Genomic DNA, 55,272 nt, shown 5'->3' on the forward strand with positions numbered 1-55,272 from the left:
CGACTGGAAGACCTGGTCGACGGGGACCGAACAACTGGAGTTGCACGAAGGCCGCAACACGATCACCTACTCCTACGACAGCGGCGACACGGGGCACGTCAACCTGGACATGATCACCGTCCACCCGAAGGGCGCCCGCGTCCAGCTCTTCGACGGCACCGACCAGGCGGCCTGGCAGCACCCGGACGGGCGAACGCCCGAGTGGCCGGTGAGCGGCGAGGCGATGGAGGTCGCCGGTGGTGACCTGCGGACCAAGCAGGGTTTCCAGGACTTCCGTGCGCATGTGGAGTTCTGGCTCCCGAACCTTCCGCCGGACGTCACCGGTCAGGACCGCGCCAACAGCGGTGTCTACCTTCAGGAACGCTACGAGGTGCAGATCCTCGACTCGTACGGTGACACCACGCTCGCGGACAACGAGGCCGGGGCGATCTACACCAAGAAGGCTCCGGACGTGAACGCGGCCACGGCTCCGGAGACCTGGCAGACGTACGACATCACCTTCCGCGCCGCCCGTTACGACGCTTCGGGGGCGAAGACGGAGGACGCCCGGGTCACGGTCGTGTGGAACGGCGTCACCGTCCACGACGACGTCGCCGTCGACGGACCCACCGGCGGCGGTGCGGCCGAGGGACCGACGGCCGGAGCGATCAGGCTCCAGGACCACGGAAGCAAGATCCGCTACCGGAATGTGTGGGTCGAGCCCCTCATCTGAACCTGGCGCGCCCTACCGACCCCCACCGGACTCCGGCCTGAGGTCGAGGTCCGGTGGGGGCCGTCGTTATCGTGCCCACCTGACTTCCGCAGGCCAGCGTCCGCTGCTGTTCCTCGATGTCGACGGACCGCTCATCCCTTTCAGCGCCTCCCGCGCGGGCGCGTAGCCCTTCCGGCTCCCTGCACCGGATTCACTCCCGAGCCCGGTCGACGACGCCTCTCCGGCAGGACAGGACCACCAAGAACGGCCACAACGCCTGGAGGAACGTCACGACGCGCTCCGCCATGCCCGGGGCCCGTGCGCTCTGGAGCTCCGCCACGAACCACAAGGCGCTCGCGAACATGAGCGCGCTCGCGGCGAGCGACACGTCCATGCGCAGCCCCCACGGCACCGGTCTCGTGCCTCGGACGGCGGCCAAGGGCGGCCATACCGCCAGCAGCACCACGCCCACCGTGGCCACCGCCCCGTGCTCCAGGGCCCCGCCGCTGCTCGGGGCGGGCACCAGGGTCAGGGCCAGCGCGGACAGTCCCCCGCCGGCCAGGGCCGCCCGCCCGGCGAGCGTCGCCTGACGGAGCGCGTGCGCCGTCGCCACATAACACGTCCCCAGCACCAGCAGCGTCCCCGTCATCAACCAGTAGCTGGCGGCGCCGTAGGAGGCGAGCACGCTCAGGGTGTCCGTCGCGGGGTCGTACGCCGGGCCCTGGCGCACCTGCGCAATCGTCCAGGAGCCGACCAACAGGATGGGTGCGCATCCGGAGGAGACCAAGGCCCACCGAGGAGCAGATCGCATTCGGTCAGCATAAATCCGGCCATCTTGCCTTGCGCTGATCTCCTTCCTCTTCGGACTGCCGTGCCGTCCGCCGCGGCGCGGCGGGTTCTGGAGAGGCGCGGACCGTCGCCGAGGTCCGCGGGGCGGAGGAAACCCTCCTCCGGGTCGACGAGTGAACCGCGGCCCCGGGTGCGATTCCGGGCGCGTCTCCGTGTACGTGTCACGGGTGTCAGGGTGTGGTCCCGGGCTTCGCGCGGCGGATGGGCATCATCGTCTCCGCCGCCTCCTGCGCCAGGTGGTCGAGGATCAACCGGTTGACGAGAGCTGGTTTCTCCAGCGGGACCAGGTGGGACGCCCCGGGCACGACAGCCAGTTCGGCGTCCGGGATCGCGCGGTACAGGGCTGTGGTGTGCTCCAGCGTCATCAGGTCGTCGTCGCCGGACATCACCAGGGTGCGCGCCTGGATGCGGGCCAGGTCCTCGGGCGTCAGCGTCGGCCCGGTGCGCCACATGTCGAGTACCTTCGCGGCCACCACCGGCCAGTGGTCCGGGCCGTCCGGTGCGACGGGTTCGTACAGCTCCCGGAAGAACGCCAGGTCGGGTCCGGACGGCGTCATCTCGTCCAGCATCGAGGGCTCGGTGAAGCACTCGGGGCCCGGGCGGAAGTTGGCCCCGATCGTGACGACCCTGCGGACGAGGTCGGGGCGGTCCCCGGCGACGAGCAGTGCGACGACTCCCCCGTCGCTCCAGCCCACCAGGTGTGCCGGTCCCTCGACGACCGTCTCCAGGAAGGCCACGGTGTCGTCGGCCATGTCCTGGTACGTCAGGGGGCCGGCGACGTCGGCCGTGTGCCCGTGGGCGCGTCGCTCCGGAAGGTATACGCGGTAGGCGGCGGCGAGGTCGGTGCGCTGGGCGCCCCACGTGTCGTTGGTGCAGAAGCCGCCGTGCAGCAGAACGAGCGGATCGCCCGTGCCCTCGGTCTCGTACCAGGTTCTGACACCGGGCAGGTTCGCGTACTCACCCATCGTCCAGGCCTTTCCGGGGCTCTCGTGTCGTTCGGCGTCCGAGGCCAGTCTGCGTGGTGGCCTGCGGGGCCGCCACACGGGTGGGTGCGGCCTGACGGGCGGTGGGCGCTCGCGAGGTCAGGCGGTGTCCGGGTCGTTGTCGCCCCGCGCGCGCCGGATGTCGGCCTCCGCGCTGTCGAGCAGCATCTCCAGGGCCGTGGGGTAGGCGCTGTCGTTCATCCTCGCGACCAGCAGCGGTGCGAGGGCGGCGATGTTCGGGTGGGTTCGGGCCGGCAGTTCGGCGTAGGTGGCGCGCCAGACCTGTTCGTCGGCCGCGCGGGCCGCTTCGGGCAGGGCGAGACTCGCGGCGTCCAGTGCGGCGAAGGCGAGTGCCTGGTCCACGAACGCCTGGAAGATCCGTACGACGTCCGCGTCGGGCAGGCCGGTCGAGCGCAGGATGCCGAGGACGGTCTCGTCGCCGGCGATCTCGTTGGCCCGGCCGCTGACCCGGCTGGCGGTCAGCACGGCGGCCTCGGGGTGGGCCAGGTAGGCGGTGTGGATGCGCAGGCCGATCTCGCGCAGGTCGGTGCGCCACTGACCGGTGGGCCGCCGGCCGTGCATCGCGCGTGCGATCAGTTCGTCGGCGATGGCGAGGGTCAGATCGTCGGTGCCGCGGAAGTAGCGGTAGAGGGTGCTCGGGTCGGCTCCGAGGGCGAGGCCGAGGCGGCGCACGGTCAGTCCGTCCCTGCCGTGTTCGTGAAGCATGCGCAGTGCGGTCTCGACGATCAGTCGCTGGGTGACGACGACGCCCTGGCGTGTCGGCCGCCTGCGCCGTCGCTCCTCCTCCGGGACCACCTTCTTCGCCATCCGCGCCTCTCCCGTCTCTCGAAACCCGGCGTCCGGCGGTGCTGACCCGTCAGAGCCTCCCCACCCTTATGCCAACGCCGTTGACCTTACTCAAGTACGCCCCTTTCATGGACGAATCCAAGGGCACCGGCCCGGCGGGCCGACCCCTCGACGAAAGGCACATCCGCCATGCGCGTACTCCTTGTCGGCGCAGGTGGCGTGGGCACGGCTATCACCAGGATCGCCGCCCGCCGCTCCTTCTTCGACCACATGGTCGTCACCGACCACGACCTTTCCCGGGCCGAGGCGGCGGTGGCGGCGCTCGGCGAGGACGGGGCGAGGTTCTCCGCGCTGCGCGTCGACGCCTCGGACCGGGCGGCGGTCGCCGCACTGATCGCGGAGCAGCGGTGCGACATCCTCGTGAACGCCACCGACCCCCGGTTCGTGATGCCGTTGTTCGACGCGGCGCTGGCCGCCGGGGTCGACTATCTGGACATGGCCATGTCCCTGTCGTCCGCGCATCCGGAGCGCCCGTACGAGGAGTGCGGGGTCAAGCTCGGCGACAAGCAGTTCGAGCGTGCCGGGGCGTGGGAGGAGGCGGGGCGGCTCGCGCTCGTCGGGGTGGGCGTCGAGCCGGGGCTCTCCGATGTCTTCGCGCGGTACGCGGCGGAGGAGCTGTTCGACGAGATCGAGGAGATCGGTGTCCGGGACGGTGCGGATCTCACCGTCGAGGGCTATGACTTCGCCCCGTCGTTCTCGATCTGGACCACGATCGAGGAGTGCCTCAACCCGCCGGTGGTCTGGGAGAAGGACCGGGGGTGGTTCACGACGGCGCCGTTCAGTGAGCCGGAGGTCTTCGACTTCCCCGAGGGCATCGGTCCGGTGGAGTGCGTCAATGTGGAGCACGAGGAGGTTCTGCTGATCCCGCGCTGGGTGGAGTCCCGGCGCGTCACGTTCAAGTACGGGCTGGGCGAGGAGTTCATCGAGACGCTCAAGACGCTGCACCGGCTCGGCCTCGACCGCACGGACAAGGTGACCGTGCCCGGTGGTGCCGTGTCGCCGCGTGACGTGGTCGCTGCCTGTCTGCCCGACCCGGCTTCCCTGGGCGAGCTGATGCGGGGCAAGACCTGTGCCGGTACCTGGGTGAAGGGCACGAAGGACGGCGTGCCCCGCGAGGTGTACCTCTACCACGTGGTCGACAATCAGTGGTCCATGCGGGAGTACGGCTCCCAGGCCGTGGTCTGGCAGACGGCGATCAATCCGGTGATCGCCCTGGAGCTGGTGGCGGGCGGTGTCTGGAGCGGCAGGGGTGTGCTCGGCGCCGAGGCGCTGGACCCGCGCCCGTTTCTCGATCTGCTGGTGGAGTACGGCTCTCCGTGGGGTCTGCGCGAGCAGTGAACGCGGCCCGTTCGCAGTCTCTCCACGGGCCGTCCTCGGGCCGTCGGAGAAAGTCGGAAAGATTTTGGGGCGGCGATGTCGAGAACCCGGAACCGGCTCCGTCCCCGTAGTGAGAGCGGCCAGAATGGGCCGCCCGGCACCGAGGAGAAACATCATGGCCAAGTACTTGCTGCTCAAGCACTACCGCGGCGCCCCGGCAGCGGTCAACGACGTACCGATGGACCGGTGGACGCCCGAGGAGATCTCGGCGCACGTGCAGTACATGCAGGACTTCGCGGGCCGGCTGGAGAAGACCGGGGAGTTCGTCGACGGTCAGGCGCTCGCCCCCGAGGGCTCGTGGGTCCGGTACGACGGGGAGGGCCGCCCGCCGGTCACCGACGGGCCGTTCGCCGAGACCAAGGACCTGATCGCCGGCTGGATGATCATCGATGTGGACAGTCACGACCGGGCCGTCGAGCTGGCCGGGGAGCTGTCCGCCGCCCCGGGGGCCGGTGGGAAGCCGATCCATGAGTGGCTGGAGGTGCGCCCGTTCCTGACCGCGCCGCCCACCGTCACGGAGTGACGCCCCGATGGACGAGCTCCTTCTGCGGAGCCTGACCCCGGGCGTGCTCGCCGTCCTCGTCCGCCGCGGAGCGGATTTCGCGGCGGCCGAGGACGCCGTGCAGGACGCCCTGGTCGAGGCGGTCCGCGTCTGGCCGGACGACGCGCCGCGGGATCCGAAGGGCTGGCTGGTCACCGTGGCCTGGCGGCGGTTCCTCGACGCGACCCGGGCGAATGCCTCCCGGCGGCGGCGTGAGGACCTCGTCGAGGAGGAGCCGGCGCCGGGCGCCGCGTCGGCGGTGGACGACACGCTCCAGCTCTACTTCCTGTGCGCCCACCCGTCGCTGAGCCCGTCGTCGGCCGTCGCGCTCACGCTCCGCGCCGTCGGCGGGCTCACGACCCGCCAGATCGCCCGGGCGTATCTGGTTCCCGAGGCGACGATGGCGCAACGGATCAGCCGGGCCAAGCGCACGGTCTCCGGGGTCAGGTTCGACCGGCCCGGCGATGTCTCCACCGTGCTGCGCGTGCTGTATCTGGTCTTCAACGAGGGCTATTCCGGTGATGTCGACCTCGCCGCGGAGGCGATCCGGCTCACCCGGCAGCTCGCGGCGGCGATCGACCACCCGGAGGTGGCGGGGCTGCTCGCCCTCATGCTGCTCCACCATGCCCGGCGCGCCTCCCGGACCGCGCCCGACGGAAGCCTGGTGCCGCTCGCCGAGCAGGACCGCGGCCTGTGGGACACCGGGATGATCGCCGAGGGCGTGGAGATCCTGCAGGCGGCCCTGGCCCGGGACCGGCTGGGCGAGTTCCAGGCCCAGGCCGCCGTCGCGGCGCTCCACGCGGACGCGCCGGCCGCCGAGGAGACCGACTGGGTGCAGATCGTCGAGTGGTACGACGAGCTGGCGGGCCTGACGGACAGCCCGGTCGTCCGGCTCAACCGGGCGGTGGCGGTCGGCGAGGCCGACGGTCCGCGTGCCGGGTTGGCCGAACTCGCCGCGCTGAGCGACTCGTTGCCCCGCCGGACGGCGGTCGCGGCGTATCTGCACGAGCGTGACGGCGACCTGCCGACAGCCGCGCGGTTGTACGCGGAGGCCGCCCACAAGGCGCCCACGCTCGCCGAACGCGACCATCTGACGCGCCAGGCCGCGCGGCTCAACGCCCGTCTTCGGCGTTGAGCCGCGTCGGCGGTGCGACCGCCGACGCGGCCGGAAGGCCGACTGTCCCGTCAATCACGGTTCGGTCGGCCCGGCGGGGCGCTCCGCCGATGTGCGCTCCGGCGGCTCGGTGACCTACGCGGTGCGCAGCCACGGGCTCACCGCGATCACGCCGACCGACCTGCGTGTCGTCCTCAAGGACGGCCGGGGCCGCCCCGCACGCGGGCCGCGGCCGACGGGACCGGTCCCGTCGGCCGCGGCCTGCGTGCTTCCCCAGCCCGCGGTGGCGCTGCCTCAGTCGAGCGGCGGGTGGGCGTTGCGGAGCAGTTCCTGGAACTGCCCGGAGAACCAGTGCCGGCGACCGGGGAGTCGGGCAGGGCGCCGGTGAGGTTGAAGCCGTTGCGGCCGTTGCCGGTGTACGTCGGGTCGCACATTCGGTCGAAGCCCTTGCCCTCGTCGTTGTCGACGGGCTCGCTGCTGCCGTCGGACTCGCCCGGGGGCTTGGCCCAGACGTAGGCGTCGATCCCCGGCTCGGGTGCGGTCGTGGCCGCTCGCCGATGCCCGCACCGCTCTGGTTGCACCAGTTGCCGGCGTGGATGCGGCGGTCGGTCCGGCCGCCGTCGACGTAGGCGTCGACGCCGGTCCGCGGTCCGGGGCCGGCGGGCCGGTCGGAGCCGCCCCAGCCGTTGCGGGCGGTGTCGATGAGCATGCCGAGATCGGAGGCGAAGCCCTGGCGGACCATTTCGGTGCGCAGGGCCTGGGCGAACGAGAGCTCGTCGACGTAGTAGTTCCAGTCCACCCAGCGCGACTGGCGCACCGTGGTGCCATTCACGGAGTCGGTCACCGCGAAGTGGGGCTCCTTGAGCGCCGAGTAGTTGGCCGTGTTCACGATGAAGCCGTGTACGTCGGTGACGGTAGCGCCCTCCGTCGTCGCGGCCTTCTTGAACTGCTCCGCCGCGGGCACGAAGTTGGAGTCCCAGCCGAGCCAGCCGTGGTGGGCCGCGTCGACATAGTTGTAGACGTTGGGGATGGCTCCGAGGGTGTGCAGGGCGTACCCGATGCCCTTCTCGTAGTTGCCGTTGGCCTTCATCGTGGCGCACTCGGGTGTGGAACCGGCGGTGCCTCCGGTTGGTGACGAGGTTGGGCAGCGAATCCGGTTCGATCAGCGTGACGATGCGCAGACTCGCGTAGGCGGGATCGCCGAGTATCTCGGCGATGGGGTCGACGTAGTCGTTCTTGTAGCGGTCGAGTTCGGTCGGGCCGAGTTCGCCGTTGGAGGCCAGTGCGGCACAGTCCCGGCCGGGCAGGTTGTAGATGACGACTTGAAAGAGGTCGGCTCCCTGGCTCACGGCCGTGTCGAGGTGTGCGCGCAGGCCTCGTGCGCCGGGTGTGCCGTCGATCGCGGCGATGCGGTCCATCCAGACGAACGACGGCTCGTCGGCGATGGCGGCCCCGCCGGGTTCCGCGGCGGCCTTGGCGGACCAGTCGGGGTTCACGTACGCGGTGGCGCCGACGTAGGGGTTGTCGACGCGGGCCGCGGCCGACGCCTGTCCGGGGGCGGCGACCGCGAGTGATGCGCCCAGGATGAGGGCGGACAGCGCGGCGGCGGCCCTTCGGCGGGACTTGTGCGGGGTGGTGGTGCCTCTGCTTCTCATTGCGGCTCCGTGCTCCTCTCGTACGTCCGTCGCAGTGCCGACGGACGGTTCGGGGGTCCGTGACGCTCAGGGGGTGAAGAGTTCGGGTGGGGGACAACGCGTATGGGAGCGCTCCCAAAATGTCGCGGCATCAGACGACTGTCAAGCCGCCCAGCCTCATTACCTTGCGCGATACGACAGTTGACAGAAATTGGAGCGCTCCCATGTGTGGAGGCGCCGCTCTGTGCGTGCAGGATCGGCCGCAGGCTCGTGGGTGATTGGCCGACTATCGTCTTGCGGTGGAGAAGCGGGCAGTCGGGCGACGAAGACTCGGCGACGCTGGTCTAGTCCACGACGCGTCCGCCCCTCTATCCTCGCCCGTAGCCGGTGACACACCATCCCCCCACCCAGGTTGCCTGCCGGCGCGTACCCCCACTCAACTCCGTACGAGCAGCCGGGTGACCTCCCCCCATTCGCCGCCTCCAGGAGGCCACGGTGAAATTTCGCACCAGAAGCTCGGCGATCATCGGAACACTCTGCCTCGTCACATCCCTGGCCTTGGCCACGGCGTCGGCGGACGAGCCCGCCGGCGCCCCCGCTCAGCAGGTGAGCGCTTCCCTGACCGAAGTGGCCAGGGCCCAGAGCCCGTCCGCCGGGGCGGCCGGCCCGACGGCACCGTATGGATCGCCGAACGCGCGGGCAGCGTAAGGGTGCTGGACGACTCAGGCCTCGGGGAGCCCGTCCTCGACATCTCCGACGAGACCACCACCGACGGCGAACGCGGCCTGCTGGGCGTCGCGTTCGACAAGACGTTCACGCACTTCTACATCTCGTACACCGACCTCGAAGGCACCAGCACGATCGACGAGTTCGCGGTGGAGGGCGGCCAACTCCGGACGGATACACGGCGCACGGTCCTCACCCAGACGCAGCCGTACGCGAACCACAACGGCGGCGACATCAAGTTCGGCCCCGACGGCTACCTGTACATCGCCCTCGGTGACGGCGGTTCGGGCGGCGACCCGCACGGCAACGGGCAGGAACTCGGCACTCTGCTCGGCAAGTTGCTGCGGATCGACCCGAGTGGCGGCGACCCGTACGCGATCCCGGCGGACAACCCGTTCGTGGACGACGCGAACGCGAAGGGCGAGATCTGGGCGTACGGGCTGCGCAATCCGTGGCGGTTCTCCTTCGACGCGGGCACCGGCGACCTGCTGATCGGCGATGTCGGCCAGAGCGACTGGGAGGAGATCGACCGGGCTCCGGCGGACAGCGAGGGCGGCGAGAACTACGGCTGGGCCTCCATGGAGGGCACGCACCCTTCCGCGGCGGCACGGAGCCCGCGAACCACGTCCCGCCGGTGTACGAGTACGACCGAACGGGCCTCGGCTGCTCGGTGACCGGTGGATTCGTCTACCGCGGCGACGCGCTCCGGACCTCCGGGGGAGCTATGTGTTCAGCGACTACTGCGACGGCACCCTGCGGACGCTCCAGCTGGAGAACGGCGAGGTGACCGGCGTGGGCGACCTCGGTGTCAGCGGCGGTGAGGTCATCTCGTTCGTGGAGGGCGGTGACGGCGAACTGTACGTGCTCGGCAGCAGCGGCGTCGTCTCCCGCGTCGACCCGGCGTGAGCGGCTGAGCCGCGCGGGAGGTTGACCGCCTGGGCCGGAGGCGGGCCCCGTCGATCATGACGATCGGCGGGGCACCTGCTTGTCCGTCCCCTCTTCGCGCCTCTCCGCACCCTCTCCACGCTTCTCCGCTCCCTCTCCGCGCTGGTGGCCACGGCGGGCGTCCCGGTCGAAGATGCCGAGCAGTTCGCACGGACCGCCCTCGGCGCCGATCGCGTGCGGGAGCATCGTGGGGAACTCCGCCGCCTGGTTCGTCTCGATCCGCAGGCGCCGGTTGCCCAGGAGCAGGATCGCGGTGCCGGACAGGACGACGAGCCATTCCCGGCCCGGATGTGCCCGCAGCCGCGCGGGGTTGTCGGGCGGCGGCTCGGTGATGCGCTGGCGGATGACGGTCATGCCGGGCTCCGCCTTGACGGGCCACCGCATCTGACCGTGGGCTCCGTCGATCATCGGGCTGGAGACGATGTCGTCGGACGCGGTCTCGACCAGCTGGTCGAGCGAGGTGTCCAGGGCGCGGGCCAGCGTGACGAGCTGGTCCAGGGCCAGCCGGCGCTGGCCGTTCTCGATGCGGCTGAGCGTGGACTGGCTGACCTTAGCCCGGGCGGCCAGGTCCTCCAGGGACCAACCCTGGGCCACGCGCAGGGCGCGGATCCGTTTACGTACCAGGCTGTCCAGCTCGCCATCCTGTTGCGTCATGAGCATGAGCGTATGCCACTGAGGCAAAGTGTGCTGTGGCGGCGGTGGTCCCTCGCGCATCGGCGTCCGCGCGACCATGGCCCGGCCGTGTCCGTATCCGTGGGATATCCGGCCCCCGGGACATGGCGCGCCGGGGCCGGAAGCCCAAGCTGGAGTGAGCGGCCGGGTCCCCGGCCGCGTGAAACGTTCCGGATGCCCCAGCCGGTCTCGACGAACGGGCGGACCTGGCTGATCTGGACGTTGGAGAAAGGGAGCGGACACCTCATGCCGACCGATACATCGCCCCGTACGCCGACCGGCCGTGCGTCACTCTCGGAGCGCGTCCGGGTTCCTGACACCGCGCTCGCCCGGGGGCGGCCGAGCTGGTGCGGGACACGACGAGCGAGCTGATCTACCACCACTCGTGCCGGGTCTTCTGGTTCGGAGCCCTTCAGGGGCAGCGCCGCGACCTGACCTTCGACCCCGAACTCCTCTACGTGGGAGCCTGTTCCATGACCTCGGCTCGGCCGGTCCTTCCGGTCCAGCGGTCGGCGCTTCGAGGTGGACAGCGCGGACGAGGCGCGTCGCTTCCTCCGGACCCACGGGGTTCCGGAGGACAGCGTGCGGCGGGTCTGGACGGCCATCGCCCTGCACACGACCCCGGGCATCCCTCGTTCATGGAGCCCGAGGTGGCCCTGGTGACCGCCGGGGTGGAGTACGACGTGCTGGGCATCGGTTACGAGGATCTCTCCCGGCCGACCGGGCGGAGGTCGTCGCACTCCATCCCCGGCCGGATTTCAAACGGCGGATTCTTGGTGCCTTCACCGACGGGATCCTCCCGAAACCGGAGACGACGTTTCGGCAACGTCAAGGCCGACGTCCTGGAGCACTACGTTCCCGGCTTCGAACGCGGCGACTTCGTCCGCACCATTCTCGACTCCCCCTGGCCCGAGTGACCGGCACCGCCCGCCCCCACTGGTGGCCGTCGTGGCGTTCGACGGGGTTCAGCTCCTCGATGTCACCGGCCCGGCGGAGGTGTTCACGACGGCCAACGCCACGGGGGCGCTACGACATACGGATCGTCTCTTTGACCGGGCAGGACGTCCGGACTCCGGGGGGATCAGGCTCGGGGTCGACGGCCCGTGGACAGTCTTCCGGGGCGGCTCGGAACGCTGCTGGTGCCGGGCCGCCGGGACTGGCTGCGGGCGGTCACCGACGCCGCGCTGACGTCCGGGGTACAGGAACTCGCCGCGCGGTCCGGCGGGTGGCTTCGGTGGCGCGGGCGCGTTCGTCCTGGCCGAGGCTGGGCTGCTGGACGGCCGCAGGGCGGCGACGCACTGGCGGCTGGCCGGTGAACTGGCCGCCGCCTACCCCGCGGTGACGGTCGAGTCCGATCGCTGTTCGTACGCGACGGGCGCGTGATCACCTCGGCCGGTATCACCGCCGGCATGGACCTGGCGCGTCCCTCGTGGAGGAGGACCATGGCGCGGGCCCGGCCCGTGACCCGCGCGGGAGCTGGTGGTGTTCATGGCCAGACCGGGCGGCCAGTCCCAGTTCAGCGCCCGGCTGCGGCCGCGCGAGGCCGAGCATCCCGCCGTACGGGCGGCCATGGACGCGGTGAGCGCCGACCCGCCGGTCCGCACTCTCCGGCCGCGCTCGCCGGGCTCGGCAAGGTGTCGGCCCGGCATCTGAGCCGGCTGTTCCGCAGCGAGACCGGGCTCTCGCCCGCCCAGTACATCGCATCCGTACGCCTGGAGGCCGCGCAGGACCTCCTGGCCTCGGGCACCGATCCCATCGAGGCGGTGGCCGAGGGGGCGGGCTTCGGATCGGCCGAGACGATGCGCCGGGCGTTCCAGCAGACGCTGGGCCTCTCCCCCACCCACTACCGGGCCCGATTCCGGACGACGGCCGCGGCGGGCGCGGCGGCACAGGTGGACAGCTGAGCCCGGCACCGAACGGGCGCCGAGCGGGGCCGCTCGCACAGTGGGGCGCGAAGCCTGTCGTCGGCCCCGCGTCGCGCGCGGGGGTGCGGCCGGCACGTACGGTACGGCAGGTGAACGAACCGCTCGAAGCCGTGACCGGCCGCCCTGCGGGCGCCGGTGTCCAGGCCCTGACGACCCGCGTTTTCCTGGCGCTCGCGCCGCCCGACGACGCGAAGGACGAGCTGGCGCAGGTGCTGCGTCCGGCCTATGACGCCTACCCCCGCATGCGGTGGAACCGCATCGAGGACTGGCACATCACCCTGGCGTTCCTCGGTGAGCTTCCGGTCGCCGCCGTTCCGCCCCTGATGCCTCCGCTCGCCGCGTTCGCGGCCCGCGACGGCCGGTGCGGCTGGCGCTGCACGGCGGCGGCATTCGACGAGCGGGTGTTGTGGACCGGGGTCACGGGGGACCTCGATGGGCTGCACCGCCTCGCCGTCGACGTACGCACCCTTGTCAGGGAGTGGTGTCTCCTTCCCGAGCGGCCGCTCCGGCCGCACCTGACACTGGCCCGGTCCCGCCGGGGCGACCACGCGAACACGGTGGAGGCCTCGGCCTCACTCGCCGCGTTCGCCGGCCGGGAGTGGGAGGCCGGGCGTCTCCACCTGGTCGGCAGCAACATCGGGCGGGTCCGGGGCCGATCCACTACCGCGACATCGAGGCCTGGGACTCCATCGGGAGGCCCGCGGCCCGCCGAGGGCTGCGGCAGCTGAGCCCGACGGCTCCGCACCACGCGGTCGTGTGGTCACGCGGTCACGTGGTCTCGTTCCGCGGGCCGGGCGTGCGTCAGCAGGAACTCGGTCGCCCGCGCGATGGCCTCGGCGACGTGCCGTGGACGGCCTCCGATTCGTTTTCCTGCAGTCGGCGCCCGTGGCGTGTACCACCAGGCGTCGGCGCCCGGGTCGTGGTGTAACCACTGCGTCGCCCCCCGCGTAGTGGAGCGGATCGACTCGCCGGCGGACTTCTTCGGTACCGCGGGGGCCACTTGAGGCGGCCGACTGGCGCTTGATGCCGCCCCAGGCCGCGCCGAGCTGCGCGTAGCTGGCGCCACCGCGTCGGCGACGGTGGCCGCGCTCTCGGCCAGCCGGTCGACGGACCGCCTGGCTTCGTGGAGCGACCGCAGCATCGCCAGCTGCACGGTCGGGCGCGCCATGAGCGCGGCGTCGAAGGGCTTTCCGGCCGTGCGGTAGGCGAGCGCGCGCGTCGAGATCCGTTCGGCCAGCGACCGGACGGCTTCGAGCAGGTGCTCGTCCATGGCGAAGGTGTCGTCGTCAGCGGGCTCGTTCCAGGCGGGGTTCCACCGGGTGAGGACCGTGGTCCAGAAGTTCTCGTCGCTCTGATCAGGGGTCGGGACGCCTTCACATCATCCATGCGACAACCATTAACTGCCATCTAGGTGCGTTGACAGTTTATTTTGTCTTGACGATTCCTTGACAGTTCTCTCTGTCAGCGAACGTCCGCCGCCTCCCCCAGCGCGCCGTGAGCCGGCCCAGGAGCTCCTGCAGCCCGAGAACCTCCTCCAGCGACAGCCCGTGGCGGCGAGCACGCCACGGGACGACAAAGCACGCTCACGCAGGCCCGCACCCTCGTCGGTCAGCTCGATCACGACGGAACGTTCGTCCTCGCGACTGCGTTCCCGCCGGACCACGCCTGCACCCTCCAGCCGCTTCAGCAGCGCGACAGCGCCCCGAGTCCAGTGGAGCGCTCCCCGAGCCTTGACCGGCTGCTGCGGGCCTTGCTCCCAGAGGACCAGCATCACCAGATACTGCGAGTAGGTGAGGCCGAGGTCCTTCAGTGCCCGCCGGTAGTAGCCCCGAACGCCCGCGAGGCGGCATGAAGCGAGAAGCACACCTGGTGGTCCAGTCGCAGCAGCTCCGCGTCGGGGACGGCGGACAGATCGGCGAGCCGCCCGGAGCAGTGGTCATGGCACCAGCGTACCGCCGCGCACCCCATTGAGTTGTGTACAACTTAGTTGTGTGCAATCTTTATGGGCGTAACCACGACCAGCCGGGTCGGGCTCCAGAGGAGGGTCATTCCATGGACGCGTTGTACACCGCCGCCGCCACCGCCAACGGGCGCGAGGGCCGTGCGTCAGCTCGGACGGCCAGGTCGACCTGCCGCTGGCCATGCCTCCGGCCCTCGGTGGCAACGGCAAGGGCACCAACCCCGAGCAGCTCTTCGCCGCCGGCTACGCGGCCTGTTTCGCCAGTGCCATGGCCGCGGTCGGCCGCCAGATGAAGGTCGACACCAAGGACGCCTCCGTGACCGCCGAGGTCTCCATCGGCAAGGACGGCGACGGCTTCGGGCTCGCCGTCGTCATGCGCGTGGAGCTCCCGGACTCCCTCGCGGGCGAGACCGGGCAGAAGCTGGTCGAGGCCACCCACGCCTTCTGCCCGTACTCCAAGGCCACCCGGGCAACATCGACGTCGAGCTGGTCATCGAGTAGCCGACCGCGGGCACCCTGCTCCGGGTGACGGGCCGGGCCACGCCCCCGAGCGCCTCTCAGCCCTTCAGGCGGGCCAGCACCGCACCCACCGCGCGGTGCACGGCCTCCCGGGCCCCGTCGGTCGGGTCGAGCGTCTCGAAGCCGTGCCGCCCCTCCGGTACGTCGATGATCTCCAGGTTCGCCGCGCAGCGGGCGGCCTCGGCCACGAACTCCTCGACGGTCGCGGCGATCTCGGCGCTCTCCCGGCCCGCCCGGACCAGGACGACGGGAAGGTGTCCGGCACGGGAGAGCGCCCGGACGGGGTGGAAGCGCGAGCCGGTCAGCCCCCAGCCCGGCAACGGCGCGAGGATCGGGTAGTTCGCGGCCACGCAGCGCAGCCACACCGGGGGATCCGTCAGCCACTCCGCGGTGATCGGGCCCCGCCCGAGAAGAACCACAGAGCGATCCGGTCCGCGTCGACCCGCGGATCGGCGCGTACCCGCTCCACCGCGTCGGCCACATCCGCGGCGGCCTGCTCGTAGTCGGTCACGGCGTGCAGCCGGTGGTCGAGCGTCACGCCCACGACCCCCTGCCCGGCGACCTGGCGCGCGTATCCCGTCAGGGTCGGCCAGTCCCGGGGCGTGGGCCGCGCCTCGGCCGGCACCGGGCCGCCGTGCACGAACACCACGGCCGGGCGCGGTCCCGGACCGTCCGGCAGATACAGGTCGATGTTCCCGGTCCGCTCGCGCGGGCGTTCGGGTGCGTCGAGGAGGAACGGCCGCAGATGGGCGGGGGTGCGGCCGGCCTCGGCGGGGGTCAGCAGGTGCCCCCCGCCGGACGCGGCCTCGATCAGGACCCCGGCCAGCGCATCCGGCGAGGAAAGCATCGGCCAGTGCCCCGTGGGCAGTTCGAAGAAGGTCACCCGGGCTTCGGCGAGCGCTCGCAGGGCGGGAGTGCCGACGTCCACCATGATCTGGAGCATCTCCACGCCCGGTCCGTTGCCGGTGCACAGCACCCCCGTCGCCGGCACCTCGGCCACGGCGCCGGTGAGCCGGAGCGGTTGGAGCAATGTGCCCAGCGGCTGCGGCGCCGCGAGAGCGGTGAGGCCGTCGAGCGCCGCCTCGGAGAGGCCCTCGGTGCTTCCCAGCGGGGCCACGCGTCCCTGGCCGGCGGCGGTAGTTCATCGCCCGTCACCCCGTCCCCGAACCCGGCGGCGCGCTCCGCCACCTCCTCGCGCAGGAGCTGGTCGGGCACGGCCGCCAGCGCGGGGACGCCGTCCTGCGGCATCCCCGAGTCCAGGTACACGATCCGGGCGATCGACCGGGCCCGGCGGTCGGCCGCGCCGAGCACCGGATGGATGCCGTAGTCGTGACCGACGAGCACGATCTCCCCGCCGGGCTCACCCGCCCCCGGTACGGTCACCGAGTCGACCACCGCGAGTACGTCCGCGATATGGGTCTCCAGGTCGACGGCCGCGCCCTCGTCGGTGGAGGGCCTGCCGAGTCCGGTGAGCGTCACGGTGCGGACCTCGGCGCCCTCCGCCGTCAGCCGCGCCGCGGGTGTTCCGCCACACGTGCGGTCCGGTGAACGCTCCTGCCACCAGGATGAATACGGTCATGGCCCCTCCTCGTCGTGCTGACTCCCGCGCCCCGGACCCGAAGCTCCCGGCCGCGCTCGTGGGTACCGTAGGAACTCCCCCTGGTGGAGGTTCAAGTGTTCTCTTCGCACGACGGTCTGTGCACCATCGGTGAACTGGCCGAGCACCTGCGCGTCAGCGTCAAGACCGTCCGCTTCTACTCGGACCGCGGGCTGCTGCCCGAGGCGTCCCGGAGCGCCGGCGGGCATCGGAGGTACGGTCCGGACGCGGTGGAGCGGCTCAGCATGATCCGCTCGCTGCGCGGCCTCGATCTGCCGGTTCCCGAGGTGCGCCGCATCCTCGACGAACAGGACGCGCAGGACGGCCGGGAGGGGGCCGGGGCGGGTGGCGCGCTGGAGGACGCTGTCGCCGGGCGGCTGCGCGCCCTCGGGTCCGAACTCGCCGCGCTGCGCTGGCGGGAGGCCGCGCTGAGGCTCGTACAGGAGTGCTCTCCGGCCGAACGACCCGACCGGCTACGGCTGGTCGGGGCGGTCGCCGCCCCCGCCGAGCACCGCTTCACTGGCCCGGTTCTGGCGTGCGTGGCTGCCGCACCGGATGCCTGCCCGGTCCGTCCGCGCGTTCCTGGAGGCCGCCGTTCCGGCCCGCCCGACGCACCCCGGCCGGACCAGGTCCTCGCCTTCGCCCGGCTGCACGCCTTCGTGACCCGGCCGTGCGGCGGCGGGGCGGGGCAGGCTCCTGCCAGCCCCGGGCGCACGGCGTCAGGGAGGCCCGGGCGTCGGCCGTGCTGTACGCGGGCCTGGCGGAGGCGTACGACCTGGCGGGCGCGGAACTGCGCCGTGGCGCGGAGCCTCCCCCGGTGAGGCGCTGGACGGGTTCGTGGACACGTACGCGAGCACGTACGGTGCCCGGGACACGCCCGTCTTCCGCCGCGTACTGGCGGGACGGCTCGCGGCCGATCCGCGCATCGACCGGTACTGGGAGCTGACGGCCGAGCTGATCAGCACTCCCGGCGCCCCTCCCGAGCCGACCCCCGGGGCGGCGCACGACTGGCTCCTCGCGGCTCTGGAGGGGCAGGTGGGGGCGGCGGCCGGCACGGCGGTGAGGCGTCGGCTTCCACGGCCCCCGCGTAGGCGGCCCGGCAGGTAGTCCGCTCGCCCCGTCTCAACCTGCCGTGTGCGGGCCGAAGCGTTCGGGGGCGAGAGTCGCCAGCAGCGAGGTGACCACCAGGTCGGTCGAGGCGGCCATGTCCACGGATTCCGGGGCCAGAAGCCACTGGACCTGCAGTCCGTCCATGACCGCGATGATGCGTTGGCCGCGTTGTCGCCGACTCCGCGCGGTCGGCGGGCAGTTCGCATGCTCGCGCAGGGGTCGGCGACGAAGGCGCGCAGCCCGTCGTAGCGGTCGCGGAAGTAGTCCTGGGCGGGTGGTCGTCCGTGACGGACTCCGCCGAGAGCACCGCGTACAACCGGACGATGCCCTCGCGCTCCGCGTTGCGCAGCGCGGTGTTCACCAGGTGGCGCAGGAAGTCCAGCCCCTGGGGGCGGTCGGGGCCGAGCTGCTCGATGTCCCGCTGGTCGCGCAGTTCGAGCACGCTGGTGAGGAGAAGGGCCTTGGAGCGGAAGTAGTGCAGCACCCCTGCCTGGGTGAGCCCGACCCGGTCCGCGATCTCGGCGAGCGAGGCGTTGTTGTAGCCACGGGCGGCGAAGGTGTCCATGGCGATGGCCAGGATGTCCTGCTGCCGCTGCCGGGCTTCCGGGCTGCGCGGCGTGCGGGGCTCCGCCGGACCGCGTGCCGGTCTGCTCACTGACTGGTTGCTCACCGGATCAGCTTAAGCCTGCCGGAGCCCTGGTGAAGATCTTCAGGACAGCGGGCGAGAACACCGGAGCCGCGCACTTACTAACCACTTAGTGGGTGTGCTTTCATGCCGTTGTCCCGCCCTCTTGTGACCGGCACGCCCGGAGCGAGGCGTCCGCCGCGCCCTCCGTCCGCCGGGGTGCCGCCCGTCAGCAGGTACGAATCCAAGGAGAGCCGCCACCATGCCACGTCCCACTCCCCCGCGTTCGAGAGCGCGCGCGGCAGGCGCCGCGCTCGTCGTGACCGTCGCCGCGCTCGGTGTCAACGGTGCTGCCACCACCGCCGGGGCGGCCGACCCGGCCGCCCAGGTGTGGGTCACCACACCCGACGGGTCCAAAAGGCTCACCCCGGAGGGGAACGTCCCCTTCACCGGGTCCCCGCAGACGATCGACATCCGGATCGACGCGAGCAGCAAGGGGCAGAAGTTCACGGGCGCGGGGGCGTCCGTGACGGGCGCCTCCGCCCATCTCGTCCAGGGCCTCCCCCGGCGCAGCGCTCCTCGCTGCTGAAGTCGCTCTTCTCCACGGAGGGCGACGGCATCGGGCTCAACTACCTGCGACAGCCCCTCGGCAGCACCGACTTCGACGCGAACACCGACCCGTACACGTACGAGGACACCGGGGCGCCTTCTCCATCGACCGGGACCGGAGCCAGATCATCCCGGTCCTGAAGCAGGCCACCGCCGTCAACCCGGCCATCCGCTTCATGGGCTCGCCCTGGTCGCCCCGGCCTGGATGAAGACCAACAACTCGCTCAACGGGGGGAGTCTGCGCACCGAGCACTACCGGACCTACGCCGACTACCTGGTCAAGGCGATCAGGGCGTACGGACAGGAGGGCATCGCCCTCACCGATCTCACCGCGCAGAACGAGCCGGAGTTCGCGACCGGTTACCCGTCGATGAGCATGACCTCCGCCCAGCAGGCGGACTTCCTGCGCATTCTGGACCAGGCGCTCACCGCCGCGAACCTGCCGACCAACATCCTGGCGTACGACCACAACTGGGACCACCCGAACTATCCGCTCGACGTCTTCGCCCGGACGGGCGGCATCCGGCGGATCATCGGTGCGGCCTTCCACTGCTACGGCGGGGCGCCCGCCGCGCAGAAGCAGATCGCCGACGCCGGGAAGCGGGTCTTCTTCACGGAGTGCTCCGGCACCGACAGCGCCAACCCGGCGACGACGTTCGGCGACACGCTCCGGTGGCACGCCGAGAACCTGGTCGTGCAGAACATGCGTAACGGCGGCGAGACGGTGATCAACTGGAACCTCGCCCTCGACCGGAACGGCGGCCCCACCAGGGGCACTGCACGAACCGCTGCAACGGCATCGTCGAGATCGACGGCGGCCGGGTCACCCGTAACGCCGAGTTCTATGTCCTGGGCCACGTCTCGAAGTTCATCAAGGCGGGGGCGGTCCGAATCGGATCCACCAGCCAGGGCGCGGGCGGGGTCCAGAACGTCGCCTTCCAGAACGGCGACGGCAGTCGGGCGGCCGTGGTCGTCAACACCGCTTCGGGATCGCAGCGGTTCTCCCTGACCGACAACGGCAGGTCGCTCGCCTACACTCTGCCTCCCGGGGCCGTCGCGACCTTCGCCTGGGACGGGAGCGGCGGAACGACCGAGCCGCCCGCGGGGTCCATCGACCCCGTCGCCTGGTACCAGGTGCGCAACTCCAACAGCGGTGCCTGCCTCGACGCGGCCGACTGGGGTACGGCCGACGGCACCGCGCTGCAGCAGTGGGCCTGCGGGGCCGGGGCCAACCAGGGCTGGCAGTTCCGGCCGACCGACTCCGGGCACTACCAGGTGGTGAACCGGCACAACGCGAAGGCCTGGGACGTGGAAGGGGGTCCGGGAGCGACCGCCGACGGCACCAGGGTGCACCTGTGGTCGTACGTGGGCGGTGTCAACCAGCAGTGGCGTCCACAGGCCCTGGCCGGCGCCGGGCAGTACCGCTTCGTCGCCCGCCACAGCGGCAAGTGCCTCACCGTCGACAACTCCTCGACGGCCGACGGGGCCAGGCTCTCGCAGCAGCCCTGCTCCGGTTCCCCGGCGCAGGAGTTCTCCCTGACCCGCTGAAGCAGGCGGACGGGTTCGCGGCGGCTCTCCGGACCGGGGAGCCGCCGTGGCGCGTCTTCGCCGACGCGGAGCGTGGTGACGCGCCGGCAGGTCGCGGTGTGCGCGGCGGCGTCGGCAAGCACCCGTGCACCCCACTGGGCCGCACCACCTGCCGGCATGACGCCGGATCAGGTCCCTTCGACCGCTTCCTTGATGCGCTGCCCGAACGCCGGTGCGTCCTTGCGGGCCGCGCTCCCCGCGAGCCCGACCAGCAGTTTGCCGACTCCGTGGCCCTCGAGGACGTTGAACAGCCTCACGCGCGTGCCGCCGTCCGGTGCGGCTTCGAGGTCGTAGCCGCCCTCGGCCGCGGTGATGAGGTTCTTGGACTGCTCCTGCCAGCGGATACGGGTCGGAGCGACCAGTTCGCTGATCGCGAAGTCACGCCGGGTGGTCATGCCCGCGTCTTTGACGGTGCTGTGGAAGACGGTGCCGGCGTGAGTCGGGCCGGAGGGGGTTTTCTCGATGCGCTGGACCCGGGGGCTGAACTCGGGGTCGTGCCGGCCGTCCGCGAGATAGGCGAAGACTTCCTCTATGGGGCGGTCGATGTCGACCGTCGCTTCGAACTGTGTGCTCATGGCTCTCTCCGGTCTGGTGGGACGCGGCACCGAAATCCGTTGTCCGCCATCAGTGTCGGACGGGTCTGACGTAAGCGCACGCCGGGGGCCCCGACCGGCGGCCGTCCCGCTCCCGCAGCATGGGGCGACCCGCTCCCGGGTTCCCGGACCGTCATTGCGGTCGGGGGTTTATCACGCGTATATTGGATTCTTCTGCGCACATGCAGAAAGGCCCCACGTGGAGGCCTTATGGGTACGAATATATCTGGCGGGGAGCCGTTTTGTCAAACCGGGAAAGCGACGAATTGCGGGAAGAGCAGGAATTCATCGATCGGCTCCATGCCCGGGTCGACGCACTGCGCGGGGTGGCGGCCGAGGGGGTCGAGCACGCGTTGACGCCGGTCGGCACGGGCCAGCAGGCGCGGCTGGAGCGGGACATCCTCGTCGCGGAGCGCTCGGGGCTGCTCGCGGCGCTCAACGCGGTCGACGGCTCTCTGTGTTTCGGCCGCATCGACGGCTCCGACGGGCTCGCGCACCATATCGGCCGGATCGGGATCCGTGAGGACGACGCCGACCACACGCCCGTTCTGATCGACTGGCGTGCGCCGGTGGCGCGCCCTTCTATCTCGCCACCGGGCACACACCGATGGGGCTGCGCCGGCGTCGCCACATCACCACCGAGGGCCGCACGGTCACCGAGCTCCATGACGAGATCCTCGACCTCGGGGACGACGACCGCACCGGCTTCGAGGACCCGAACGGCGACGCCGTGCTCCTGGCGGCGCTGAACTCCGCGCGCACCGGACGCATGGGCGACATCGTGCGGACCATCCAGGCCGAGCAGGACGGCATCATCCGGGCCCCGCACCGCGGTGTCCTCGTCGTCAAGGGCGGCCCCGGCACCGGCAAGACCGCCGTCGCGCTGCACCGGGCCGCGTTCCTGCTGTACGAGCACCGTGAGCTGCTGGCCAAGCGTGCCGTGCTCATCGTGGGTCCCAACCCGGCGTTCCTGCGCTACATCGCGGAGGTGCTGCCCTCCCTCGGTGAGACCGGCGTGCTGCTCGCCACTCAGGCCGAGCTGTTCCCGGGGTGCGCGCGACGGGGACGGACACCCCGCGCGCCGCCGCCGTCAAGGGCGGCGCGGCGATGGCCGAGGCGCTCGCCCTGGCCGTACGCGACCGGCAGCGGCTGCCGGAGCCCGGGGCGGCGATGGTGATCCCGCACGAGGACGGCGGAGATCTGGTCCTGGACTGGGAGATCGCCTACGAGGCGCGACAGGCGGCCCGCGACACCCGGCTGCCGCACAACCTCGCACGCCCCCACTTCGTCTTCCGGGTCATCGACGCGCTCACCTCGCAGCTGGTCGAACGCATCGGCGCGGACCCGTACGGCGGGCCCAACTTCCTCGGCCCCGACGACGTGGCCCAGCTCGGCCGGGACGTCGCGCTGAGCAAGGAGGTGCACGCGGCGGTGGACGAGCTGTGGCCGCCGCTCACCCCCGAGGGCTTCCTCGCCGACTATCTGGCCGACCCCGTGTACGTACCGGACGAGGACGCCGACGCCATCCGGCGCGAGCCGGCCGCCGGGGCGTGGACCCCCGCCGACGTGCCCCTGCTCGACGAGGCGGCCGAGCTGCTCGGTGTCGACGACAGCGCGGAGCGGGCGGCCGCGGAGGCCGCCCGGCAGGAACGGGTCGGCTACGCACAGGGCGTGCTGGAGCTGTCGCGCGGTTCGGAGAGCTATGAGTTCGAGGACGAGGAGTCCGAGGTGCTCGCCGCGCACGACATCATCGACGCGGAGCGGATGGCGGAGCGGCACGAGGAGGCCGACCACCGCACGGCGGCCGAGCGGGCCGCCGCCGACCGTACGTGGGCGTTCGGGCACATCATCGTCGACGAGGCGCAGGAGTTGTCGCCGATGGCGTGGCGGCTGCTGATGCGGCGGTCGCCGACGCGGTCGATGACCCTGGTCGGCGACCCGGCCCAGACCTCCGAGGAGGCGGGCGTCGGGTCCTGGGAGCGGATTCTCTCCCCGTACGTGGGCGACCGCTTCGAGCACGTGACACTGAAGGTCAACTACCGTACGCCCGCCGAGATCATGGAGCTGGCCGCCGGGGTCCTGAGGGAGAGGGACCCGTCGTTCACGGCGCCCGTGTCGGTGCGGTCGACCGGCGAGAAGCCGTGGACGCGCGATGCCGGGGAGGATCTGGCGGGCGCGGTGGCCCGGGCCGTCGCGGAGCTGACGCCCGAGGAGGGGCGTCTCGCGGTGATCGCGCCGCGGGCGCTCCACGAGGAGATCGCCGCCCCGCTGCACGGGGTGACGGCGGGTGAGGCCCCGGACCTGACCCGGACGGTGGTGCTGCTGGATCCGCGCCAGGCCAAGGGGCTCGAGTTCGACCATGTGCTGGTCGTGGAGCCCGGCCGGTTCGGTACGAGCGATCTGTATGTGGCGCTCACCCGTGCCACCCAGCGCCTCGGCATCGTCCACCGGGAGGGGCTGCCGTCGGCGTTGCGCTGACGGGCCGGGCGGCCCGCCTGCCGGGTGCCGGGCACCGGCGGGCCGCGGGCGTGGCCGGAACACGGTTGCCGAACCCATAGGGTGACGCCATGTCCTCGCCATTGAGTTCGACAAAGACCGCGGCCGCTCTCCGCACATCGGCACGCGTCTCCGCAGAGCTGCTGCTGGTCCTCGTGGCGGCGGCGGTCGCGTTGTGGGTCCTGGGCCGGATGTGGTCGGTCGTATGGCCGCTGATAGTCGGTCTGTTCCTCACGACACTGACCTGGCCGCTCGCCCGCTTTCTGCGTCGTCACGGCTGGTGGCCGGCGCTGGCCGCCTCGGTGGTGACCGTGTTCGCCCTGCTCGTGGGGGCGGGCATCGTGGCCCTGATCGCGGTGCCGGTGGCGGACCAGTCCGGAGAGCTGGCCGACCGGGTGGTCGCGGGCATCGACAAGCTCCGCGAATGGGCGGCCGGTCCGCCGCTGAACATCGGCGACGACCAGATCACCGGTGCCCTCGACAGTGCGACCGACCGGCTCCAGAACAGTGTCGGCAGCGTGGTCACCACGGCCGTCACCGGGGTGAGCACCGTGGTCAACGGGGTGGTCACGGCGGTTCTGGCGCTCTTCCTGATGTTCTTCTTCCTCAAGGACGGCCCGCGCTTCCTCCCGTGGCTCACCCGTCAGCTTCCCGGCAGGCTCGCCACCGACATCCCCGAGGTGGCCGCCCGTAGTTGGGCGACCCTGGGCGCGTTCGTCCGGTCCCAGGCGTTCGTCGGTCTGCTGGACGCGGTCCTCATCGGCCTCGGTCTGTGGATCCTCGGGGTGCCGTTGGTGCTGCCGCTGGCGGTGCTGACATTCGTCTGCGCGTTCGTGCCGATCGTGGGGGCGCTGTTCGCCGGGTTCGTGGCGGTGGTCATCGCCCTGGTCTCCAACGGCCTGATGGACGCCCTGCTCGTGCTGGCGATCATCGTCGTGGTGCAGCAGCTGGAGGGCAATGTGTTCCAGCCCATGATCCAGAGCCGGGGGCTCGGCCTGCACGCGGCGGTCGTGCTCCTCGCGGTGACGCTGGGCGGCAGCCTGGCCGGGGTGGTGGGGAGCCTGCTCGCCGTGCCGGTGGCGGCGGTGCTCGCGGTGGTCTGGAACTACCTCCGCGAACAGCTCGTGGAGGACCCGCGGGAGCCGGAGCCGGGGCCGGGATCGGAGGCGGGGCCGGGGCCGGGCCCGAGGATCTGCCGGAGGGGTCGCCCGCGCCGTCGTAGGTGTGCTGTTCGGACAGGCTGGTGACGCGGCCGGAGGGTGACTGGCCCCCGGGCCCGGTGTGGGGTCGGTGGCAGTCGTACCGGTCCGGCCCGTCGGGAAACGCTGCCTGCCGTTCGTTGTCCGGGGTGCGGGGCCGTTGGTAGGCCCCTTCCGCGGCGAGGGTGCGGTGGAAGCGTTCGGCCTTGCCGCTGGTCCGGGGCCGGTAGGGCCGGATCTTCTTGTGGGCGGCGCCGGCCGGGGCGGGCCGCCCGCGAGCGACGAGGCAGAAAGCGTCCAGGCGCGTCCGGCCCGAGCACCTGACGGGCTCGGGCCGGACGCTGTCGGCGCAGAGGCCGCCCCCGGGAGCGCGCGTCAGATGGTCGCGGTGTCGATCACGAAGCGGTAGCGGACGTCGCTCGCGAGCACCCGCTCGTACGCCTCGTTGACCTGGCTCGCCTCGATCACCTCGATCTCGGCGCCGAGCCCGTGCACGGCGCAGAAGTCCAGCATCTCCTGGGTCTCCGCGATACCGCCGATCGCCGAACCCGCGATCGACCGGTTGCCCAGGATCAGGGAGAAGAGGTTCAGCGAGATCGGCTCCTCGGGGGCGCCCACGTTGACGAGGGTGCCCTCGGTGCGCAGGAGACCGAGGTAGGCACCGAAGTCCAGCGGGGCCGAGACCGTGGAGAGGATGACGTCGAAGGTTCCGGCCAGTTCCTCGAAGGTCTTGGGGTCGCTCGTCGCGTAGTAGTGGTCGGCGCCCAGCTTGAGCCCGTCGTCCTTCTTCCGCAGGGACTGGGAGAGGACCGTGACCTCGGCGCCGAGCGCGTGCGCGATCTTGACAGCCATGTGGCCGAGTCCGCCGAGGCCGACGACGGCGACCTTCTTGCCCGGGCCCGCACCCCAGCGCTTGAGCGGGGAGTAGGTGGTGATGCCCGCGCACAGGAGCGGCGCGGCCTCGTCGAGGGCGATGCCCTCGGGATGGTTGACGGCGAACTTCTCGGTCACGACGAGGTGCGTCGAGTAGCCGCCGTAGGTGGGCTCGCCGCCGCGGTCGAGAGCGTTGTACGTCTGGGTGTTGCCCTCGGCGCAGTGCTGCTCGCGGCCCATCAGGCAGGCGTCGCACTGTCCGCAGGAGTCGACCATGCAGCCGACGCCCACCCGGTCGCCGACCTTGAACCGGGTGACGCCGGGGCCGGTCTCGGCGACGATCCCGGCGATCTCGTGGCCGGGCACCATCGGGAAGATGCCCTGGCCCCAGCCGTCGCGGGCCTGGTGGATGTCGGAGTGGCAGATACCGGCGAACTTGATGTCGATCAGGATGTCGAACTCGCCCACCGGACGACGCTCGATCGTGGTCCGCTCCAGCGGGGCCTTGGCACGGGGAGCGGCGTAGGCGGCAACGGTGGTCATGCCGGAGGTTCTCCTCTGGGTGATGCGGTAGGAACGTGTCCCAGCCTCTCTCCGTGTCCGGCGTTTACCCAGGCCACCGCTCTGCCTACGACCAGTGGTCCTACTACTGACGGGGACAGGCTCGGCCGCATACGACCACGCGGCACAGGAATAATGGAACCCATGGACGATCAGCCGGAGGCCGCCGCACCCGAGCCGCTGGACCGGCGTGCGGAGCTCAGCGAGTTCCTGCGCACCCGGAGGGCCAAGCTCCAGCCGCAGGACGTGGGACTGCCCGATTTCGGCCGGCACCGCCGGTGCCGGGGCTGCGCGGGAGGAGCTGGCGCAGCTGGCCGGGGTGTCGGTGGCGTACTACACGCGTCTGGAGCAGGGCAATGGGCGCAATGTGTCGGCGGAGGTGCTGGACGCGATCGCGCGTGCGCTGCGGCTCACGGACGCCGAGCACGCGCATCTGAACCATCTGGCCCGGCCGGCCCGGCACAAGAAGAAGCGCCGCCCGGCGAAGACGCAGCGCGTACGGACCGGGCTGCTGTATCTCCTCGACAGCATGGAGGGCATCCCCGCGTACGTGGCCGGGGCGCGGTCCGACATCCTCGCCTGGAATCCGATGGCTGCGGCGGTGTTCGGCGACTGGGCCGCGCTGCCGGCGGCCGAGCGGAACTGGGCCCGTCTGGTGTTCCTCCCCCCGCCTACCGGGACCTGTTCCTGAACTGGGACTCCAAGGCCTCGGACATGGTCAGCTATCTCCGGCTGTACGCGGGGTGCCACCCGACGACCCGCAGTTTGTCGGCGCTGGTGGGCGAACTCTCACTGAAGAGCGAGGAGTTCCGGCGGTTGTGGGCGACGCACAACGTCAAGGAGAAGGGCCACGGCGTCAAGCTGATCCGTCATCCGCTCGTCGGCGACCTGACCCTGTCGTACGAAACGCTGAATCTGCCGGACGACGAGGACCAGCAGCTGGTGACCTATCACGCGGAGCCGGGGTCGGAGTCGGCGCAGGCCCTGCGCCTGCTGGCGAGCTGGGGAGCCGACGCGCGCCGGGCTGATGTGATCAGCGGCGCGGGCCGGAGGGCGGACGACGAGCGATGAGGGCCGACCTCGTTCCACCATCGGTCGATTGACGGGCGGTCAGCTTGTCTCCGCCGTCAGCGCCGCCTTCCCGTCCGCCTCTTTGACGGCGAACGCCGCGAGGGCGTGAGCCCGGTCGACGGAGCCGCACCCGTCCCGGCCGGGTCCAGGAGCGGCAGGGTCGCCGCGGTGGCGAGCCGGGGCAGCAGCAACTGCCAGAAGCCGGTGAGCCGGTACGGGGACAGCCACTCGGCGTCGTGGCGGCCGAGCACCTCGAATCCGGCCGTCACGGCGACGGTCGCGGCTGCCGCTTCCTCGCGGGCGATGCCGTGGGCGAGCGTTCCGGCGGCGGCGGCCTCGTCCAGCAGTTCCCGCACCCGGTGGTGCCACTCCATCCGCAGGTCCGGGGCGGCGGCCCGCTCGCCGTCGCAGCTCAGCCGGAACCCGGCGCGGCTCACCGGGTCCCCGCGCAGCCGGTCCACGAGGGCGTGCGAGGTGTCGACGAGTGCTTGCAGGGCGGTGTCCGTCCTGCGCCGGATCGCGGCGGACATGTCGCGCAGCCCTTGGGACGCCTCCGCCACCACGGCTTCCGCGACCGCGGCCTTGTTCTCGAAGTGGAAGTGCAGCGCCCCCGTGCTGACGCCCGCGCCGGAGCTGATCAGCACCAGCCTGGCCTGGGCGTAACCGTGCTGTTCGAAGACGACGGCGGCGGAGCGGATGAGCGCCTGTCGGGTTCGGGTGGCGCGCTCCTGTTTGGTCATGGAGTTATCAAACCAACTTACCGGTTTCATTTCCAGGGAACGGAAGATTACGCCAGAGGCCCTTGGGCCCGCTTTCCGGCCGTGTTCGGGCACGCGAGCCACCGGAAACGGACCGGGAAAGAAGAAGCGCACGGGGTCGGCGCATTCCGCAGCCCGTTGGGCAGGCGGGCAGTCGGCGTGCTTTCGCCCATGCGGGGTGCCGCCCCTATCCGGCGGCGAACGCGTCCGCGTGGTCGGCCGACCAGGTGCGGTACGACCTGGCCCGGTGTCCCGTCAGCTCCTGGACCGTAGGGACCACGGCCGCCTTCGCGCCCGCCCGCTGTCGCTCGGCACTCTCCAGGAAGGCATCCGCGACGGGCCGCGGGTATTTCGCCAGCAGGGCCGCGCGTGCGGCGTCCAGGCCCAGTTCCTCGAAGCGCAGCGGACGCCCCAACACCCGGGAGAGCTGCGCCGTCTGTTCCCGCGCGGTGATCGCCTCCGGGCCCGAGACCGCGTACGCCCTGCCCTCGTGGCCCGTGCCGGTGAGCACCGCGACGGCCACCGCGGCGACGTCCCGGGGGTCGACGCACGCGACGGGGGCGTCGCCGTACAGAGCGCGTACCACTCCCGCCGAGCGGATGCCGGGCGCCCAGGACAGCGTGTTGGACATGAACGTCCTGGGGCGGACGAACGTCCAGGCGACCCCGGACTCCCTGATCGCCTCCTCGTTCTCCCGCTGACGTCGGGTGATGAAGTCGTCGGCCCCCGGTTCCTCCACCGCCATCATGGAGAGCTTGACCAGGTGGCGGACGCCCGCCGCGGAGGCCGCCCGGCGACCCGCTCGTCGTCGGGCTCCGTGGGGCTGTTCGTCACCAGGAACAGCGAGTTGACGCCCCGCAGGGCCCGGTCGAGGGCGGGGCGGTCCCCGTACGCCCCCTCGACGACCTCGACCCCGTCCCCGCGTACCGTCACACGCTCAGGGCGGCGGGCGAGAATCCGTACGGGACCGGCGGCCGCCAGCAGTGCGGCGACCTCGCGGCCCACCGCTCCGGTCGCACCCGTCACGAGAATCACTGGGAAGAGACCTCTCAGCCGTCGGCCCGGGGCCGGACAGGAGTGTGGAGAAGACCGGTTCATCGTCCTGATGACCTGTCACCTGGACCGTCACGGTGTCGTCGACCTCTTCCGGCAGGACCGCCGCGCTGATCCAGCACGGGCTGCCGAACTCGGCGTACCGGTGGAACCGGGTGTTGGCCTCCGCCGGGACGATGCCGCCGGGACCTGCCGCGAGGCAGGCCGCCTGACGGGCCGCCTCCAGCAGCAGCATGCCCGGGACATGGTCGTTGGGGCGCTGGAACAGCGTCGGGTGCCGGGTGTCCACGCGTAGCTCCCAGACGCCTTCGCGGCCGGTGTCCGAGAGCACCACGTCCTCGGTCCTGCTCCGGCCCGCACGGGCGGCGGCGACCGGCGCCGCCTCGGGTATCGATATCCCCTCGGCGGGGGCGTCGCCTCGCATCCGCCGGTACACCTTGGGGCTGGTGAAACGGGTCGCGCCCATCCCTGTGGCCGCCAGTTCCCCGCCCCGGTGCACCGCCCAGCCCACGCGCCCCTGCACGGGCAGTCCGCTCCGCCACTTCAGGTCGGAGCAGAACACCTCCACGTCTATCTCGGTGGGGGTTCCGCCGACGCCCAAGTGGTCCTGGTGGCACACGTAGTCCAGGTCCGCCATCAGGAAGTGGTAGCCGAGCGGAACGCCGTACCCGGCGTGGAAGGCGAGCATGGCCGCCTGCCGCATCGCTTCGGCCACCAGCAGCGGATCGTGCCGGTCGTCGCCGACCGGGGCGAAAAACGGGTGATCGTGCGGCAGGATCGCCGCCACCGAGAACCGATCGTGCGCCAGACGGACCCAGTTGCGGGGAAACGCGTCCTCCGGCCTGGTCCGGTGCACCATGTCGATCCCCACGGGATGCACCATGTCGGCCTCCGAATCCATTGCCGGCACCGAGTCGATCAGGGCTGCTGCTTCGGGCATAACTCCCCCCAGGGGTCATGTGATGGCGAGCCGATTCTGCGATGCACGTGCGCTGATAAGATACAGACTCAGCGGTTTTTTTTCTATCCCCGGCAGGGTCGCCCCTCCCCACACCGTCCCGGCCGTTTCCCGGGCCATCCGGCCCAGCAAAGGAGACAGGATGGCCAAGCAGGACCGGGCGATCCGCACCCGCCAGGCAATCCTGATGGCAGCGGCGCGGGCTTTCGAGAAATACGGCTATCAAGCCGCGACGATCACCGAAATACTCAAAAGCGCCGACGTGACGAAAGGCGCTCTCTACTTTCATTTTCCGTCCAAAGAAGATCTCGCGCTCGGTGTTCTCGATGCCCAGGAGCCGCCGCAGACCGTTCCGGAGCAGCCCCTCAAACTGCAGGAACTCATCGACCTGGGGATGCTGTTCAGCCACCGCCTGCAGACCAGTCTCCTCGCCCGGGCGGGCGTGCGCCTCTCCATGGACCAGCAGGCACAGGGCCTCGACCGCAGCGGCCCTTTCCTCCGCTGGCAGGAAGCCACCCATCACCTCCTCGCGCAGGCCAAACGCAACGGTGAGCTGCTCCCCCACGTCAACCCCACCGAGACGGCCGACCTGTACGTGGCCGCCTTCACGGGCACCCAGGCCGTATCCCAGACTCTCACCGACTACCAGGACCTGCAGCGCCGCCACATCACGCTCCAGCAGCACATACTTCCCAGCATCGCCGCACCCTCGATCCTCACCGCCCTCGATCTGACGCCCGCGCGCGTCGAACGCCTCAGCCTCCTGGCCTCCGAGGGCTGAACCGGGGGCCGGGCCTGTGCCGGCCCCCGCACCCCCGTCTACTGCTGTCCGGCCGCGAGGACCGCGCCACGAAACGTACGCCGATAGGCCAGTGGGGTGACGCCGACGGCGGCATGCAGATGCTGGCGCAGCGACGCGCCGGTGCCGAACCCGACCCGGCCCGCGATCTCGTCCACCGCCAGGTCCGTGGACTCCAGGAGATGCCGGGCCCGGTCGACCCGCTGCTGGACGATCCACCGGCCCGGGCTCGTGCCGACCTCCTCGTTGAAACGTCGGACGAAGGTGCGCCGGCTCATCCGGGCGTGCTCGGCGAGGCTCGCCAGGCTCAGCGGCTCCTGGAGGTTCCGCAGCGCCCATTCGCGGGTCGCGGCGGTGTCGTTCGCCGTCGGAGCGGGCACCGGCTGCTCGATGTACTGGGCCTGTCCCCCGTCGCGCCAGGGCGGTACGACGCAGAGCCGGGCGACCCGGTTGGCGACCTCGCTGCCGTGGTCCGCGCGGACGAGGTGCAGGCAGACGTCGACGCCGGAGGCCGCGCCCGCCGAGGTCAGGACGTCCCCGTCGTCGACGAAGAGGACGCCCGGGTCGAGCCGCACCTGGGGGTACCAGGTGCGGAAGAGCTCCACGATCGCCCAGTGGGTGGTGGCCCGCCGGCCGTCCAGCAGTCCGGCCGAGGCGAGGAGGAAGGCGCCGGTGCAGATGGACACGATGCGGGTGCCCGGGCGTACGGCCGCCAGCGCCGCGACGGCGTCCGCGGGCGCCTCACGGGTGAGGCGAGAGGTGTCGATGGGCGGAATGACGAGGGTGTCCGCCGTCGCCAGCACCTCGGGGCCGTGTTCGACGGTGATCGAGAAGTCGGCGTTGGTGCGCACGGGCCGGCCGTCCACCGTGCAGGTCACGACGGAGTAGCGGCCGTCGGCCGCGCCGAGGACCCGGTTCGGGATGCCGAGCTCGAACGGATACACCCCGTCGAGGGCGAGTACGGCGACGCGGTGCGCGTTTCCCATGGCACGATCCTGTCGAAAGATGGCAATCATGCCATGGTACGCCGGGCGGACAGGCGTGAGGCTGGACGTATGACGAAGAACGAGAGCATGCGCGCCATCAGCCAGAGCGTCTACGGAGGTCCCGAGGTACTGGAGGAGGTCCGGCTTCCCCGGCCGGTCGCGGGACCGAGCCAGATCGTGGTCGCCGTCCGGGCGGCCGGAGTGAACCCCACGGACTGGAAGCACCGGGGCCGGACGATGTTCCTGGACCGGCTGCCGCTCGTCCTCGGCTGGGACGTGTCCGGGGTCGTGGAGTCGGTGGGCTTCGGGGTGACCCTCTTCAAGCCGGGCGACGAGGTGTTCGGCATGCTGCCCTACCCGTACGGTGTCGGCTCCCACGCCGAGTTCACGACCGGCCCGGCCCGCGCCTTCGCCCACAAGCCCGAGGGCGTCGACCATGTGCAGGCGGGCGCCCTCCCGCTCGCCGCCCTCACCGCCCGCCAGGCGCTGGTCGACACGGCGGACGTGCGCGCCGGGCAGCGGGTGCTGATCCACGCCGCCGCCGGCGGGGTCGGCCATCTCGCCGTACAGATCGCCAAGTCGCTGGGGGCGTACGTCATCGGCACCGCGAGCGCCGCCAAGCACGACTTCGTGCGCGGGCTCGGGGCGGACGAGGTCGTCGACTACCGCACCGTGGACTTCGGGGACGCGGTGCGCGATGTCGACATGGTGCTCGACCCGCTCGCGGGCGAGACCCGGGCGCGTTCGCTCGATGTCCTGCGCCCGGGAGGCACGCTCGTGTCGCTGCTGCCCGGCGGCGATCCGGCCGAGGCGGCGAAGGCGGCCGCGCGGGAGATCCGGGTGGAGAACCTGCTGGTCGAGGCGGACCACGCGGGCATGACGGCCATCGCCGACCTGGTCCGGGCCGGTGAGCTGCGCGCCCACGTCGAGGCGGCCTTCCCACTGGCCGAGGCGGCCAAGGCGCACGCGCTGGGCGAAACGGGCCGCACCACCGGCAAGCTCGTCCTCGTGGTGTCGTAGCCCGCGGGGCGCCCGGCGTCTCCTCCCCGCGAGGACGAGGCGCCGGGCGTTCAGGCGCCCAGCGCCAGTTTCGTACCGAGGCCGATCATCATGACGGCGACCAGGCCGTCCAGCACCCGCCAGGCGGAGGGGCGCGCGAGGACTCCGCTCAGCAGCCGGGCGCCGAACCCGAGCGTCACGAACCAGCACAGGCTGGCGAGGATCGCGCCGAGGCCGAAGGTCCAGCGCAGGGGCCCCTGGTCGGCGGCGACGGACCCGAGCAGGAACACGGTGTCGAGGTACACGTGCGGGTTGAGCCACGTCATCGCCAGGCAGGTCAGCACGACACCCCGACGCGACGCGGCCGGGGCGTCCGCCGCGTGCAGGGCGGACGGGCGCAGCACGCGGCGGGCGGCGAGCAGCCCGTAGCCGATCAGGAACAGGCCTCCGAGCAGACCGACGACGGTCAGCGCCGAGGGCCAGGCGACGACGACCGCGCCGACGCCGGCGACCCCCAGCGTGATGAGCAACGCGTCGGACAGGGCGCAGATGCCGACCACCGCGAGCACGCCGTCCCGGCGGACCCCCTGGCGCAGTACCAGGGCGTTCTGGGCGCCGATGGCGACGATGAGGGAGAGGCCGGTACCGAAACCGGTGACTGCGGTGGTCAGGGCGTTCGTCATACGGCCGACGCTACGGAGCGACGCAACCCGCTGTCCAACTAAAGATTCTTACGTATCATTAGCATTCATGATGTCCGAGCTTCCCCTCGATCAGGTGCGCACCCTGTTGGCCGTGGTCGACGAAGGCACGTTCGACGCGGCGGCGAACGTACTGCGGCTGACACCGTCGGCGGTCAGCCAGCGGGTGAAGGCACTGGAGCAACGCACGGGCCGGGTGCTGTTGATGCGTACGAAGCCGGTGCGGCCCACCGAGTCCGGTGAGGTGGTGGTGCGCTTCGCCCGCCAGCTGGCCCGGCTGGAGCGCGACGCGCGGACGGCACTCGGCATGTCCGGGCCCGGCGAACCGACATCCCTGTCGATCGCGGTGAACTCCGATTCCCTGGCGACCTGGTTCCTGCCCGCCCTGCGGCGCGTACCGCAGGAACTGGACGTCGCCTACGAACTGCGCAGGGAGGACCAGGACCATACGGCCGCCCTGTTGCGGGAGGGGCTGGTGATGGCCGCGGTGACCTCGTCGCCGGAGGCGGTGACGGGGTGTTCGGTGCGCAGTCTCGGCCGTATGCGGTATCTGCCGGTGGCCAGTCCCGGATTCGCCGACCGGTGGCTGGAGAGGCGGGCGCGCGCGCGTTGCGCGAGGTGATCGGCGACGCCCGGTCATCAGCTTCGACCGGCGCGACGATCTGCAGGACGCCTTCGTGCGCCGGCTCGGACCCGGCCTCCGGGCGAGCGCCCGGCGTCATCTGGTGCCCACGTCGGAGGGGTTCGTGAGCGCCGTGGCGGCGGGCATGGGCTGGGGCATGGTGCCCGACGTCCATGCGAGGCCGTTGCTGCGCGACGGCCGGCTGGTGCTGCTCGCCCCGGACCACACCGTGGACGTCCCCCTGCACTGGCAGCAGTGGAGGCTGGATTCACCGGCGCTGGCGACCGTGGCCGAGGCGGTGGCGGCGGAGGCCGCCGAGACGCTGGCGGCCGGACGGCCGATTGCCCCGCGACCCTTTCGAAGTTAGGTTTACCTAACTCAACTCCCCGCCCACGGCTCCCTGCTGCTCGTCGAGCCGGTGCTGCCCGCCACCGTGCCGGCGGACCCGCCGGGCGGCGTCTGCCTCACCGATCCCAACATGCTGGTCAACGTCGGCGGCCGGGAACGGACGGCGGACGTTTTCGCGTCTCTGTGCGCGGCGGGCGGTTTCGTCCTGCGCAGCGTGACGCCGCTGCCCGCGCCGAACATCTTCCAGATCACCGAGGCCTCGCCGGCCTGACGGGCCGCGGAGGTCCGAAGCCCATGCACAGGAGTACGTATGCCCCACCCCATCGTCCGCCCTCCGCTCCGCCGCAACCGCGTCCTCGCCGCGCTGGCCGGCGGGATCGCGGTCGCGGTGGGGGCCGGGCTGCTCCTGTCCCACGCCGCCGCCACGGACCCCTCGGGCAACACCGCGCCGGAGGTCGTGCCGCCCACGGCGAACGCGGCCTTCGACTATCAGATCGGCGGCGCGTACACCCCGCCGGCCGGGGTCGGGGCCGTCTCCCGGGACCGGGGCGCGCTGCCCGCCGAGGGTCTCTACAACGTCTGTTACGTCAACGCCTTCCAGGCCCAGCCCGACGCCCTCGGCCGGTGGGAGAAGGACGACGCGGATCTGCTGTTGCGCGATGCCGACGGCGACCCCGTGATGGACGAGGACTGGGGCGAGGCGCTGCTCGACACGTCGACCGCGGGCAAACGCGCCCGGCTGGCGAAGATCGTCGGTGACTGGATCGACGGCTGCGCGAAGTCCGGCTTCCAGGGAGTGGAGCCGGACAACCTCGACTCCTACGAGCGTTCCGGCGGTCTGCTGACCCCGGCAGACAACGCGGCGTTCGCGAAACTCCTGGCCGACCGCGCGCACGCGGCGGGCCTGGCGATCGGACAGAAGAACACCACGGACCTGCTGGGGCAGCGCACGGAGATCGGGTTCGACTTCGCCGTCGCCGAGGAGTGCGGCCGCTACGACGAGTGCGCCGACTACGCCTCCGCGTACGACGACAAGGTCTTCGTCGTCGAGTACACCGCGGGCGACTTCGAAAAGGCCTGTTCGTCCGTGGGAGCGAAGGTCTCCGTGGTGCGGCGGGATCTCGGCGTCGTCGCGGCCGGGCGGCCCGGTCACGTGTTCCGCGCCTGCTGAGCCTCCGCGCGGCTACGGCGTGTCTGCGCAGACGGTGAATACGCCGCCGTCGGGGTCCCTGATCACCGCTTCGCTCCCGTCGGCGGGCGAGTCCACCGGCGGGCCCACCGCTCCGCCCGCCGCGCGGGCGGCCTCGGTGACCGCTTCCAGGTCCTCGACCCGGAAGCGGACGTGCCAGCGGGGGCGCAGCAGGGCGTCGGGGGACGACGCGTCCGCGCCGCCGCGCAGGGTGGCCACGGTGCGGCCGCCCTGCCGTACGACGACCGCGTCCTGCCGGTAGGCGTAGCCGACCTCGCAGCCTCCGGGTTCCTCGGAGGCCCAGCCGAACACCTCGGCGTAGAAGATCGCGGAGTCGAAGGCGTGGCTGGTGCGCAGTTCGAGGGAGGCCGGCGTGCTGTCGCGGCCGAACGACCAGGGTGGAGTCCGCCCCTCCCAGAAACCGAACGTTGCCCCTTCCCGGTCGGCGACCATGGCCCCCCGCCCCGGCCCGATCCGGATCGGGCCGACGGCGATGGTCCCGCCCCGTTCCCGGACCCGGGCCGCGGCGGTGTCGACGTCCGGGACGGCGAAGTACGGGGTCCAGGAGACGACGGTGGGCAGTCCGGGGGTGATCTGCCCGATCCCGGCGACGGGCAGGGCGTCGACGTGGGCGACGGAGAAGCCCTCGCCGAGCGTGCCGGAGCGGAAGGCCCAGCCGAGAACGGTCCCGTAGAAGTCCTCGGCGGCCCGCAGGTCCCGGGTCATGAGGCTGACCCAGCAGGGGATCCCGGGCACCGGGGTGCTCTGTTCTGCCTCGGTCATCGGGATCCGTCTCCTCGCCCCCGTGGTGAGCCGGCGGACGCCGACGGCGGTCCGGACGGGTGGGCCTGGTGGTCACCGGCCGTTCATGGACCGGGACGCTCCGTGGTGCCGTACGTTCTCGGAGCATCACGTCTCCATACCTACGCCGCCCCGGTCGCCGCCGCCACCCGGGACGCGCCCCGGACGGGCGGGGTGCCCGCCGCCCGGCCCGGGACGGGGGTGTCCTGTCAGTGCCCGGTGACAGGATTCAGTCATGACCCTTTCGCAGCCGAAGGCTGATCTCCAGCGTTATCTGCAATCCGCTCGCGATTCCCTGCTCTGGAAGCTCGACGGGCTCTCGGAGTACGACGTCCGCCGCCCTCTGACACCGACCGGCACGAACCTTCTCGGGCTGGTCAAACACGCCGCCGGGGTGGAGCTGGGCTACTTCGGCGACACGTTCGGGCGGCCATTCGACAAGGTGGTGCCCGCCTTCGAGGACGACGCCGAGGCGAACCAGGACATGTGGGCGACCGCGGACGAGTCCCGTGCGGACATCCTCGCGCTGCACCGCCGGGTGACCGAGCACGCGGACGCGACGATCGCCGAGCTGCCCCTCGACGCGGTGGGCCGGGTGCCATGGTGGCCGGACGACAGGAGCCGGGTGACGCTGCACCAGATCCTGGTCCATGTGATCTCCGACCTCCAGCGGCATGCCGGGCATGCCGACATCGTGCGGGAGCTCGTCGACGGGACCGTCGGGCTGCGGTCCGGCAACGAGAACATGCCGCCGGGCGACCGCGCGTGGTGGGAGGGCTATCGGCAGCGCGTGGAGCAGGCGGCCCACGACGCGGGGTAGCCGCTCCCCCGGTCACACGACGCGTGGAGCCCTGCGGCGTGGCGCGCTCAGCGTCCGGTGAGCGCCGCGGGTTCGCCGAGGTGGTGCGCGGCGGTGCGCCAGGCGGCGGTGACGGCCGCACGGGCGGTGGCGGTCGCCGCCTCCACCTCCGGCGGGAGGTGCAGCGGGGAGCCGATGTGGACGTGGAGGCGGGGGCGACGGGCCGGGGCGGTGAGGAGCCCGGAGATCTGCTTGACGCAGCGGCCCGAGGTCACCCGGCGGGCGCCTGCCTGGCCGAGCGGCACAACCGGCGCCCCGGACGCGTGGGCGAGGCGGGCGAGGCCGCTGCGGAAGCTCTCCGGCGGGGCCTCTGCCGCGTCCAGGCGGCAGGGAAGGCGTCCTTCGCCGTAGATGAGCAGGTGGCGGCCGTCCCGGAGCGCGGCGGCGGCTGCGTCGAGGGAGCCTGCCGCCCGGTGGGTGTTGCGGTGCACGGGCACATGGCCGCCCTGTTCCAGGAGCCGGCCGAGGACCGGGATGCGCCACAGACCCGCGGTGGCCATGACGACGGGTTGGACGCCGAGGCGCCGCAGGGCGGCGAGGACGATGCCCGGGTCGGCCAGAGAGGTGTGGTTGGCGACGATGATGCTGCCCGCGGCGGGGGCCGTGGCGTGGTCGGACGTGACGGTGAGGCGTCCGAGCGAAGGGACGACGGTGGCGGCGATGCGGCTGAGCACGGTTCTCCCTGGGTCCGGGGGGCGCGGCCGTCCCGGTGGACGGCGGTGCGGTGCCGGGTCCGCCCTTCTCGGCCTCGCCCGCCACGCCCTCATCGTCGTGGCGGGCGAGGCGCGGGACCTGAGTGCGGATACTCAGCCCCCTGGGGCGATCATCCCCGGATCGGGGGCGCGGACCCGGGTTGTTCCGGTTCCGGGCGCCGGGGCGGCGTCGGAACCGGTGTTCCCGGGACGGTGGGCGTACAGGTTCGGACGGCCGGCCACACCGCCGTGTCCCGGGCAGGCGGCCGTCGGTGTTCAGGGGGCCGCTGATGAGCAGGACCTCGGTGTGGGCGGGGAGCTGTGCGGGGCGGTCAGGGAGCGCCGTTGCCTCGGGCTTCGCGGTAGAAGGACAGCATGCGGCCGGGGTCCCGTTCCTGAAGGTCGGCCGCGCGGGCCGACCAAGCGGATTCCCGCCCCTCGGCGGCCGGCTGGGAGCGCTCTCCACGCGGTTACGTGGACCGCTCGCCGAAGCACGGCCGCCGGGGCGGTCGCGGCGGGTGGCCGGGGCCGCGGCGGTAAGGGGCCCGTTGTCCGGGCGCCCGGCCTACCGCGGCCTCACCCACGTCCACCGGCGACGGTTCTTCAGCAAACCATCGCGTCGCGAACGCATGAATAGGTCAATAGTTGCAGGACGTTTATCGTCCCGTGACGGACACGGCCGCCCTGGGGGCGGCTGCGGCCGGATGTTTCCGGCTCGCTGCTAGCGGGCTGCGGCAGCTGCTCGTACGGTGCCGAAGTCGAGGGCCCGGTCGGCCTCGCGCAGAACTTCCTCGGCCACCCGGCGGACTTCGGCGGGCACGTCGCCCTGCTCCTCCACGAGGCCGGCGTAGATCGGTGCTTCGGTGCTGTCTGCGGAACTCATACGGTTTGTTTCCCCGTCGGTCTGGAGCGGAATGCCTCCGCGGGTCTGCGGAGGCGGGGGCGAGTGTACGTGGTGGGCGGCGGCGGTCGCGATTCCGTTCCGGCGCGCGGACCCCGCCGCACCTGCTGGAACGGCGCTCCCCACAGCCCCGTTGGCGGCGGGCGAGATCTCCGTCACGGCCTGCCGGGGTCCGTGCCGAGGTGGTGCAGGGGAAAGCCCGCCCGGGCGGCGAGCGCGGTCAGCTCGTCGGCCGGGCCGCCCGCAGGCCGACCACCGGGTAGCAGTCGGAGTCGATGTCGAGGACGGCCAGAGCCGCACCGGTCTCGCGGTAGTGGCGGCCGCAGGCGTCCAGGAACTCGTCGGTCGGCAGGGTCGTCGTGTCGGCCTCGAAGAGCACCCATGGATCCACGGCGGGCCGCGACTCCAGCTGCCGCAGCTGGGCCCGGACCTCCTGGGGGTCCTCCTTCCAGTCGAACTCCGCGAGCAGACCGTGTGCGGTGAGCGCGTCGACGAGCGCGATCCGGGCGAGGTCGTCGACCGGCTCGTCGATGCCCCGGTCGTCCAGCCGGTCCGCGAAAGCGCTCACGTAGTCGTCCGGGCTGTCGTGGGCGCGCAGCACCTCCTCGGCCACGTCGGGGTGTGCCGGCGCGAGCAGGGCGGCGATCTCCGCCAGGGCGGCGCGGACCGGGTCGGCGTCGTGCGGGTCGGGCATGGCGGGGTCTCCTCCGCGGCCGGGCGGCCGCCAGGTCGTCGGCAGTGCGGCCACCAGGTCGTCGGCAAGTCGGTCGGGGTGTCGTCGATTCCGGTCGGGGTGTCGGCGGGCAGCCGGTCGTGGCTCAGCCGCGGCGGTGCCGGGCCTCGGGCAGGGGGCGGTGCCCCTCGGTCCACTCGTTGACCCAGCCGCAGCCCGAACAGGCGTACCGCCCGTCGAGGCCCGCGATCAGGGTGCCGCACCGCGCGCAACCGATGTAAGTGATCTCCGGGTGCTCCGTGGCCGCCTCTTCCGGTGAGCTCGGCATCGTCACCCGTCCGTTTCCACCGCGTCGAGCAGGATCCGGGCGAGCTCGCGCGGCTGCGAGAACATCGGCCAGTGACCGGTGTCCATCGTGACCAGCCGCCAGCGCTCGCTCGTCAGCAGCTCGGCCACCTCGGGGCTCGGCTCCGGCCAGTCGAGCAGGCACTTGACGTAGGTCGTGGGCAGCAGCCCCAACGGGCGTGCCAGGACGGCGGCCTCGGTGAGGGTGACGCCGGGATGGGGTGTCGCGCCGCCGAGGAAACGGGCGATCTGCTCGTCGGTAAGGCCCTGGCCCTCGCAGTCGGCGGCGGCAGGCGGCGGCCAGAAGCCCTCGTTGGCGGCGATCGCGGCCTCGACCCCGGCCCGGCCGTCCGGCCAGCCGGAGACGAACGACTCGCCGTCCGCCGGGACGTTGGCGTCGACGAACACCGCGGGCCAGCCGGTCACCGATCCGCTCTGCCGCCTGCCCGACGGGGATGCCCGCGTAGCTGTGCCCGACGAGCACCACATCGCGCAGGCCGAGGCGCTCGACCTCGTCGACGATGTCCTGGACGTGCGTCCCCGGCCCTGCGGCCGCCCCTCGCTTGTCGGCGAGCCCCGAGAGGGTCAGCGGGTGGACTCCGTGACCGGCCGCGCGCAGGTCGGGCGCCACGTCGCGCCACGCCCACGAACCGAGCCAAGCCCCTGCCACGAGTACGAAGTGCGTCATGCCAGCAACGTAGCGCAGGGGTCTGACAGCGCCTCTCCGTAGGTATGTCCGTACGTGCTGTTACCGGCCGAGAACCCGGGGTTCGGCGGGCTGTTCCCCACTCCTGAGGCACTCCCACGACCGCTTCCACGATCACCTCACGCCTTTCGAACGACGCCACTCACCGATCGAACGAGATGCATTGTCGGCCGTTTCTGACTGCTTTTCGCTATGAACGGAGGCGGTGGGCCCGGGCGAGGCAGGATGTCCCCGTGATGGGCAACCTTCCCGTCGTGACGACCAGTTTCGTGGGCCGCACCAGCGAACTGGTCAGCATCGAACGGGCACTTCGAGATCATCGGCTGGTCACGCTGACCGGCAGCGGCGGGGTCGGCAAGAGCCGGCTGGCCCTGCGCACCGCCGAGCGTGCCCAGGGCCAGTACCCCGACGGCGTCTGGTGGGCCGACCTGTCGCATCTCCACGACGACCAGTTGCTCGCCACGACAGTGTGCGACGGCGTCGGTCTCCTGGACCACAGCCCGCGCCGGCCGGTGGCCGCGCTCGGTGCATGGCTGTCCGGAAAGAGTCTGCTGCTCGTTCTCGACTGCTGCGAGCGGATCGTCGGGCCCTGCGGCCGGCTCGTCTCCGAACTGCTCGCCGCGGCCCCGGGCTGACGGTCCTGGCCACCAGCCGGGAGCCGCTGGGTTCGGCGGGCGAGCTGTGTGTCGAGGTGCCCCGCTGTCCGCGGGCGAGGACGGCGACGAGGCCGTCCGGCTCTTCCGCGAGCGCGCGACCGCCGTCGCTCCGGATCTCTCGCTCGACGACCCCGCGAGCGTGGCCGCCGTCGCCGAGATCTGCCGCCGCCTCGACGGCATACGCTCGCCGTCGAACTGGCCTGTGCCCAGCTCCGCGAGAGCAGCGCGCAGGAGATCACCGTGCGGCTGGCCTCCCGGACGGAGGACCTCGCCGACGACACCGTCTGGCCCGCCGCCACCGGGCCCTGCGCACCACCATCGGCTGGAGCCATGAGCTCTGCGCCCGCTGGAGCGGCTGCTGTGGGCGCGGCTCTCCGTCTTCCGCGGTGTCATCGCGGTCCGGACGCGCAGGCGGTGTGCGCGGGGGGCCGCTGGACGCCGAGGCCGTCGCGCCGCGCTGGAGCGGCTGGCCGACCAGTCCGTTCTCGGCGGACCGGGGACGGCTACCGGATGCTGGACACCCTGCGCGAGTACGGGGCGATGTGGCTGGCCGAACTGGCGGAGGACGCCCTCTCGCCGACCGGCACGCCCGGCACTTCGCCCATGTCGCCGTCCAGGCGTACGCGGGCTGGCTCGGGCCCTCGCAGGTCCTCTGGTACCACCGTATCGCCGACACCCACGCGGACCTGTGCGCGGCCCTGGACCACCTGCTGGCCGAGGACCCGGAGATGGCGATGGAGATGGCCGGGTGCGTCGGTCTCTTCTGGAGCTGCTGCGGTCATCTGCACCAGGCCCGTTCGTACCTGGAACGGGTGCTCGGCCTGCCGCTCTCCGCCGGTCCGCACCGCACCCGGGCGCTCTGGGCCCTGGGTATCACCCTGACCCTCCAGGGCGACCACGAGGCGGCCCGCCGTGTCGGTGAGGAGTGCGAGCAGGCGGCCCGCCGCGACGAGGACGCGGAGGCGGCGCTCCTCGCGGCCCACTCCGTGAGCTTCACGTACCTGATGATGGGCCGGCCGCTCACCGCCTACTCCGTCAGCGACCGCGCGCTGGCGGACCATCCGGGCGATCCGGCCGACGCGCCCTCGCAACTGCGCTGCCGGGTGATACGCCTGTTCGCCCTGTCGGCGCTCGGCCGGCTCGACGAGGCGTACGAGGAGCCATACGGCTCCAGCGGATCAGTCTGCGGTTCGGTGAACACTGGGCACGGGCGTACGCCGATCATCAACTCGCCCTCATCCACCTGCTCCAGGGCCGTCCCCGTCATGCGGAGAGCCACGCGCGCGCGATGCTGGCGAGCAAGCACGAGCTCCACGACAGCCTCGGCATAGCGCTCGGCCTCGATCTGCTCGCCGGAGCCATCGCCGCCCAGGGGAACGGGGTGGCCGCGGCCCGCGCCTCCGGTACGGGGCACGCCTACTGGCGCATGATCGGCCACCCGCACCGGGGCACCCCGGAGCTCGGGGCGATCCGCGAGCAGTGGGAACTGAGGGCCCGGCAGGCCGCGGGCGACTCGGCGTACGAACGGGCCTACCGGCATGCGTCGGCCGACGACGCCGAACGCGGCCTGGCCCTCGCGCTGGAGCGCGGGAACCCCGGCCGGGGGCTGATCGGCCGGACGCCCCCGGGGAGCGTGGGCTTAGCATCCGGGTATGACGTCGATCAGCCGACTCCGTCCCGACCATGCCGCTGCTCTGCTCGCCTTCGAGCGGGAGAACCGGATTTACTTCGCCGCGTCCATCACCGACCGGGGCGACGACTATTTCGCCGAGTTCACCGAACGCCATCGGTTCCTGCTCGCCGAGCAGGACGCGGGGCTGCACCACTTCCACCTCATCGAGGACGCCGACGGCGGCGTCCTCGGCCGGATCAACCTCGTCGAGGTGCGGGACGGTTCGGCCGAGCTGGGCTACCGGATAGCGGAGAAGGCAGCGGGGCAGGGGCTGGCCACCTGGGCGGTCCAGCAGATCTGTGTGCTGGCGGTCGAGGAGTACGGACTGACCTCCCTGCGCGCCGAGACGACGCTGGACAACACGGGCTCCCGCGCGGTGCTGGCGCGTACGGGGTTCGAGCCGCTGGAGGACGTCATGTTCGGCGACCGCCCCGGGCGGCGGTACGCCCTGGACCTGAGCGGGGGCGCTCCCCCGCCTCCTGACCGCCGCGCCGGGAGAGCGGCGGCAACGGGCGGCGAGAGGCGGGGCGAGAGAGGCGGGAGCCGAGCGGGCGGCCCGGCACCGGCGGTGTGGCCGTGGTCGCCCGGATGGTCCACCTCGGGGGCAAGCACCGTCCGGCCGCCCGATGCTGGGGCTCGCGGAGTGGACCGTACATCGGCCGCCCGCTCTTCGCCCACCGCCTCAGGAGGCCCCCGTGCCCGTACCTTTCCATCCGGACGCCCCGCTCCCCCGCCCCCGGCGGCGGAGAGCCGTCGTCGCCGCCCTTGCCGTCGCCTCGCTCGCCGGGCTGATGAGCGGCCCGGCCCACGCGGGCGGTGACAGCGGCCCGGACGGGGGCGGCGGCCCGCACGGACCGGCCGACCCCGCGTTGCGGCGCGGGCTCCAGGCGCTCGTGGACACCCCGGGCGGGCCGCCCGGCGCCATCGCCGTCCTCACCGTCGACGGCCGGAGCGAGGTGTACCGGGCGGGTACGTCGCAGCTCGGCACCGGGCGTCCGCCCCGGACCACCGACCACATGCGGATCGCGAGCACCGCCAAGGCCTTCAGCGGCTCGGTCGCCCTGCAGCTGACCGAGCGGGGCGTGCTCGGCCTCGACGACACCATCGGCCGGCGGCTGCCGGGCTGCCCGCCGCCTGGCACCGCGTGACGCTCCGCCAGCTCCTGAACCACACCAGTGGGCTCCCCGACTACACCGAGGATCCGACGTTCATCGCCGAGCTGACGGCCGATCCCCGCAGGCGCTTCGACTCCCGGCGGCTGCTGGACTACGTCGCCGGGACCCGCTGCGGTTCCGGCCCGGGTCGGCGTACCGCTACTCCAACTCCGACAACATCGCCGTGGCGCTGATGGCCGAGGCGGTGACGGGAGAGCGGTACGAGACGCTCCTCGCCGAACTCGTCTACCGGCCGCTCGGCCTGCGCGACACCAGCCTCCCGCAGGGCTACCGACTGCCCACCCTATCTGCACGGCTACGCGGTGGACCGGCCGGGCGCGCCTGAGGACGTCAGCACGGTGCTCAGCGCCTCGGGCGTGTGGGCGTCGGGGGGTATCGTCTCCACGCCCCGGGACCTGGGGGCCTTCATCCGCGGCTACGCCGGCGGGCTGGGTCTCGGCCCGGCCGTCCGTGCACAGCAGCTGTCGTTCGTGGCGGGCAGCTCCGAGCCCGCCGGTCCCGGCGCAACAAGGCCGGTCTCGCCGTCTTCTCGTACGCGACGCGCTGCGGCACCGTGTACGGCCACACCGGCAACTTCCCCGGCTACACCCAGCTGGCCGCGGCGACCGAGGACGGCAAGCGGTCCCTGACCGTCTCCCTCACCTCCCAGGTGAACCGTGCGACGAACCCGCGGCTGCTGGCCACGCTCCGCGAGCTCCAGGAGGAGTTCGTCTGCCGGCTGCTCGATCGCCGGAAGCCGGGCGGGGCGTCCTAGCGAGCTCGTGCACGGTAGGCGGTGAGATGTCGAGGCTGTCGGCGGGGCTCGGTGTTCAACTCTGCCGTGTCGACGTCAGGTCCGCGGTCTGCTGATGGGACAGCAGGCCGGCGACGGCTTGGACGGTGTCGCTCATGTGCTCGCGGCGGCCGAGGTGGCGGGCCAGGGCACGCCAATTCTTCAGATGGGCGATGCCGTGCTCGACCCGGATTCGCCTTGAGGAGTGTGCCTTGCGCTGGCGTTCGTACATTTCCTCGTACCAGTCCGGGGCGTTCTTCTGGAACTTGCGGTGCGGTGGTGTCACCACCGCACCGCCGGTCTGCGCGCCAAGGCCCTGGTAGCCGGCATCGGCGAGAATCTCGACCGCGGGCCCGTCGGCCAGGAGCTTGACCAGCCCTGATTGGCGGGCGTGAGTGATGTCCGCGCAGCTTGCGGGTCGTGCTGGGCTGCACCACAGCACGCGGCCTTCGGCGTCCGTGACCACCATGGACTTGACGGCGTTCTGCTTGTTCTTGCCGGAGATGAACTTGTCGCGGTCCTTCCGTCCGAAGGAGGGCCGACGGACCCGGATCTCGGTGCCGTCGATGATGCCGGTCGTCCCGCTCGCGCCGAGGTGGTCGACGACGTCGGCCAGAGTTCGCAGCCGCACGTCGGGGCTGACCGTGCAGCCTCGCCCGGCAAGCAGGGGCCGCACCTCGCCGACGGCCCGGGTGATGGAGGAGCGGTCCACGCCGAACCAGCAGGCCAGCACGTCGTGGGTGCCCCCGTGACGAAATCAGGAGCTCGACGTCTCACCGCCTACCGTGCACGAGCTCGTAGGGCCTGTTGCGAAAGTGGATCAACGTTGGGCATGATCATGTGTCGTGGCGCGAGGGGTCTGACGGTCCGGCAGTGGGCTCGGCTGGAGCCGTTACTGCCAGTGGGGAAGAAGCCGGGAGGGCCCCGGATGTGGACGCGTCGGCAGCTGATCGACGGGATACGGTGGCGGACCCGGGCGGCGCGCGCCGTGGCGGGACATACCTGAGCGGTACGGCCCATGGGACGGAATCTACGACTGTTCCGCCGGTGGCAGCGCAACGGCACGTGGAAGCGGATCCTCGAACAGCTGCAGGTCCAGGCCGACGCGCAGGGCCTGATCACCTGGGAACTCGACCGTCTGCCGTGCCCACCAGCACGCCGCTGGTGCGCGTAAAAGGGGATCTGCAGCACGAACCGCCCGGCGGAATCGACAGCGAGCCGGACGACCACGGGCTCGGGCGCTCTCGCGGCAGTCTGACCACGAAGATGCACCTTGCGGCCGAGCAGGGACAGAAGCCCCTGTCCCTGTTGATCACCGCCGGGGCACCGGCACGACAGCCCGCAGTTCCAGCCGGTCCTTGAACGCATTCGCGTGCCCCGCACCGGCCCCGGGCGACCACGCACTACACCCGACAAGGTCCGTGCAGACAAAGCCTACGGCTCCCGCGCGAACCGCTCCTACCTGCGCAGACGCTGGATCGAGTGCACCATCCCGGAGAAGGCCGACCAGGCCGCAACCGCAAGAGACTCGGCTTTCGAGGCGGCCGGCCACCGGCCTTCGACAAGGAGGACTACAGAGAGCGCCACGCGGTGGAGTGCGGGATCAACCGGCTGAAACGACACCGCTCGGTGGCCACCAGATACGACAAGCTGGCCGTGCGCTACGAGGCGACTGTGCTGGTCGCGGCCATCAACAAGTGGCTGTGACCAGCACTTCCACGACAGGCTCTGTGGCATCAGCGCCAGGCGGGCGAACGCGCGTTCCGGAGTAGGGGCATCATAGGGCGATGAGCGAGAATCGAACCCGACGGCGGTGCTGTTGCACGGCTGGCCGGTCACGGCCGACCACTGGCGGTACCTCATTCCGGCACTCGATGCCGCCGGTATCACCGCAGTCTCGGTCACGCTTCCCGGGCTGGGCACCGCTCCCGACTCCGGCGTGACCAACTTCCGCAAGACGGCACTCGCCAACGGTGTCCGGGCACGGCTGGCGCAGGAGGGCGTCACGCGCTTCGCCGTCATCGGTCACGACTGGGGTGCGACGGTCGGATACCTCATCGCGGCCCAAGCGCCGGAATCGGTCAGTGGACTCGTGGTCGAGGAAGAGATCCTTCCCGGTGTCGATGTCGAGATTCCCGAGGCCGGCCGGGACCACTATCCATCCTGGCACGGCCCGTTCAACCGTACGCCCGGCCTCGCGGAGAAGCTCGTGCCCGGCCGGGAAGCGGCTTACTACGGCACGTTTCTGGAACAGAGCGCCGGACCAAACGGCCTCGCCCCAGACACCCTTACGGCCTACATCAAGGCGTACAGCACTCCAGGTGTACTGAACGCCGGGCTATCCTACTACCGCACCAGGTCAGAAGATGTCGAGGACATTCAAGCCCTGGCCGCCCAGCCGATTGCAACGCCTGTCCTGGCGGTCGGAGGCAGACACGCGATGGGGACTGCAGTCGCGGATGGAATGGCCACCCTTGCCACCGATGTCACCCCACTCGTCTTCGAGCAATCCGGCCACTACCCCGCAGAGCAGGAGCCGGACAACATGAACCTCGCGATCGTGCAGTTCCTTCAACGGCACTCCTGACCCTCGATACCGTGCTCCAAGAAGCGGATCTTGAGCCATCTATGCACTTTCGAAACAGGCTTTAAGCTAGTTAAGAGGCGACGCGTACAGGAAGAAGGGGTACGCCGGGTGTCCGGCGTACCCCTTCCTGGTCGGGCGGTGAGGCGGTCAGTCCTCGTCCGTCTCCTCACGGACGATGGTGTCGTTCTTGGCGTCCACGTCGAAGGTGGTCTTCTTCCAGTCGGACCCGACCACGTCGACCTGCCAGATGACGCCGTTGCCGTCGTTGTCCTCGAGGCTGACGGAGGTGACCGTCCCCTTCTTCTTCTCGGTGGCGACCTTGGCCGCCTGCTGCGGCGTCTGGGTGGCCTGGGCCAGCCGGTCGGCCGTCTGCTTCTTGTCGTCCGCGTCCTGGTCCGCGTCGACACGGGCCTCGATCACCTTGCCGTCGACCGCGTTGATGCGGACGGTGTGGATCGTGCCGTCCTTCTCCGCGACCTCCGCGGCCCAGACCGGGCCGTCGGCGCCGGGGCTCGCGCTCGGGCTGCTGGTTCCGGTCGGGCTGGGAGAACCGGTCGGGCTGGGCGATCCCGTGGGGCTGCCGGTCGCGGTCGGGCTGGGGCTCTGGTTGTCGTCGTCGTCCACACCCTCCAGGTCCAGGTCGACGAGCTTGCCCCCGGCGACCTCGCCGGTGGCGGTGGTGGCCGCGTCGTCGAAGGTGACCTTCGTGGCGTCGAGCACCTCCTTGCGCTCCTGCTGGTCCTCGGTCAGCTTGGCGGTGGCCGACGGCGTCGCCGTCTGCTTCTGCGGGACGACCTTGGCCGCCTCCGAGGTGGCCGCGTTGCTCGCGCTGTCCGAGCTCTGACCGCATCCGGTCATCAGGAGGGCCGTGGCCGCGGCCAGCGAGAGGGCACCGACCGCCTGGAGAGTGCGGGAACGGGAGGAGGCACTGTTCATTCGTCGAGGCTCATGTCTCATGCTCGCATGCCTAGCCCTCCAGGCCTCCGGTCATGTTGTCCTACGGGGCGGAGTCACCCGATCGACCGGGCGGCTCCGCCCGTTGGCCGTCGCTCCCCGGGCGGTCCACGCCGGGGTGCGAAACAATGGCGGCAGGGCCGTATTCTCCGCGCACGGCCGGGAGAACGTCATGAATCAGATGGTGCACACCGAGCGTTACGAGCTGATCTTCCAGATGTCCGGCGCCGCGGACGACGTGGTCTCCGTCCGGCTGACCGACCGGCTGGGGGCCGGCGGGTTCCCGGTGTACGAGGACGAGACGGGGATCGTCCGCGCCGAGATCAGCGACCGGGGTGAGGTCCGCATGCTCGCCAGCGGCGGCCACCAGGTCCCCGGTGCCCCTTTGCTGGCCCGCCCCCTGAGCGAGGACGCGCCCGGCACGCCGTGACCGGACCCGTCGGGCGGGGCGCACCGGTGCGGGGTGCGCCCCGCCCGTTGGCGCGCCCGCTCCCCCGGCGAGAGCCACCTCCGTCCGTTCATGCCCACACGTCGCCCGAATGTGTTTACATTCCGGCACCCCAGACGTAACCTGAGCGCGAAACCACAGACTCGGGCATGAAACGGAAACGAAACCACATGTACGCACCGGAGCGTCAGCAGGAGATCCTCCGCCTCGCCCAGGAGAGCGGCCGGGTCGATGTGCTGTCCCTGGCCGAGGAGTTCCAGGTGACGGCCGAGACCGTCCGGCGGGACCTCAAGGCCCTGGACCGGGCGGGGCTGCTGCGCCGGGTGCACGGTGGGGCGATCCCGGTGGGGCGGCTGGACTTCGAGCCCGACCTCGCGGAGCGCGACGCCCTCTCCGCCGACGAGAAGGACCGCATCGCGCAGGCCGCCCTCGCCGAACTGCCCGCCGACGGCAATGTGATCGTCGACGCCGGGACCACCACCGCGCGGCTCGCCGCAGCCGTGCCGGTCGATGCGGCGCTGACCGTCGTGACGCACGCGCTGCCGGTGGCCGCCCGGCTCGCCGACCACCCGGGCATCGCGCTGCATCTGGTGGGCGGCCGGGTCCGGCACCGTACGCGCGCGGCGGTCGATGCCTGGGCGCTGGGTTCGTACGCCGAGATCAACGCCGACGTGGTCTTCCTCGCCACCAACGGCTTCTGTCCCGACCGCGGTCTGACCACGCCCGACCTCGCGGAGGCCGCGGTGAAGCGGGCCGTGATCAGGGCGGCCCGCCGGGTCGTCCTGCTCGCCGACTCAGGCAAGTTCGGGCAGGAGCACTTCGCCCGCTTCGGCGACCTCACCGATGTGGACCTGCTCATCACCGACACGGGCCTCAGCCCCGACGACGCCCGCTCCATCGAGAGCCGGGGCACGGAAGTAGTCCGCGCATGATCCTCACCGTCACCCCCAACCCCAGCCTGGACCGCACCTACGAGCTGCCCGGGCTGACCCGTGGCACCGTCCTGCGCGCCACGGCGGACCGCGTCGACCCGGGCGGCAAGGGCGTCAACGTCTCCCGCGCGTCGCGGCGGCCGGGCACCGCGCACCGTCGCCGTCGCCCCGATGGGCGGCCCGGAAGGCGCCCTCCTCACCCGGCTCCTCGGCGATCTCGGCATCGAGGCGGCCGGGGTGCCGATCGCCGGGAACACCCGCGATCGCCAACGTCACGTCACCCTCGTCGAGCCCGACGGCACCCTGACCAAGGTCAACGCGGCAGGCCCGGAACTGAGTCCGGCCGAGGCGGAGGACGTCCTCGAAGCGGTACGGGTCCGCTCGGCCGCCGCCGACTGGATCGCCTGCTGCGGGAGCCTGCCGCGCGGACTGCCGCCGCGGTGGTACGCGGAGCTGGTCGAGCGGAGTCACCGGGCCGGTGCCCGAATCGCGCTGGACACCTCGGGTACGGCGCTCACCGCCGCGCTCGCCGAAGGGCCCGATGTGATCAAGCCCAACGCCCAGGAGCTGGCCGAGGCCGTGGGCCGTCCGCTGGCCACGGTGGGCGACGCGCTGAAGGCCGCCGAGGAACTGCGCGAGCGCGGCGGCGCCCGGTCGGTGCTGGCGAGTCTGGGCGCGGACGGGCAGCTGCTGGTCGAGGCGTCGGGCGCTTCGCGACCGCCCCGGTGGCGGCCGTGCGCAGCAATGTCGGCGCCGGGGACGCCTCGCTGGCCGGCTTCCTCGCGGCGGGCGGACGGGGTCCCGAAGCGCTCGCCTCGGCCGTCGCCCACGGGGCCGCGGCCGTGCAGCTGGCGGGGAGCCTCATGCCCACCCCGGCCGACCTCGATCTGCCGTCGGTCGTGACGACCTCCGACGTACCGCTGGACCGCGCGCTGAGCGAGCCGGCCCCATGACCCCCGCACCACCCGGCACCCCCACGATCCCCGCACCTCCCGTACGGACCCCACCCGTACGCGAGCTCCGCCCCGTCCCCCCGAGCCGCCGCCCCGGCGGTCCCGAGCAAGGAGCACCGCGATGAGTGAGCTGATCACCGCGGAACTGGTCGACCTCGATCTGTCCGCCGCAACGAAGGACGCCGCCGCGAGATCCCTCGCCGAGCGGATGGTGGCCGCGCACCGCGTCACCGATCTCGACGGTTTCCTGGCCGACGTCGCCGCCCGCGAGGCGCAGATGCCGACCGGCCTCGACGGCGGCATCGGCATCCCGCACTGCCGCAGCGAGCATGTGAACGCCCCGACGCTGGCCTTCGGCCGAAGCGCCGCGGGCATCGACTTCGGAGCGGCCGATGGTCCTGCCGACCTGATTTTCCTCATCGCCGCCCCGGCCGGGGCGGACGACGACCACCTCACCATCCTGTCGGGGCTGGCCCGCAGGCTGATGGACCCGGAGTTCACCGCGGCGCTGCGCGCGGGAACGGGCCCTGCGGCGGTGGCCGGGCTGATCCGGGGCGAGGAGCCGGCGGAGGAACCCGCCGTCGATGAGGAGCAGGCGGAAGACGAGGCACAGGCGGAGAACACGGGGCCCGAGGCCGGGACCGCGGGCGCCGAAGCGGCCGGGAGCCTCCCCTTCCGGATCGTCGCCGTCACCTCCTGCCCCACCGGCATCGCCCACACCTACATGGCCGCCGAGTCCCTCGCCGCGGCGGGCCGCGAGGCGGGCGTCGAGGTGACGGTGGAGACCCAGGGCTCGGGCGGTTTCAAGAAGCTGGACCCCGCTGTCATCAGCGCGGCGGACGCCGTGATCTGGGCGCATGACGTGGAGGTCCGGGAGAAGTCGCGCTTCCGCGGCAAGCCCCTGGTCGATGTCGGGGTGAAGGCGGGCATCAACCGGCCCGCCGAACTCATCGCCGAGGCCCGGCGCAAAGCGGAACGCGGGGAGATCGCCGTGGTGTCCGAACCCGGCGGAGGCAAGGGCTCCGGCGACGGTGAGGCGGACCGGTCCGGCGCGGACCACGCGCACTTCGGCGTCCGGCTCCGTACGTATCTGATGTCCGGCGTCAGTTACATGGTTCCGTTCGTCGCGGCGGGCGGTCTGCTGATCGCCCTGTCGTTCGCCATCGGCGGCTACGAGACAGCGGGCGCCAAGTCGGTCGCCGACCATTTCGTGTGGGCCGAGGCGGACAGCTGGGCGGCGCTGCTCAACCAGATCGGTTCGGCGGCCTTCGCGTTCCTGGTGCCGGTGCTGGCCGGTTACATCGCGTACGGGATGGCGGACCGGCCCGCGCTGGTGCCGGGCTTCGTCGGCGGGTCCATCGCGCTGACGGTGAACGCCGGGTTCCTCGGCGGTCTGGTCGCCGGTCTGCTGGCCGGTGCGGTGGTGATGGCGATCCAACGGGTCCCGGTCCACGCGACGTTGCGCGGCATCATGCCCGTGCTGGTGATCCCGTTGATCGCGTCGGCGGTCGTGGGCTTCCTGATGTTCATCGTGGTCGGCAAGCCGATCGCCTCGCTGCAGAACGCCCTGACGGACTGGCTGAACGGCCTGTCGGGCTCCAACGCGGTGATCCTCGGCGTCGTCCTCGGACTGATGATGTGCTTCGACATGGGCGGCCCGCTGAACAAGGTGGCGTACGCCTTCGCGGTCGGCGGCCTGGCCGATCCGACCGACGGCAGCCTGAAGGTGATGGCCGCGGTCATGGCCGCCGGGATGGTCCCGCCGCTGGCGATGGCGCTCGCCACCACCGTACGCAGGAAGCTGTTCACGAAGACCGAGCGGGAGAACGGCCGGGCGGCCTGGGTGCTGGGTGCCTCGTTCATCACCGAGGGCGCGATCCCCTTCGCCGCCGCCGACCCGCTGCGGGTCATCCCGTCGGTGATGGCGGGCGGCGCGGTCACCGGCGCGCTGTCGATGGCCTTCGGTGCGACGCTGCGGGCGCCGCACGGCGGCGTCTTCGTCGTCCCGCTGATCGGTCAGCCGCTCCTCTACCTGCTCGCCATCGCCGCCGGAACGCTGGTGGCGACCGCGCTCGTCGTCCTGCTCAAGGGCGCACGCCGGGCCGCACCGGACAGGGCCGGGGAGGCGGGAGCCGCGGGCTCCGGCGACTCCCGGGTCCCGGTCACCGCCTGACCACCTCACCGCCCCCGCATGCCTTCCGCAGCCCCTCACCCAGGAGTGATCCATGTACCAGCAGACCGTCGTCATAGGTTCCCGCAGCGGGCTGCACGCCCGTCCGGCGTCGCTGTTCGTCAAGGCGGCCGCACGTCAGCCGGTCAAGGTGACCATCGCCCGTGAGGGTCGCGACCCGGTCGACGCCCGCAGCATGCTCGCGGTGCTGGCCCTGGCAGCGCCGTACGGGGAGGCCGTGGTACTCAGCGCCGAGGGTGAGGGGGCGCGGGCGGCGGTCGAGGAGCTGGCGGAACTGCTGGCGCGAGATCTCGACTCCGCCTCCTGACCGGCAGGACGCCCCGTAGCTTGGGGGCGTGACCGAACACTGGAACGCCGCCGACCCCGCCGTCCTCGCCCTGCCTTCCGGGCGGCTGGTGCGGGGCGGGGGCTGCGCAAGCCGCTGCCCCCGGGCCCCGAACCGGACTTCGCCGTGTACCTGCTGGGCCGCACCCCGCCCTCGGTCCGCTGGGAGTCGCGATGGCTGCGGTGGCCCGACTTCCGGCTCCCGGCGGACCGGGGGGAGGCGCGGGTCCTTCTCCGGGAGGTGTGGGAGCGGGCGGCCGACGAGCGGGTCGAGGTGGCGTGCGGCGGCGGGATGGGCCGGACCGGGACGGCGCTGGCCGTTCTGGCCGTGCTGGACGGAGTGCCCGCCGCGGACGCGGTGGCGTTCGTCCGCGCCGGCTACCACCCGCGGGCGGTGGAAACGCCCTGGCAGCGTCGGTACGTACGGAATTTCGCGCCCCGCTGAGTATCAGGGCCGGTCGGGCACGTTCTCGAACGTCTCGGGCACCGGCAGGGTGGCCCAGCGGCCGATCGGCCAGGCGACGACGACGGCCCGGCCGACGACCTCGTCGACCGGGACCATCCCTTCGTTGCGGTCGTCCTGGTGGTAGCGGGAGTCGGCGGATTCCTGGCGGTGGTCCCCCATCACCCAGACCTTGCCCTCGGGGACGGTGACCTTGAACTGGCCGCCCTCGTCGTTGCTGCAGGGGGTGTTGCCGGGAAGACGTACGGCTCGTCCAGGGCGGTGCCGTTGACCTTCACCGGCCCGTCGCCCTTGCACTCCACGGTGTCACCGCCGACGCCGATGACGCGCTTGATGAGGTCCTTCTCCTCGGCGGAGGGCATGACGCCGATGAAACTCAGCACCTTCTGCACGGTGTTGGGCTCGTCCACGGGCATGCCCGCGAGCCAGTCGGCGGGGTCGTGGAAGACGATCACCTCGCCGCGCTCCGGCTCCGAGCCGAACCAGGGGGTCAGCTTGTCGACCAGCACCCGGTCGCCCCGCTGGAGGGTGTTCTGCATCGAGTCCGAGGGGATGGAGAAGGCCTGCACCAGAAACGTCTTGATGAGCAGGGCCAGCACCAGGGCCATGACGATCAGGAGCGGCAGCTCCACCCAGAACGGCCGCTTCTTGCGCGTACTCGACCGCCGCGCTCCCGCACGCCCCATGTCACCGCTCCTCGCCCCGTGAACCGCCTGTGCCCGTCCCTCGGGGGACGGGTCCGGTGATCCACTCTATGGGGCGCGGAGCGCGATGACCGTCGCTATGCGGGTTCCGCACCGACCGACGGGACTCTCGCGCCCTCTCCGGCGCGCACGGCTTCGACGACGCTCTGATGGAACGTGCGACTCTCCTCCTCGGAGGGGCAGGGCACCGGGCTGCCCACGAGGGTGAACCAGTCGGAGGAGCCGCTGTACTGCACGGCCACCGACGCCTGTCCGTCGAACCACGTCGTGTGTACGGTGAGGTCGCCGCTGAGGATGCCCGCTTCTTCGGTGCGCACTCCGCCGGAGCCCGTGTAGACCCCGCTGGTCGTCCAGGATGCCCAGCCCATGATGGTCACCTTTCGGACAATGACACTGCCTGTCCGGCCGATTTCTTCCGAGTATGGCACCGCCGGTGGGACTGTGCACGGGTGTGTGCGGGCCGGTCGCCCGGGGTCTGTCGTCAGGCCCTCTCCAGCACTCCGCGGACGAACGCGGCCTGCCCCGCGTGCTGGAGGTCCTCGGCGACGACGCTGATCAGCCGGACACCCAGAGTCACCGGGGGCGACCACCCCTCGTCGACGATCCGGTCGAGGTTGTGGCCGTCCAGTCCCGCGACGAAGTCGAGGGTCCGCTCCTGTACGGCGTCGAAGTAGCCGAGGAGGGGTTCGGTGGAGTCCACACGTACGGCCGCGACCTCGTCGGCGCTGTGCCCGTAGCCGGTGTCCGTGGCATCGAGGGGGAGCCCGAAGCGGTCGGCCCAGCCTTCGGTGAGCCAGATCTGTGCCGTGCCGGAGGCGTCGGCGATGTGGTCGTCCTGGACGCGGGTGAGATGCCAGACGAGCCAGGAGATGGAGTTGGCTCCCTCGTCGAGCCGGGCGTTGAGGTCGTCGGGCGCGAGCCCCTCGA

General features: G+C 71.8%; 40 protein-coding genes and 23 pseudogenes (2 of these 63 running past the window's edge). 32 read left to right on the plus strand and 31 right to left on the minus strand.

Annotated features, from left to right (window positions below):
* Positions 1-712, plus strand: the 3' end of a protein-coding gene (locus CCZ36_RS00230; RefSeq protein ID WP_128816823.1) for a family 16 glycoside hydrolase. Its footprint begins 2,291 nt before the window's first position; the window shows 712 of its 3,003 coding nt (coding positions 2,292-3,003); its start codon lies beyond the left edge, outside the window; it ends in the stop codon at positions 710-712.
* Between the two features lie 190 nt (positions 713-902).
* Here CCZ36_RS00230 and CCZ36_RS00240 read toward each other — a convergent pair whose 3' ends face one another.
* The 3 genes from CCZ36_RS00240 to CCZ36_RS00250 all read right to left on the minus strand — a co-directional run bounded on the left by CCZ36_RS00240 (position 903) and on the right by CCZ36_RS00250 (position 3,351).
* Complete coding sequence (locus CCZ36_RS00240) at positions 903-1,502, minus strand: DUF998 domain-containing protein (protein WP_069735007.1); 600 nt, start codon at positions 1,500-1,502, stop codon at positions 903-905.
* A 208-nt stretch (positions 1,503-1,710) separates the two neighbouring features.
* Entirely contained in the window at positions 1,711-2,505 is a 795-nt protein-coding gene (locus CCZ36_RS00245; RefSeq protein WP_069735008.1) for an alpha/beta fold hydrolase, read from the minus strand.
* Positions 2,506-2,622: 117 nt separating this feature from the next.
* Positions 2,623-3,351, minus strand: coding sequence for a TetR/AcrR family transcriptional regulator (locus CCZ36_RS00250; protein WP_069735009.1), 729 nt, complete (start codon positions 3,349-3,351; stop codon positions 2,623-2,625).
* Between the two features lie 168 nt (positions 3,352-3,519).
* Between CCZ36_RS00250 and CCZ36_RS00255 the strand changes: the two genes are divergently transcribed.
* From CCZ36_RS00255 to CCZ36_RS00265, 3 genes are all read left to right on the plus strand, one after another.
* Positions 3,520-4,728 (plus strand): saccharopine dehydrogenase family protein, encoded by a 1,209-nt coding sequence (locus CCZ36_RS00255; protein ID WP_069735010.1) that lies wholly within the window; start codon positions 3,520-3,522, stop codon positions 4,726-4,728.
* 154 nt (positions 4,729-4,882) lie between these two features.
* On the plus strand, positions 4,883-5,290 hold the full coding sequence (locus CCZ36_RS00260) for a YciI family protein (RefSeq protein WP_128816825.1): 408 nt from the start codon (positions 4,883-4,885) through the stop codon (positions 5,288-5,290).
* Positions 5,291-5,297: 7 nt separating this feature from the next.
* A complete protein-coding gene (locus tag CCZ36_RS00265) occupies positions 5,298-6,443 on the plus strand; it encodes an RNA polymerase sigma factor (protein WP_128816826.1) in 1,146 nt (381 codons plus the stop codon).
* Between the two features lie 273 nt (positions 6,444-6,716).
* Here CCZ36_RS00265 and CCZ36_RS00275 read toward each other — a convergent pair.
* Positions 6,717-8,077, minus strand: a pseudogene (locus tag CCZ36_RS00275) (glycoside hydrolase family 6 protein).
* A 474-nt stretch (positions 8,078-8,551) separates the two neighbouring features.
* Between CCZ36_RS00275 and CCZ36_RS00280 the strand changes: the two are divergent.
* Positions 8,552-9,688 (plus strand): annotated as a pseudogene (locus tag CCZ36_RS00280) (PQQ-dependent sugar dehydrogenase).
* 54 nt (positions 9,689-9,742) lie between these two features.
* On the opposite strand, the gene CCZ36_RS00285 reads toward CCZ36_RS00280, so the two are convergent.
* Positions 9,743-10,381, minus strand: coding sequence for a helix-turn-helix domain-containing protein (locus tag CCZ36_RS00285; protein ID WP_128816827.1), 639 nt, complete (start codon positions 10,379-10,381; stop codon positions 9,743-9,745).
* 264 nt (positions 10,382-10,645) lie between these two features.
* Between CCZ36_RS00285 and CCZ36_RS00290 the strand changes: the two are divergent.
* The 4 genes and pseudogenes from CCZ36_RS00290 to thpR all read left to right on the plus strand — a co-directional run bounded on the left by CCZ36_RS00290 (position 10,646) and on the right by thpR (position 13,052).
* A pseudogene (locus CCZ36_RS00290) lies at positions 10,646-11,316 on the plus strand (HD domain-containing protein).
* Positions 11,317-11,887: 571 nt separating this feature from the next.
* Positions 11,888-12,052: a hypothetical protein gene (locus CCZ36_RS35240; protein WP_237302546.1), complete on the plus strand. Its 165-nt coding sequence runs from the start codon at positions 11,888-11,890 to the stop codon at positions 12,050-12,052.
* Entirely contained in the window at positions 12,034-12,303 is a 270-nt protein-coding gene (locus CCZ36_RS35245) for a helix-turn-helix domain-containing protein (protein WP_237302547.1), read from the plus strand. The genes CCZ36_RS35240 and CCZ36_RS35245 overlap by 19 nt, the downstream gene beginning before the upstream one ends.
* 110 nt (positions 12,304-12,413) lie before the next feature.
* A complete protein-coding gene (thpR, locus tag CCZ36_RS00300; protein WP_237302548.1) occupies positions 12,414-13,052 on the plus strand; it encodes an RNA 2',3'-cyclic phosphodiesterase in 639 nt (212 codons plus the stop codon).
* 32 nt (positions 13,053-13,084) lie between these two features.
* Here the strand turns inward: thpR and CCZ36_RS00305 are convergent, their stop codons facing one another.
* A complete protein-coding gene (locus CCZ36_RS00305) occupies positions 13,085-13,594 on the minus strand; it encodes a hypothetical protein (protein WP_237302549.1) in 510 nt (169 codons plus the stop codon).
* A gap of 126 nt (positions 13,595-13,720) precedes the next feature.
* On the minus strand, positions 13,721-14,095 hold the full coding sequence (locus CCZ36_RS00310; RefSeq protein ID WP_443069835.1) for a transcriptional regulator, SarA/Rot family: 375 nt from the start codon (positions 14,093-14,095) through the stop codon (positions 13,721-13,723).
* Between the two features lie 281 nt (positions 14,096-14,376).
* Between CCZ36_RS00310 and CCZ36_RS00315 the strand changes: the two are divergent.
* Positions 14,377-14,785: pseudogene (locus CCZ36_RS00315) on the plus strand (Ohr family peroxiredoxin).
* Between the two features lie 56 nt (positions 14,786-14,841).
* Here CCZ36_RS00315 and CCZ36_RS36585 read toward each other — a convergent pair.
* Together CCZ36_RS36585 and CCZ36_RS36590 are read right to left on the minus strand one after the other, a co-directional pair.
* Complete coding sequence (locus tag CCZ36_RS36585; RefSeq protein ID WP_164873463.1) at positions 14,842-15,222, minus strand: hypothetical protein; 381 nt, start codon at positions 15,220-15,222, stop codon at positions 14,842-14,844.
* 460 nt (positions 15,223-15,682) lie between these two features.
* On the minus strand, positions 15,683-16,282 hold the full coding sequence (locus tag CCZ36_RS36590; RefSeq protein ID WP_164873464.1) for an alpha/beta fold hydrolase: 600 nt from the start codon (positions 16,280-16,282) through the stop codon (positions 15,683-15,685).
* Positions 16,283-16,477: 195 nt separating this feature from the next.
* Between CCZ36_RS36590 and CCZ36_RS00325 the strand changes: the two are divergent.
* Positions 16,478-17,507, plus strand: a pseudogene (locus CCZ36_RS00325) (MerR family transcriptional regulator).
* A gap of 15 nt (positions 17,508-17,522) precedes the next feature.
* On the opposite strand, the gene CCZ36_RS36360 reads toward CCZ36_RS00325, so the two are convergent.
* Both CCZ36_RS36360 and CCZ36_RS35255 read right to left on the minus strand, forming a co-directional pair.
* Positions 17,523-17,654 (minus strand): hypothetical protein, encoded by a 132-nt coding sequence (locus CCZ36_RS36360; protein ID WP_257791390.1) that lies wholly within the window; start codon positions 17,652-17,654, stop codon positions 17,523-17,525.
* Between the two features lie 361 nt (positions 17,655-18,015).
* Positions 18,016-18,075: pseudogene (locus tag CCZ36_RS35255) on the minus strand (TetR family transcriptional regulator); the annotation flags it as partial.
* Between the two features lie 322 nt (positions 18,076-18,397).
* On the opposite strand from CCZ36_RS35255, the pseudogene CCZ36_RS00335 reads away from it, so the two are divergent.
* A pseudogene (locus CCZ36_RS00335) lies at positions 18,398-20,292 on the plus strand (RICIN domain-containing protein).
* A gap of 167 nt (positions 20,293-20,459) precedes the next feature.
* Here CCZ36_RS00335 and CCZ36_RS00340 read toward each other — a convergent pair.
* Positions 20,460-20,906 carry an SRPBCC family protein gene (locus CCZ36_RS00340; RefSeq protein ID WP_128816828.1) on the minus strand — a complete coding sequence of 149 codons (447 nt, stop codon included), beginning with the start codon at positions 20,904-20,906 and terminating at the stop codon, positions 20,460-20,462.
* 284 nt (positions 20,907-21,190) lie between these two features.
* On the opposite strand from CCZ36_RS00340, the pseudogene CCZ36_RS00345 reads away from it, so the two are divergent.
* Positions 21,191-23,402, plus strand: a pseudogene (locus tag CCZ36_RS00345) (HelD family protein).
* Positions 23,403-23,491: 89 nt separating this feature from the next.
* A complete protein-coding gene (locus CCZ36_RS00350) occupies positions 23,492-24,667 on the plus strand; it encodes an AI-2E family transporter (RefSeq protein WP_128816829.1) in 1,176 nt (391 codons plus the stop codon).
* A 22-nt stretch (positions 24,668-24,689) separates the two neighbouring features.
* Here CCZ36_RS00350 and CCZ36_RS36365 read toward each other — a convergent pair.
* A pseudogene (locus CCZ36_RS36365) lies at positions 24,690-24,998 on the minus strand (integrase core domain-containing protein); the annotation flags it as partial.
* A complete protein-coding gene (locus CCZ36_RS00360) occupies positions 24,995-26,035 on the minus strand; it encodes an NAD(P)-dependent alcohol dehydrogenase (RefSeq protein ID WP_128816830.1) in 1,041 nt (346 codons plus the stop codon). The pseudogene CCZ36_RS36365 and the gene CCZ36_RS00360, both read right to left, overlap by 4 nt.
* A 162-nt stretch (positions 26,036-26,197) precedes the next feature.
* Here CCZ36_RS00360 and CCZ36_RS00365 point away from each other — a divergent pair.
* Positions 26,198-27,124 (plus strand): annotated as a pseudogene (locus CCZ36_RS00365) (helix-turn-helix domain-containing protein).
* A gap of 56 nt (positions 27,125-27,180) precedes the next feature.
* On the opposite strand, the gene CCZ36_RS00370 reads toward CCZ36_RS00365, so the two are convergent.
* From CCZ36_RS00370 to CCZ36_RS00380, 3 genes and pseudogenes are all read right to left on the minus strand, one after another.
* Positions 27,181-27,864 (minus strand): ScbR family autoregulator-binding transcription factor, encoded by a 684-nt coding sequence (locus CCZ36_RS00370; protein ID WP_128816831.1) that lies wholly within the window; start codon positions 27,862-27,864, stop codon positions 27,181-27,183.
* A gap of 205 nt (positions 27,865-28,069) precedes the next feature.
* Positions 28,070-28,917, minus strand: a pseudogene (locus CCZ36_RS00375) (NmrA family NAD(P)-binding protein).
* The gene (locus CCZ36_RS00380; RefSeq protein WP_269467458.1) at positions 28,820-29,818 is read right to left on the minus strand and encodes a ScbA/BarX family gamma-butyrolactone biosynthesis protein; all 999 of its coding nucleotides are present in this window, start codon (positions 29,816-29,818) and stop codon (positions 28,820-28,822) included. The pseudogene CCZ36_RS00375 and the gene CCZ36_RS00380 overlap by 98 nt, the downstream one beginning before the upstream one ends.
* A gap of 217 nt (positions 29,819-30,035) precedes the next feature.
* Between CCZ36_RS00380 and CCZ36_RS00385 the strand changes: the two genes are divergently transcribed.
* Positions 30,036-30,674 carry a ScbR family autoregulator-binding transcription factor gene (locus CCZ36_RS00385; RefSeq protein WP_069735029.1) on the plus strand — a complete coding sequence of 213 codons (639 nt, stop codon included), beginning with the start codon at positions 30,036-30,038 and terminating at the stop codon, positions 30,672-30,674.
* Positions 30,675-30,712: 38 nt separating this feature from the next.
* Here CCZ36_RS00385 and CCZ36_RS00390 read toward each other — a convergent pair whose 3' ends face one another.
* Complete coding sequence (locus CCZ36_RS00390; protein ID WP_128816832.1) at positions 30,713-31,678, minus strand: GlxA family transcriptional regulator; 966 nt, start codon at positions 31,676-31,678, stop codon at positions 30,713-30,715.
* 87 nt (positions 31,679-31,765) lie between these two features.
* Between CCZ36_RS00390 and CCZ36_RS00395 the strand changes: the two genes are divergently transcribed.
* Complete coding sequence (locus CCZ36_RS00395) at positions 31,766-32,698, plus strand: NADP-dependent oxidoreductase (RefSeq protein ID WP_128819374.1); 933 nt, start codon at positions 31,766-31,768, stop codon at positions 32,696-32,698.
* 50 nt (positions 32,699-32,748) lie between these two features.
* Here CCZ36_RS00395 and CCZ36_RS00400 read toward each other — a convergent pair whose 3' ends face one another.
* Positions 32,749-33,360: a LysE/ArgO family amino acid transporter gene (locus CCZ36_RS00400; RefSeq protein ID WP_069735031.1), complete on the minus strand. Its 612-nt coding sequence runs from the start codon at positions 33,358-33,360 to the stop codon at positions 32,749-32,751.
* A 67-nt stretch (positions 33,361-33,427) separates the two neighbouring features.
* Here CCZ36_RS00400 and CCZ36_RS36595 point away from each other — a divergent pair.
* From CCZ36_RS36595 to CCZ36_RS00415, 3 genes and pseudogenes are all read left to right on the plus strand, one after another.
* Positions 33,428-34,367 (plus strand): annotated as a pseudogene (locus tag CCZ36_RS36595) (LysR family transcriptional regulator ArgP).
* Between the two features lie 27 nt (positions 34,368-34,394).
* Positions 34,395-34,619: pseudogene (locus CCZ36_RS00410) on the plus strand (methyltransferase); the annotation flags it as partial.
* A gap of 39 nt (positions 34,620-34,658) precedes the next feature.
* A complete protein-coding gene (locus CCZ36_RS00415; protein ID WP_069735034.1) occupies positions 34,659-35,519 on the plus strand; it encodes an endo alpha-1,4 polygalactosaminidase in 861 nt (286 codons plus the stop codon).
* 12 nt (positions 35,520-35,531) lie between these two features.
* Here CCZ36_RS00415 and CCZ36_RS00420 read toward each other — a convergent pair whose 3' ends face one another.
* Positions 35,532-36,320: a VOC family protein gene (locus CCZ36_RS00420; RefSeq protein WP_069735035.1), complete on the minus strand. Its 789-nt coding sequence runs from the start codon at positions 36,318-36,320 to the stop codon at positions 35,532-35,534.
* Positions 36,321-36,573: 253 nt separating this feature from the next.
* Here CCZ36_RS00420 and CCZ36_RS00425 point away from each other — a divergent pair, with 253 nt between their 5' ends.
* Positions 36,574-37,158 (plus strand): DinB family protein, encoded by a 585-nt coding sequence (locus CCZ36_RS00425; protein ID WP_128816833.1) that lies wholly within the window; start codon positions 36,574-36,576, stop codon positions 37,156-37,158.
* A gap of 47 nt (positions 37,159-37,205) precedes the next feature.
* Here CCZ36_RS00425 and CCZ36_RS00430 read toward each other — a convergent pair whose 3' ends face one another.
* The 5 genes and pseudogenes from CCZ36_RS00430 to CCZ36_RS00450 all read right to left on the minus strand — a co-directional run.
* Entirely contained in the window at positions 37,206-37,871 is a 666-nt protein-coding gene (locus tag CCZ36_RS00430; protein ID WP_128816834.1) for a lysophospholipid acyltransferase family protein, read from the minus strand.
* A 739-nt stretch (positions 37,872-38,610) separates the two neighbouring features.
* Positions 38,611-38,772: a hypothetical protein gene (locus tag CCZ36_RS34630; RefSeq protein WP_010060665.1), complete on the minus strand. Its 162-nt coding sequence runs from the start codon at positions 38,770-38,772 to the stop codon at positions 38,611-38,613.
* A 173-nt stretch (positions 38,773-38,945) separates the two neighbouring features.
* A pseudogene (locus tag CCZ36_RS00440) lies at positions 38,946-39,484 on the minus strand (DUF6630 family protein).
* A 124-nt stretch (positions 39,485-39,608) separates the two neighbouring features.
* Entirely contained in the window at positions 39,609-39,791 is a 183-nt protein-coding gene (locus tag CCZ36_RS35275) for a hypothetical protein (RefSeq protein ID WP_069735039.1), read from the minus strand.
* Between the two features lie 111 nt (positions 39,792-39,902).
* Positions 39,903-40,496: pseudogene (locus CCZ36_RS00450) on the minus strand (alpha/beta fold hydrolase); the annotation flags it as partial.
* 254 nt (positions 40,497-40,750) lie between these two features.
* Here CCZ36_RS00450 and CCZ36_RS00455 point away from each other — a divergent pair.
* From CCZ36_RS00455 to CCZ36_RS00465, 3 pseudogenes are all read left to right on the plus strand, one after another.
* Positions 40,751-42,770, plus strand: a pseudogene (locus CCZ36_RS00455) (ATP-binding protein); the annotation flags it as partial.
* Positions 42,771-42,822: 52 nt separating this feature from the next.
* Positions 42,823-43,317, plus strand: a pseudogene (locus CCZ36_RS00460) (GNAT family N-acetyltransferase); the annotation flags it as partial.
* A 316-nt stretch (positions 43,318-43,633) separates the two neighbouring features.
* Positions 43,634-44,771, plus strand: a pseudogene (locus CCZ36_RS00465) (serine hydrolase domain-containing protein).
* A gap of 55 nt (positions 44,772-44,826) precedes the next feature.
* Here CCZ36_RS00465 and CCZ36_RS00470 read toward each other — a convergent pair.
* Both CCZ36_RS00470 and CCZ36_RS36370 read right to left on the minus strand, forming a co-directional pair.
* The gene (locus tag CCZ36_RS00470) at positions 44,827-45,465 is read right to left on the minus strand and encodes a transposase family protein (protein WP_335755837.1); all 639 of its coding nucleotides are present in this window, start codon (positions 45,463-45,465) and stop codon (positions 44,827-44,829) included.
* A pseudogene (locus CCZ36_RS36370) lies at positions 45,448-45,534 on the minus strand (transposase family protein); the annotation flags it as partial. The gene CCZ36_RS00470 and the pseudogene CCZ36_RS36370, both read right to left, overlap by 18 nt.
* Positions 45,535-45,627: 93 nt before the next feature.
* Here CCZ36_RS36370 and CCZ36_RS36780 point away from each other — a divergent pair.
* A pseudogene (locus tag CCZ36_RS36780) lies at positions 45,628-46,496 on the plus strand (IS5 family transposase).
* Positions 46,497-46,602: 106 nt separating this feature from the next.
* The gene (locus CCZ36_RS00480) at positions 46,603-47,376 is read left to right on the plus strand and encodes an alpha/beta fold hydrolase (protein WP_128816836.1); all 774 of its coding nucleotides are present in this window, start codon (positions 46,603-46,605) and stop codon (positions 47,374-47,376) included.
* A 147-nt stretch (positions 47,377-47,523) separates the two neighbouring features.
* Here the strand turns inward: CCZ36_RS00480 and CCZ36_RS00485 are convergent, their stop codons facing one another.
* On the minus strand, positions 47,524-48,312 hold the full coding sequence (locus CCZ36_RS00485) for a PepSY domain-containing protein (protein WP_079149386.1): 789 nt from the start codon (positions 48,310-48,312) through the stop codon (positions 47,524-47,526).
* A 199-nt stretch (positions 48,313-48,511) separates the two neighbouring features.
* Here CCZ36_RS00485 and CCZ36_RS00490 point away from each other — a divergent pair, with 199 nt between their 5' ends.
* The 6 genes and pseudogenes from CCZ36_RS00490 (at position 48,512) to CCZ36_RS00515 (ending at position 53,623) form a co-directional block, all read left to right on the plus strand.
* Complete coding sequence (locus CCZ36_RS00490; protein ID WP_069735264.1) at positions 48,512-48,760, plus strand: DUF6296 family protein; 249 nt, start codon at positions 48,512-48,514, stop codon at positions 48,758-48,760.
* 188 nt (positions 48,761-48,948) lie between these two features.
* Entirely contained in the window at positions 48,949-49,710 is a 762-nt protein-coding gene (locus CCZ36_RS00495) for a DeoR/GlpR family DNA-binding transcription regulator (protein WP_128819375.1), read from the plus strand.
* Positions 49,707-50,663 (plus strand): annotated as a pseudogene (gene pfkB / locus CCZ36_RS00500) (1-phosphofructokinase). Before CCZ36_RS00495 ends, pfkB begins: the two are co-directional and overlap by 4 nt.
* A gap of 121 nt (positions 50,664-50,784) precedes the next feature.
* Positions 50,785-52,836 (plus strand): PTS fructose transporter subunit IIABC, encoded by a 2,052-nt coding sequence (locus tag CCZ36_RS00505; RefSeq protein WP_128816837.1) that lies wholly within the window; start codon positions 50,785-50,787, stop codon positions 52,834-52,836.
* A gap of 52 nt (positions 52,837-52,888) precedes the next feature.
* On the plus strand, positions 52,889-53,161 hold the full coding sequence (locus CCZ36_RS00510) for an HPr family phosphocarrier protein (RefSeq protein ID WP_069735050.1): 273 nt from the start codon (positions 52,889-52,891) through the stop codon (positions 53,159-53,161).
* A gap of 28 nt (positions 53,162-53,189) precedes the next feature.
* Positions 53,190-53,623: pseudogene (locus tag CCZ36_RS00515) on the plus strand (protein-tyrosine phosphatase family protein).
* Positions 53,624-53,647: 24 nt separating this feature from the next.
* Here CCZ36_RS00515 and lepB read toward each other — a convergent pair.
* The 3 genes and pseudogenes from lepB to CCZ36_RS00530 form a co-directional block, all read right to left on the minus strand.
* A pseudogene (gene lepB, locus CCZ36_RS00520) lies at positions 53,648-54,327 on the minus strand (signal peptidase I); the annotation flags it as partial.
* A 95-nt stretch (positions 54,328-54,422) separates the two neighbouring features.
* The gene (locus CCZ36_RS00525) at positions 54,423-54,713 is read right to left on the minus strand and encodes a hypothetical protein (RefSeq protein ID WP_069735053.1); all 291 of its coding nucleotides are present in this window, start codon (positions 54,711-54,713) and stop codon (positions 54,423-54,425) included.
* 113 nt (positions 54,714-54,826) lie between these two features.
* Positions 54,827-55,272, minus strand: the 3' portion of a protein-coding gene (locus CCZ36_RS00530; RefSeq protein WP_069735054.1) for a mycothiol transferase. 64 nt of this gene lie beyond the right edge of the window; only the last 446 of its 510 coding nucleotides appear in the window; its start codon lies off the right edge, out of view; it ends in the stop codon at positions 54,827-54,829.

Origin of the sequence: Streptomyces sp. S063 (assembly GCF_002832675.1) — a bacterium.
Classification (GTDB): domain Bacteria; phylum Actinomycetota; class Actinomycetes; order Streptomycetales; family Streptomycetaceae; genus Streptomyces; species Streptomyces sindenensis.

Bases quoted from the DNA above. Each gene is read 5' to 3' on its own strand.
- CCZ36_RS00240 (WP_069735007.1), bottom strand. From the start codon at position 1,502: ATGCGATCTGCTCCTCGGTGGGCCTTGGTCTCCTCCGGATGCGCACCC.
- CCZ36_RS00245 (WP_069735008.1), bottom strand. From the start codon at position 2,505: ATGGGTGAGTACGCGAACCTGCCCGGTGTCAGAACCTGGTACGAGACC.
- CCZ36_RS00250 (WP_069735009.1), bottom strand. From the start codon at position 3,351: ATGGCGAAGAAGGTGGTCCCGGAGGAGGAGCGACGGCGCAGGCGGCCG.
- CCZ36_RS00255 (WP_069735010.1), top strand. From the start codon at position 3,520: ATGCGCGTACTCCTTGTCGGCGCAGGTGGCGTGGGCACGGCTATCACC.
- CCZ36_RS00260 (WP_128816825.1), top strand. From the start codon at position 4,883: ATGGCCAAGTACTTGCTGCTCAAGCACTACCGCGGCGCCCCGGCAGCG.
- CCZ36_RS00265 (WP_128816826.1), top strand. From the start codon at position 5,298: ATGGACGAGCTCCTTCTGCGGAGCCTGACCCCGGGCGTGCTCGCCGTC.
- CCZ36_RS00285 (WP_128816827.1), bottom strand. From the start codon at position 10,381: ATGACGCAACAGGATGGCGAGCTGGACAGCCTGGTACGTAAACGGATC.
- CCZ36_RS35240 (WP_237302546.1), top strand. From the start codon at position 11,888: ATGGCCAGACCGGGCGGCCAGTCCCAGTTCAGCGCCCGGCTGCGGCCG.
- CCZ36_RS00305 (WP_237302549.1), bottom strand. From the start codon at position 13,594: ATGGACGAGCACCTGCTCGAAGCCGTCCGGTCGCTGGCCGAACGGATC.
- CCZ36_RS00310 (WP_443069835.1), bottom strand. From the start codon at position 14,095: ATGCTGGTCCTCTGGGAGCAAGGCCCGCAGCAGCCGGTCAAGGCTCGG.
- CCZ36_RS36360 (WP_257791390.1), bottom strand. From the start codon at position 17,654: ATGGACGGACTGCAGGTCCAGTGGCTTCTGGCCCCGGAATCCGTGGAC.
- CCZ36_RS00340 (WP_128816828.1), bottom strand. From the start codon at position 20,906: ATGAGCACACAGTTCGAAGCGACGGTCGACATCGACCGCCCCATAGAG.
- CCZ36_RS00350 (WP_128816829.1), top strand. From the start codon at position 23,492: ATGTCCTCGCCATTGAGTTCGACAAAGACCGCGGCCGCTCTCCGCACA.
- CCZ36_RS00360 (WP_128816830.1), bottom strand. From the start codon at position 26,035: ATGACCACCGTTGCCGCCTACGCCGCTCCCCGTGCCAAGGCCCCGCTG.
- CCZ36_RS00370 (WP_128816831.1), bottom strand. From the start codon at position 27,864: ATGACCAAACAGGAGCGCGCCACCCGAACCCGACAGGCGCTCATCCGC.
- CCZ36_RS00380 (WP_269467458.1), bottom strand. From the start codon at position 29,818: ATGGTGCATCCCGTGGGGATCGACATGGTGCACCGGACCAGGCCGGAG.
- CCZ36_RS00385 (WP_069735029.1), top strand. From the start codon at position 30,036: ATGGCCAAGCAGGACCGGGCGATCCGCACCCGCCAGGCAATCCTGATG.
- CCZ36_RS00390 (WP_128816832.1), bottom strand. From the start codon at position 31,678: ATGGGAAACGCGCACCGCGTCGCCGTACTCGCCCTCGACGGGGTGTAT.
- CCZ36_RS00395 (WP_128819374.1), top strand. From the start codon at position 31,766: ATGCGCGCCATCAGCCAGAGCGTCTACGGAGGTCCCGAGGTACTGGAG.
- CCZ36_RS00400 (WP_069735031.1), bottom strand. From the start codon at position 33,360: ATGACGAACGCCCTGACCACCGCAGTCACCGGTTTCGGTACCGGCCTC.
- CCZ36_RS00415 (WP_069735034.1), top strand. From the start codon at position 34,659: ATGCCCCACCCCATCGTCCGCCCTCCGCTCCGCCGCAACCGCGTCCTC.
- CCZ36_RS00420 (WP_069735035.1), bottom strand. From the start codon at position 36,320: ATGACCGAGGCAGAACAGAGCACCCCGGTGCCCGGGATCCCCTGCTGG.
- CCZ36_RS00425 (WP_128816833.1), top strand. From the start codon at position 36,574: ATGACCCTTTCGCAGCCGAAGGCTGATCTCCAGCGTTATCTGCAATCC.
- CCZ36_RS34630 (WP_010060665.1), bottom strand. From the start codon at position 38,772: ATGAGTTCCGCAGACAGCACCGAAGCACCGATCTACGCCGGCCTCGTG.
- CCZ36_RS35275 (WP_069735039.1), bottom strand. From the start codon at position 39,791: ATGCCGAGCTCACCGGAAGAGGCGGCCACGGAGCACCCGGAGATCACT.
- CCZ36_RS00485 (WP_079149386.1), bottom strand. From the start codon at position 48,312: ATGAACAGTGCCTCCTCCCGTTCCCGCACTCTCCAGGCGGTCGGTGCC.
- CCZ36_RS00490 (WP_069735264.1), top strand. From the start codon at position 48,512: ATGGTGCACACCGAGCGTTACGAGCTGATCTTCCAGATGTCCGGCGCC.
- CCZ36_RS00495 (WP_128819375.1), top strand. From the start codon at position 48,949: ATGTACGCACCGGAGCGTCAGCAGGAGATCCTCCGCCTCGCCCAGGAG.
- CCZ36_RS00505 (WP_128816837.1), top strand. From the start codon at position 50,785: ATGAGTGAGCTGATCACCGCGGAACTGGTCGACCTCGATCTGTCCGCC.
- CCZ36_RS00510 (WP_069735050.1), top strand. From the start codon at position 52,889: ATGTACCAGCAGACCGTCGTCATAGGTTCCCGCAGCGGGCTGCACGCC.
- CCZ36_RS00525 (WP_069735053.1), bottom strand. From the start codon at position 54,713: ATGGGCTGGGCATCCTGGACGACCAGCGGGGTCTACACGGGCTCCGGC.